The organism is Pseudoalteromonas aquimarina, from assembly GCF_049257255.1.
Taxonomy (GTDB): domain Bacteria; phylum Pseudomonadota; class Gammaproteobacteria; order Enterobacterales; family Alteromonadaceae; genus Pseudoalteromonas.
In genome coordinates, this window is record NZ_JBMMUG010000006.1 from 230,687 (window position 1) to 288,357 (window position 57,671).

Genomic DNA, 57,671 nt, shown 5'->3' on the forward strand with positions numbered 1-57,671 from the left:
AAAGTGCTTTTTGAATTTCTTTGTAAGAGCGCGACTCAGAGCCACCGCGTGCAATCATATTAGCAGTGATTGCTGCAAGGCCTTTTTTACCTTCAGGATCAGCTGCTGCACCAGTGTAGAATAATAGGTTTACGTCAACTAACGGTGAGCTGCTGCGCATATCAAGTACAGAAAATTTTGCATCGCCTTGCGGTTTGCTCATTTCGGCAACAACACCGTTTAAGTCAACTTCTTGCTCAAAACCTTTAACCGATTTAAGTGCCGACATAGTCACAGTTGTACGGCCCGAGTCAATAAAGTACTTATTAGCAATTTCACGAATATCTTCTGCAGAAATGCTATCTGCAGTCGCGTAAAGCTGATTAATAACTTCTGGGTCACGCTCAAAATGCATGTAGCTCGCAAGAGTTGACGCAATTGCTTGCGATGAATCAAGACCATTAACAAAGCTGTACTTTAAGTTAGACTTTAAGTTAGCGAGCTTATCTGCATCAACTAACTCAGTACGCGCTTTTGCGTAGGTACGATTAATCGCATCACGTGCTTTTGCTAAATCTTCTTCTTTTTCAACTTTTACAAATACGTGTAATAAACCCGGATCTTTGGTTTCTGGGTTGTAAGTAAACATTTGGCTAGCAAGCTGTTTCTCAACAACTAACTCTTGGTAAAGCGCTGAGTTATTTGAGAAATATAGTTGCGAGATTAAATCTACCGCAGCACGGTCTTTTTCCGTTGGCTGCCACGCAGGGCCTTTGTAAGAAACAAGTAACCAGTGGCCTGGTAAACCTTCGCTTTCTTTATGGAGGTATTTTGCCGCTGTTTGCTTTGGCTCAACTGGAATATCGGCAACATAATCGCCACGCTGCCAATTACCCCAATGCTTTTTAACCAGTTCAATGGTATCGTTCGGGTCTACATCACCAGTAATAATGAGCGATACATATTCTGGCTTATAAAACTTTTTAAAGAACTCTTCACCATAGGCCATTTGATCTGGCATTTTTTCGATGTCTTCAAAAAAGCCCATTGTCGTGTGCTTGTAGGTATGCTTTTCAAACGCTTCATTTCGCACTGCACTTAAAAGCTGACGAATTGGGTTGGCATTGTTTTTAAGATATTCACCTTTAACCGTCAGCGCTTCAGTTCTAAATTGCGACTCAGAATATTTAAGGTTTTGGAAGATATCGCCTTTAATTTCAAGTACTGTTTCTAAATGCTGCTTTGAAAAATTAAGGTGGTAGTTGGTGTAATCGTTTGTGGTGTAAGCGCGGTTATCTACCCCTGAATTTTTAAGAATATCTGAGTAAACATCTTGCGGGAATTTCTCAGAGCCTTTAAACATCATATGCTCAAAGAAGTGCGCAAAACCTGTTTTACCAGCTTCAACTTCGTTACGTGAACCTACTGATACTGGAATTTGCAGTGAGACTACATCTGGGTAATCTGTTTTAACCACCAAAACTCGAAGACCGTTATCAAGCTCTTCTAACACGTAATCTTGTGCAAATACTTTGTTTTCAGCTTTTACTGACGTCTCTGCTTGTGCATTGTTTGATGATGTTGTGCTATTACAACCAGCAAGTGATAGTGCAATTGCTACACTTGCCGCAACCAATTTAAGTTTCATACTGTTTCCCTTGGTTTGGATTATTTTTCTATAGAATTTTTCTAAACTGGGTAATTATGGCGATGTTAGCGATGTTAAGCGAGCAATTGCGGTGAAATTCCTTCAAATTGTTTGCTGTTTCCTAGTCAATAAGTAATCTATAATCCACTAAAAACAAAAAGAAGCGCTTATGTTCAAAGAAGTTTTGACCTCTATCAAACCTACAAAATTATTTTTTGTACTTATTATCTTCGAAGTTGCACTAGCAATCAGTTACCTTTATTCCAGTCAGATTCTACCCACATCATCTATAACTCATTGGGTAAACTTAGATGAAGAAAAAAATATTCCAGCTATTTTCTCATCACTTCAATTAATATTTGTTGGTGTTGTATTAATAAAAATCCGTGCCATATCACCAAAAGTCACAGCTATTGGTTTTTTATATGTTATTGGTTGGCTTTTTATTTTCTTAGGAATTGACGAGGGACTGCAAATACACGAGCGCATTACGCGGTATTTTAAACACATTGACTGGTTACCTCGTTTTGAAGGTGATCACGGAGCCTGGGTCCTGCCTTATGTACTATTAGCGTTTGTCATTTTTTTATTATCCATTGGTTCAATAATAAACCTCTTAAAGAATGAAACAAAGCACAGTTTAATGATGGGATCTGGAGTACTAATTTTACTAGTTTCAGCTTTAGGGTTAGAGGTTGCTAGCTATTTATATATACGGGGGCAAGATCTACCCGATATCTATTACATATTACAAGTAGCAACAGAAGAACTTGGAGAAATGGTTGGAGTAAGTATTGTTCTCTGTAGCGCTTTAGATTTACTTCAAAAACGGAGACTGTAAAAAACCTTCACAACATGAATTTATCTCAACTTGAATTACAAAAATTTTCAGTCGCAATTTCAAATTTCAGCTATTTAGACGTCTAAAAGGCTGCTATAGTTACTGTATCGAAATTATTTATGGTACGGAACAATGGCTTTATCTTTACAACAGAAAATTCAAGACCCAACGCAAGGCGTTTATTTAATTGGTACTACGCCACCAAAAATGGGTACTGAAAAAGATAAAGTAACAGAAATTGCCAATAAGTTATTAGGTCGTTTACATGAAATTGAATATGACGGACTAGTAATTTATGACATTCAAGATGAAAGTAGCCGTACCAGCGTACCACGCCCTTTTCCGTTTAAGCACACTGTAGACCCTCGTGAATACAGTTTGCTGTTAAGTGACTTATCAGAGTTAGATGTAATCACCTACAAAAGTGTAGCGCAGCGTGGTGTAGAAGAATTTAACGCATGGCTAACAGAAACCAAAGAAAAATACTCTTTGAACAATTTAGTTTTAGTAGGTAGCCCATCATCGGAAGGTGAAATTAAATTAAGCTTACCTAACGCGTATAACGCATTAAGTGAGCATCAAAATAAGTTTTTCTTAGGTGGTGTTACTATTGCAGAACGTCATGCATCAAAACGTAATGAACATGAACGTTTATTAGAAAAAACAGCACAAGGCTGTGAGTATTTTATTTCTCAAGCGGTATATGATGCGCAGGCAACAATCGACTTAATCACAAGCTATGCCCGCAGTTGCAAGCAACAAGGCCTAACGCCAAACCGTATCATATTAACCTTTACACCGTGCGGTAGTGAGAAAACTTTAGAATTTATGCAGTGGCTTGGTATTTCTGTGCCAGAAGCAACTAAATGGCGTATTTTAGATTCTGAGCAATCACTTAATGAATCAGTGCGTATTTGCCGTGAAAATCTAAACCTTATTTTACAAAGCTGTGCTCATTTAAATGTGCCACTAGGTTTAAATATTGAGAGCTTAACCAACCGTAAAGAAGAAATTGATGCATCAATTAATCTTTACCGCTTATTAAAAGCAACGATGGAATTGAACTTAGCTGAAAAACAACTTGCGAGTTAATTGAGCTCGTTAGGGTTTAACGGGCTTAGCCCAGCGATAGAGTGGCGTATAGCCACTTTTTCTTTAAGCCCTTTAAAATCATATTTAGCCCAATTTATTTTCGCTTTTTGTTTTTGAAAATGCGCAACATTATTTTTTGTAACCACGTCTAAATTAAAGGTCAGTTTTTTATTACTTTGTTTTGCAAAAATATCCTGGCCATTGTCATAAAGTAAAAGGCTTATAACCGCCCACGCCCCCATAATCTTATGACCACCAATTGATGCACTGATGGATTGCTTTTCAACTGCTTTTAAAGCACGCGGTATCCAATCAAACCCACCAATAAAAATGTCTCTATTAGGAGTTCTACCCGACTCTACCGCTGCTTCGCTGGCACCTAGCGCCATTAGATCAGATGCCGCCCAAATAATATTTATCTCAGGAAAGCGTGCTAAGAGCGCTTTGGTTTGCTTAAAAGCAACTTCTTCAGACCAACCGGCGTGTACAGCCTGATAAACAATACCTTGATTACTTTCATAGTATTCACGCATGCCATTAAATCTTGCCTCTGACTCACTGCCATAATGGCCATTAATAGCAACTACTTGGGTTTCTTTATTTGGTAGTAAGTCTTGCTTTAATAACGCAAGTGATTGGGCTAATTGCTTTCCCGCATCGTGATTATCAAAATAGATTTCACCTAACCAATATTTATACTTATCACCTGCTAAACCAATTTTATCGCGCTCTTCACCAAAAATTGTTTGCTCTAAAGTGACAAACTTAATTTGCTCTTCTTCTAAAAGAGACATTAATGCATGGGAGCCGCCAGGATAGTTAAGCACAATGGCATAGTTTGGCTTTTTATTTTTTGCCAAATAACTCTTAAGTGCAGCCAACTGCACAATGCGGTTGCCTCCGCCATAAATCACATCTAATTTGGTGCCAAGTTGTAATGCGGCTGATTGGGTAATCTCTTCAACACTTTGCCAAAAAGGTTCGTTAGGTATGGACGGGTTTACAAATAAAATATCGAGCTCAGCGCGCACTGAACTTGAGAAAAAAATTACCAATAATACAAGGTAGTTAAGCGCTTTTATCATTTGCCCGAAAACTCACATAATCATTAATAAAGTATTATCAAAGATAACCGCAAAAGCGAATTAAAAGATTAAAAAACCAATAAAAGAAAGGGTTTACATTATGATTTTGCTAAAACCATGTTTTTATAAGCTAAACAGCTAGCTAAAAATGTGATTGTAAATAGAAAAGGGAGAAGGTATCTCCCTTTTTTTGAGATTAAAGATTTGGCCCAAGCCAACGCTCTGCTTCTTCAAGGCTCATGCCTTGACGTTTAGCATAATCTTCAAGCTGATCTTGCTGTATTTGAGCAACGGCGAAATATTTCGAATCTGGGTGAGAAAAATACCAACCAGAAACTGCAGCACCTGGCCACATAGCATAAGAGCTTGTCAGCTTCATACCGATGCGATTTTCAACATCGAGTAACTGCCATATTTTTTGCTTTTCAGTATGCTCTGGGCACGCAGGGTAACCAGGAGCAGGACGTATACCTTGGTAGTTTTCGCGAATAAGCTCATCGTTCGATAAGTTTTCATCCACAGCAAAACCCCAAATTTCTTTACGCACGCGTTCATGCAGGTATTCAGCGAACGCTTCAGCTAAGCGGTCGGCAACAGCTTTTACCATTATCTTGTTATAGTCATCTTGCTGCTGCTCGAATATATCCGCTAAATCGTCTTCTTCTAACCCGCCAGTTACCGCAAATGCACCAAAGTAATCTGGTGTACCTTTTGGCGCGATATAATCAGCTAAACAGTAATTCGGGAAGTCCTTTTTCTCGGTTTGCTGACGTAACTGACAACTTGTCACAAACACGTCGCTACGCGACTCATCGGTGTAGATTTCAATATCATCTTCAACACGGTTTGCTGGGAAGATACCCATTACGCCTAATGGTTGTAGCTTGTTTGATGACGCTAAATCATCGAGCATCTCGTTAGCATCTTTGAACAGTTGCTTTGCCTCTTCGCCAACAATTTCATCTTCTAAAATGCGCGGGTATTTACCTGCGAGCGACCAGGTCATAAAGAAAGGTGTCCAGTCGATATACTCACGCAGTGTCTCAATCGAAACATCTTTAAACTCGGTTACACCCAGCTGTTTTGGCACCGGTGGTGTGTAATTTACAAAATCAATTGGTGCGCTATTAGCACGTGCAGCTGCCAAGGTAACTGGTTTTGAGCGTGGGCGTTTACGCGCTTGCTGCTCACGCACTTTTTCATACTCTGCAGTCGTTTTTGCTAAAAACTCCGGCTTTTGCGTTTTGCTTAACAAGCTTGACGCCACACCAACCGCGCGCGATGCGTTATTTACATACACCACGCCTTTGTCATATTCCGGTTCAATTTTAACCGCTGTATGCGCTTTTGATGTTGTTGCACCGCCGATTAATAACGGAATATCAAACCCTTGGCGCGTCATTTCTTTTGCCACATGGACCATTTCATCAAGCGATGGCGTAATCAGGCCAGAAAGACCAATAATATCGACTTTTTCTTCAATCGCGGTACGTAAAATAGTTTCTGCAGGTACCATTACCCCAAGGTCAATCACTTCGTAGTTATTACATTGCAGTACTACACCCACAATGTTTTTACCAATGTCGTGTACATCACCTTTAACGGTAGCCATTAGGATTTTACCGTTGGTTGCGCCCTCTTCTTTTTCGGCTTCAATAAACGGATCAAGATAGGCAACCGCACGCTTCATTACACGCGCCGATTTAACTACCTGAGGTAAGAACATTTTACCTTCACCAAACAGGTCACCTACTACGTTCATACCGTCCATTAATGGACCTTCAATTACTTGAATTGGTTTGTCTGCTTGTTGGCGAGCTTCTTCGGTATCTTCATCAATAAACTCGGTAATCCCTTTAACAAGAGCATGCTCTAAACGTTTTGCAACAGGCCAACTGCGCCATTCTAAATCTTCTTTTTTCGCTTCAACACCCTTGCCTGAGTATTTAGGCGCAAGTTCTACTAAACGCTCACCAGCTTCTGAATCACGGTTAAGTACTACATCCTCAACAGCATCACGTAGCTCTTTGGGAATATCATCATAAACCGCGAGCTGACCCGCATTTACGATACCCATGTCCATACCCGCTTTTATGGCGTGATATAAAAATACCGAGTGAATGGCTTCGCGTACAGGGTCATTACCACGGAACGAGAAAGACACGTTAGAAACACCGCCCGACACTTTACAGTGCGGTAAGTTTTGCTTGATGCGGCGCGTACCTTCAATAAATTCAACCGCGTAGTTGTCGTGCTCTTCGATACCCGTAGCTACCGCAAAAATATTCGGGTCGAAAATAATGTCTTCCGGCGGAAAACCAAGCTGTTCTACTAAAATACGGTACGAACGCTGACAAATTTCAAATTTACGGTCGGCCGTTTCGGCTTGCCCTGTTTCATCAAACGCCATCACAACAGCAGCTGCACCAAAACGCTTAATGATTTTAGCTTGCCTGATAAACGGCTCTTCACCTTCTTTAAGTGAAATTGAGTTAACGATTGCCTTACCTTGAATACATTTTAAGCCTGCTTCAATTACATCCCACTTTGACGAGTCGACCATAATCGGCACACGTGAAATGTCTGGCTCTGACGCAATTAGGTTTAAAAAGCGTACCATTGCCGCTTTTGAGTCCAACATGGCTTCATCCATGTTGATATCGATAATTTGCGCGCCGTTCTCTACTTGCTCACGGGCAACTTCGAGTGCGGTTTCGTAATCTTCTTCTAGGATTAAACGCTTAAATCGGGCTGAGCCCGTAACATTGGTACGTTCACCAACATTGGTAAATACTGCTGTACTGCGTGTCATGTTTGCTCCTAGTTTAAATTACAGGCTTCAAGGCCAGCTAAGCGCATACGCACTTCAAGTTCTGGTAATTGGCGTGGCGCTACATTTTTGGTGCCTTGATACATAGCATTAATGTGCTCAGGCGTTGTGCCACAACAACCACCAACAATATTAATAAAGCCCGACTCTGCCCAATCGACGATTTCTTTTGCCATTTCGTCAGCTTCTAAATCGTATTCACCAAATTCGTTCGGTAAGCCTGCGTTAGGGTGAACTGATACAAAGGTTTCACACACACGCGATAACTCTTCTACATATTGGCGCAATAAATCTGGCCCAAGCGCACAATTAAGGCCAATTGAAATTGGCTTAATATGACGAATAGAATTGTAAAAAGCCTCGGTTGTTTGGCCTGATAAAGTTCGGCCCGATGCATCAGTAATGGTACCTGAAATCATTACAGGTAAAGTCACGCCTGCGCGCTCAAATGCTTCTTCTACCGCAAAGGCAGCTGCTTTTGAATTGAGCGTATCAAAAATAGTCTCAATCAAAATTAAATCTGCACCACCTTCAATCAGTGCCAGTGTTGATTCAATGTAGGCTTCTACAAGGGCATCAAACGTAATGTTTCTAAATCCAGGGTCGTTTACATCTGGCGAAATAGAACAGGTTTTTGACGTTGGACCAAGCACCCCCGCTACATAGCGCGGCTTAGTTGGGTCTTGTGCTTCAAATTCATCACACACTTTGCGCGCCAATTTTGCCGATTCAAGATTGATTTCACGGCTTAAGCTTGCCATTTCATAGTCTTCCATTGAAATGGTGGTCGCGTTGAAGGTGTTGGTTTCAATAATATCAGCGCCAGCGGCTAAGTATTCACGGTGAATTTGTTCAATGATCTGTGGCTGAGTTAAGCTTAGTAAGTCATTGTTGCCTTTGACCAACACATGCCAATTTGCAAAGCGTTCACCGCGATAATCTTCTTCTTCCAGCTTGTATTTCTGGATCATGGTTCCCATTGCACCATCAAGAATATGAATACGCGTTTTTAATGCAGCGCTTAGCTGCTGTGATTTATTCGGCATAGTTGTTAGTCCTTACGTCTTGACTGACTAAGTTAATATCATATGGCGTGGTTTGATAAACGTAGTAGTTTAACCAATTTGAAAATAATAAAAAGGCGTGGCTCTGCCAAGTTTTACTTGGTTTTGCACTGGCATCATCGTTGGGAAAATAATTTTCCGGCTTAGGTGCATTTTCATCACCTTCTAAATCACGCAAATATTCTTTTTGCAGAGTGTCAGCATCATATTCAGGGTGCCCTGTTAAAAATACCTGAGAGCCCGATTTATTCTTAATTAAAAATGCGCCAACTTCAGGCGAACCTGCAATAACCTCTAATTGGCTATGGTTTGCAATATCGGCCTCATTAATATGGCCATAGCGCGAATGCGGCACTAAAAATTCATCATCAAAACCACGCGTTAGCGCTGCGTGTTCAAAATAACGCAAATGTTTAAATACACCACACAGCTTTTTCGCTTTTAAAGTGCGCTTTAAACCATAATGGTGATACAAACTAGCGTGTGCTGCCCAACAAGAAAATAAGGTAGAAGTAACATGATGTTCCGCCCAATCGAAGATTTCTTGTAATTCTTGCCAGTAACCAACATCGCTATATTCAAGGTGAGCCAACGGTGCGCCTGTCACAATCATGGCGTCGTAGTTTTCGTTTTTAACTTCTGAAAAATACTTATAGAACATATCTAAGTGTTGCTCAGAGGTATTTTTACTGCGATGGGTATCTAAGCGCAATAACTCAACATTTACCTGCAACGGAGAGTTAGCCAGTAAACGGATGAACTGCACCTCAGTTTCAACCTTATTAGGCATTAAGTTTAAAATAGCTAATCGCATTGGACGGATCTCTTGTGTTTTAGCTCGGCTTTCGGGCATTACAAACACATTTTCTTGCCTTAAAGTGTTAATGGCGGGCAACTGATCGCGCACTGTGATTGGCATCATTTTATCCTTATTACTGTGGTAGATTGGCTAATTATGAACGGATAGCCAGAAATATCAAGCTCTAGATGTTTAGATGTCCAAATGATTTTTGTATTTTGCCAGATAACTTCTATAGTTTAGGTAATGCTGACTTTTTGAAGTGGGTTATGTAACCCGTGTTAACACCGACAGATATTGACCAAAAACATGTTATTGAACGCATGACAGACATCGTTGCCTGCCTAAACAGTTGTGCTTCAATTGAAAATTTTTTGCTGGATATTCACTGCATTTTACAAAAAGTCACTTATGCAGATAATTTTTATGTTGTATTACAAGACGAAAACGAGCGTCTTACCTTCCCTTACTTTCACGATGTAAAAGACAATATAAATGTAGACTCTTTACAAGGAATCGATAAAGAGGCTTTAAGCCATACCCTTACCGCCTATGCCTTATCAGGGCATAAAGTATGTAACTATCAAGAAAGTGATATTCAAAACCTTATCGACTCAGGCACAGTGAATATGCTTGGCAGTTTGCCAAAGCAGTGGTTGTGCTTTCCGCTAACCCATCATGATGTGTTTTTAGGTGCATTTATCATTCAGTCTTATCGCAATGAAAATGAGTATGACAGCACTATCGTTGATGTGCTTTTTACTATTAGCCATGTTATTTCCTCAGCGCTGGATGCATTTCGAATGCAGCAAGCTTTGATGAAAGCAAACAACAAACTACAAAGTTACCAGCTCGAATTAGAAGCAAAAGTAAAAAAGCGCACAGAGCAACTTGAACAAAGTGTAAACGAGCTCAAAAAGGAAGTGGCATATCGTAAAGAGTTGCAAAGTGAACTCGAACACGAATCTTTACACGATAGTTTAACTAAGCTCGCTAATCGCAAATACCTTTTCAAAAAAATTGATGAATTATCTGCAAAGCACCTACGAAATCCGCAAAACATTTTTTTAATGTACCTAGATTTAGACGGGTTTAAGCAAGTGAACGATAACCTTGGTCATCCTGCTGGCGATGCCGTATTAGTTGAAGTTTCAGAGCGATTACAAAAAATGATTCGCCCTTATGATTTTGCCGCCCGCGTTGGTGGTGATGAATTTATTATTATTTTCGACGAAAATATGACATACGACGAGGTTTGTACTATTTCACAACGTATTATTGATGCTGTTTGCGATAGAATTTCTTCTGAAAATCAAACAGTCACAGTGGGTGTAAGTATAGGAATTTCATCTACTGTGCTAAATAGCCTCGCTCCTACCGATCTAATTCATTATGCCGATATCGCCCTCTACCAATCTAAAGCCAATGGAAAACGGCAATTTACATTTCATCAAAATAGCTAAGATTGCTACAAAGCCTATTTTTAATAAATTACATCAAGTGCTTTACTAACAGCGGTTTACCACGACTAATTTGATTGGCTTGTGCTAAAAACAACTCTGCCGTTGCCATTGCGTCAGTTAACGCGTTGTGACAGCTGTATTCAGGCAAACGATAACGTTCACGGCAATTTGCTAAGGTTAGGCTATCTTGTGCAATCACTTGGCCTTGTCTTGCTAAGCGTTTATGTTCAATTTGCATGGTATCGAGTATGGCAAGCGGCTTATGTAAAAAGCCCGCTTTGTTAAATGCCAAGCGCAAAAATGACCAATCCAATTCTTGGTTATGAAAAATTAATATTTTGTCATCAAGTAGTTCATTTAACGCTTTAAGTGCCTCATTTAATGGCACTCCCTGCGCTAAACTATCGCTATCAATACCATGAAAAACAGGGCTTTGATTGAGATTACTTACCTGATTATTTATAAAGTGCTGGCAATTTCCAATTTGAATTCGCTGATGACTGATTGGCACCCAAGCGATAGAAACGATTTCATCTTGTTTTGCATTTAGGCCAGTTAGCTCTAAATCAATCACCAAATAATCGGTTTTAAAGCAATTGGCTTTTAACACATCTGCGTCTTTATCTGGTAACACAAAAAAACGCTTTAATGATTCAAATAACCCCATCATAAACTTCCTCTTGCAAACTTAAAGGCAGCCGCTTGTTGCGCCTGTTTAATTAAGTAAAAAGCTTCCTTAAGTTGGTGTCTTTCAAGCGAAGTTAAATCTTCTGGGTCAATACAGTTGGCTGGTAAGCCTTTTTGTTGCAACTGTACGTTTAAACGCAGCTGAGTAAGGTAGCGCCAACAGTCTTTCAAATCATAAATATCTGATTTATTTACATCCGGCTTTTTAGAAAGTGCACCTAGGCGCTCTAGGGTATTAGCAGCAGTAATATTGTGATGTAAGGCATATAAGCGAACAATGTCATTAATAATCGCAACACCACGTTTTTTTAAATCAAGATAGCTGTGCTTTTGCTGATTTTTCTCAAGCTTAAACTGGTTAAATAAGCCGATAGGAACAGAGTTGGCGTTGATATCCGTCGCCATCGATGCAAAAAATATTTGATTTTTAGTGGTTGTTAAAATGCCTTTACTAAAAGAATCGAAAAGGCCTTCTGAACCTTCAACAAAGCGAATATCAAAAAAGATTTTACAATTTAAAATGGCCTGAGGTGATGGGCTTTTAATCCATGAACTAAACTGATTTAGCCAACCCGACAGTCCCATTCGGCAATTATCGCGGCTTGCCATAATGCCACCGGGGCATTCTTTAATACCGCAGGCAATTAGGTTGTCACAAACAAATTCCCCCATTGCTTTAAAGTAATCCAATTGCGGCTGTGTAAGGTTATCTGGCAGTAGTAAACCATTGTCTTGATCTGAGTGTAGAGTTTGCTCTTCTCGCGCTTGTGAGCCAAAACAAATCCAACTAAATGGTGTGGGTGCTTTACCATTTTGCACTTGAAATAATTGAATAAGCCTTGTGGTCATCGCATCGGTTATACCACTGAGTAATTTACCAATTAAGCTGGTATCTTCTACTCTGTCTGAAAAGCCACGTAATAACTCAGGAACTTCTAGTGCGTAGCGTTTAATATCAGCAACACTTTCAGCTTTATAAATACGGCCAATTAACTGCACTGGGTCGGATTTTTGTTGGCGTAATAAATCGGTTGCGGTGATCATCCCTATTGGCTGATATTGCTCATCAAGCACAGGTAAGTGGTGAATATTTTGCTTTAACATTAAGTGAAACGCAGAAAACACTCGGTTATGCTCAAATACATGCTTAGGGCTTGTTGTCATAATCGTTGCGACAATATCATTTGGGCTTCGCCCTTCAGCAAGTACTCGATTGCGAAGATCACGGTCAGTAATAACTCCCACCAGCTTGCTATTTTCGGTGATCATCAATGACGACACACCAAACTGGCTCATGGTTTTAGCGGCATCACAAATTTTAGTGTCTGGATCGGCGGTTACCGCACCTTGCTTCATAATTTCACAAATGCGTTTGCTCGACCAATCGTCACTGCGTTTTTTATAATTTACACTGAGTAATCGGTTGGCATGGGCTCGTACAAAGTATTGCGCAAATGCTTTATAGTGTTCGCGCAAGTAATCCCAGTGCATTTGGCTAAGCAAATAAACAATACCTTCGTTTTGCACTTCTAGACGATTGCTGATTGGCTCACCGGTAAGTAACGAAGGGTAGCCAAAGTAATCACCTTCACTTAAGCGCGCTACAACTTCGCCGCTACTGTCTAAAATATCATACAGTCCTGAACGAATTAGAAATAAACATGGTGCACTCGAATTTAACCACTGGTTTTGGTTTTCTGGCGTTAAATAAACCGCCTCTAGACTTTTTATAAAGTACTCTGTTGCACTGCTATCTAGATCATTAAACGGTGCTTGAGCTTTAATAAAACGTCCCACTTCATTGAGCTCTAATGCCATGATCACTCTCCTTAACTGTATCCAACCTATCACTGTGAAAAAGGTTAAAAGAACCTAGGCTGTTTTCTGACTCTAGCAGAGCATTAAGCAAAAAAAAGCCCGACTATAGTCGGGCATTGAGCGTTATATTTGATTTAACTCAAATAGCTGGTTGATTAGTGAGCATGTGCTGCACTTGAACCTTTCGGATTACGAATATCTTCAACCATTTGCTGAATTTCTTCAGGCGCTTCAGAAGTTACTTTACATACTAAGAAAGCAACACCAAAGTTTACTAGCATACCGATTGTACCAATACCTTCTGGCGAGATACCAAATAACCAGTTAGCAGGAACGTTCGCACCTGGGTTTACAAACTTGAAGTAAATGATGTAACCAGCGGTGAACACAATACCTGAAATCATACCTGCAATCGCACCTTCTTTATTCATACGCTTAGAGAAAATACCCATTAGCAGCGTAGGGAAGAAGCTCGATGCAGCTAGACCAAAGGCAAATGCCACAATCGCTGCTACATACCCCGGCGGATTTATACCGAAGTAAGCAGAGATGGTAATCGCTATCATTGCTGCAAGACGCGCTGCAATCAGTTCTTGCTTATCACTGATATTTGGTTTCAAGGTACGCTTCAGTAAGTCGTGCGATACCGAGGTTGAAATAACCAGTAGTAAACCAGCTGTTGTAGATAATGCCGCTGCAATACCACCAGCAGCAACTAATGCGATAACCCATGCTGGTAAGTCAGCAATCTCAGGGTTTGCAAGTACCATGATGTCACGGTCAATCTTAACTTCGTTTGCACTGTTAGGATCTTCCATTTTGCCTGCCGCATAGTACATCTTGCCATCTTCATTCTTATCGTTGAATGTGATTAGACCTGTACGCTCCCAGTTTTTAACCCAAGCTGGAGCTTCTGCGTATTCTGTACCGCTACCGTCTTTACCGTTAATGGTATCAATTAGGTTTACACGAGCGAACGATGCAACAGCAGGTGCTGTAGTGTAAACAATTGCGATAAACACTAATGTCCAAGCCGCTGAAATACGCGTGTCTTTTACTTTAGGCACAGTGAAGAAGCGAACGATTACGTGAGGAAGACCCGCAGTACCTACCATTAGGGCAGCAGTAATTGCGAATACATCGATCATCGATTTAGACCCTTCGGTGTATTGGGCAAACCCGAGTTCGGCACTGAGTCCATCAAGCTTATCAAGTACATACATTCCTGAACCATCAGTTAATGTTGCACCAAAACCTGTTTGTGGTAGTACGTGACCTGTCATCATCAATGAGATAAAAATTGCAGGCACTAGGTATGCAAAAACTAGTACACAGTACTGAGCAACTTGCGTATAAGTGATACCTTTCATACCACCTAATACTGCATAGAAGAATACGATTACCATACCAATGTAAACACCAGTTTCGATATCAACTTCTAAGAAGCGAGAGAATACAACACCTACACCACGCATTTGGCCAGCAATGTAAGTAAAGCAGATAAAGATTGCACAGATAACCGCTACCGTACGCGCTGTTTGCGAGTAATAACGGTCACCAATGAAATCTGGCACAGTAAATTTACCAAACTTACGAAGGTAAGGTGCTAAACAAAGGGCAAGTAGTACATAACCACCGGTCCAACCCATAAGATATACACCACCGTCGTAACCTACGAACGAGATAATACCCGCCATAGAAATAAACGATGCAGCACTCATCCAGTCAGCCGCAGTTGCCATACCATTTGCTACAGGTGGTACACCACCGCCAGCAACATAGAATTCTTTAGTTGATCCCGCACGTGCCCAAATTGCAATGGCAATGTACATTGCAAAGCTTGCACCTACGATGATAAAAGTTAGCGTTTGAACGTCCATTATTATTCTCCTTACTCGTCAACGCCGTACTTTTTGTCTAACGCAGTCATCTTACGTACGTAAACAAAAATCAGGGCAACAAAGGTATAAATGGCGCCCTGCTGAGAGAACCAGAAACCTAATTTAAAACCAAAGAAACGGATTTCGTTAAGCGCATCGACAAATAAAATGCCGCAACCATACGCAACGACAAACCATACAGCTAAAAGCTTAAGCACCAGCGAAAGATTTTCCGCCCAATATGCTTTGGCTTGGTCATTATCTTTAAAAGCCATTTTTATATCCCCTAGTCATGCAAAATTGCACGTTAATTAATCGTCATCATTGACTCTAGCAACGCAAACGCAAGATTAAAGTGCGACCTTAGTCGTAACATTTTATTAACTTAACTGGGTAAGCAAAAACATTTATGAACATAAAATAAGCTAAAGCGAGTAAAATTAAGGCTTTCAAGGGCACAAACATTACGTTTACGTAAACGTAACGGGTGACTTTTACCAGCACGTACGACATTAGTCGAATATGTTTGGTAAGTTTTGCATTGATTGAGCAAATTCAAGCGTTTGCAGTTAATTTGAATGGTGTGCACAGTTTCATCAAAAAATGATAAATTAGCTTAACTTCAGATAAGAATAATAAGAGTTACTATGACAATCGCGCTGATTTTTGTTGCCTTAGCCTATATTGGTGTGCTTTTTTGGCTCGCCAACTGGGGGGATAAAACCACTCCTTTGGCAAAAAAGATTAGTCACCACCCGTTTGTATACTCATTTGCGCTAGGTATTTATTGTACTTCATGGACATTTTACGGTGCGGTAGGAACCGCAGCTAACTCAGGGTGGAGCTATCTGCCCATTTTACTTGGCCCATCACTGCTATTTCTATTTGGCCACAGCTTTTTACGTAAAATGATTTTGGTAAGTAAAAAGCAAAATATCACAACCATTGCCGATTTTATTTCAGCACGTTATGGCAAAAGGCAACTTACTGCCATCTTAGTTACTTTTATCGCGTTACTTGCCACTATTCCTTATATTGCATTACAACTTAAAGCGCTCAGTACCAGCTTTGTGCTCTTACAAAGCAATAGCGAAATATCAGGCAGCATGATGGCCTTAATGGGCACCCTGATTATGGCAATTTTTGCCATTTACTTTGGTACGCGCAAAGTGGATGTTACCGAATACCGCTCAGGTTTAATGTTAGCTGTGGCCTTTGAATCAATTGTTAAATTGATTGCACTTGCAGCAGTTGCAGGGCTTTCATACTATGTTTTCACTAACTACCAAGATGGTATGTGGGATTACTTTGTAACGCAAATGGCTTTTGGTCAGTGGCAAAAAGAAGACTTTTTCAGTTTCAATTTTGTCGCACAATCATTAATGGCTGCTGCAGCTGTGATCTGTTTACCGCGCCAGTTTCATGTAACCGTTGTTGATAACCAAGATATTAATCATTTAAAAACCGCGCGCTGGGCGTTTCCATTATATTTATTACTCACCGCTGGCATTATTATTCCCATAGCAACAGCAGCGATGCACCCACAAATTGGTGGTAACGCAGCCGCCGACAGCTTTGTATTAGCATTGCCACTTGCGCAGCAAAGTAACTTTTTATCTACTTTTGTATTTATTGGCGGGTTGTCTGCTGCCACCGCAATGATTGTAGTGGCAACTCTTACCCTTAGCACCATGATCTCAAATGACGTGGTGCTGCCACTGATGCTACGTCGTAAATTTAAGCGCAATTTAATAACCACCAGCTACAAGCGCCGTATTTTATTAACCCGCCGCTTTACCATTGCAGTCATTTTAGGGCTCTCTTATCTCTACCAGCAATTGTTTGGTAACCAAGCAGCCCTTGCCAGTATGGGGCTTGTGGCATTTTCACTAGTGACTCAACTAATACCGGCCGTGGTTGGCGGGCTTTATTGGCGCAAGGGCCATGCAAATGGTGTTTATGCTGGTTTATTAGCAGGCTTTGCCTGTTGGATACTCTTTTTAATGCTACCGCTTTTTGAAGGGGGTGTTATTTCGAAAACGGCAATGCAACAAAGTGTAATTACCCAAGGTACTTTTGTTGCACTGATAGCTAATATCATTTGCTATATTGTTTTTTCACTAGGTGCTGACGAGCGTTTAGTAGACCGCATTCAAGCTGCTGCATTTGTAAACCCTAAAGAGCAGTTAAAGCTCGACAAGCATCACAGCAAACAAATTAATGCCACGGTGTACGACTTAAAAGTGCTACTGCAAACGTTTTTAGGTATTCAGCGTTCCAAGCAACTAATTGTGCGCTATACCATGAAACATGACTTTGCCGATGACAACGATACACCTACCAGTGATTTTGTCGATTTTTGTGAGCGGGCGCTAACAGGTGTACTTGGTGCATCGTCTGCTAGGGTTTTAATTGGTGCCGTTATTTCAGGCAAACAAATGGCTTTTGAAGAAGTTGTAAACTTCTTTGATGAAACCACGCAAGCTATTCAGTTTAATCAAAACCTATTATTTACCTCGCTCGAAAACCTCAGCCATGGCATTTCCGTTGTTGATAGAAACTTAAAACTAGTTGCCTGGAATAGACGCTACACCGAGCTATTTGAATACCCCGAAGGCTTTTTAGAAGTAGGCCAGCCGATTGAAGAAGTGATCCGCCATAATGTTAGTAAAGGCGAATGTGGCCCTGGTGAAATAGCAGCGCAAGTAGATAAACGCGTGCAGCATTTACGCAACGGCACGTCGCATCACTTTATTCGCCGCAGACGCAACGGCCAAGTAATCGAGATGATTGGTAACCCACTGCCCGATGGCGGCTTTGTAACTTGCTTTTCCGATATTACTACGCACATCGAAACGCAAAATGCCCTAGAAGAAGTTAACATTGACCTTGAAAATCGCATTGAAGCGCGCACATTAGAGATTCGCTCGATCAATGAAGATTTAGAAGCTCAGATTGAAAAGCGAATTGAAACCGAAGCGCAGCTTAATCAAGCAAAGCTTGAAGCAGAAAAAGCGAATGACAGTAAAACACGCTTTTTAGCGCTTGCTTCGCACGACATTTTGCAACCTCTTAATGCGGCTAGATTATATTTAGCGGCGGTTGACCAAACCGAACTTTCAGATACCAACCTCAGCACCATGGAAAAACTGGGTGACAGTTTAGATTCAACCGTGCACTTAATGTCTGGTTTATTAGAAATTGCCAAATTAGAACAAGGCGCAATGACCCCTACCCCGCGCCACTTTCCAATTAACGATATTTTAGGCCCTCTAAGTAACGAGTACATTATTTTAAGCAAGGAAAAAGGCCTTAACTTTAAAGTGCGCAGCAATGACGCAATCGTGCATGCAGATACCACCTATTTACGCCGTATTATTCAGAACTTGGTATCAAATGCAGTGAAATACACCGAAACAGGTAAAGTGTTGGTTGCCTGTCGCAAACGTAAACATGAGTTACGAATTGAAGTATGGGATACCGGCCCTGGCATCAGTGAAGTTGAACAAGCCAAAGTATTTAATGATTTCTACCGCATTCAAAGCAACGACAATAAAGGCCTTGGTCTTGGCCTAGGCGTAGTTAAACGTATGGCGGACATGATGTCATTAAAGCTTGAGCTAAAATCAACGCCCAATAAAGGTAGCTGTTTTGCCATTGAAGTGCCTTACGGTGATATTAAGTTAGTGCAAGAAAAAACTACCAATAAAGTTATTCTTGATAACAAACAAACCCTTAATGTATTAGTTGTTGATGACGAGCAAGAAAATCTAGACGCTATGGGAGCCTTAATGCGTAAATGGGGCTGTGAATACAGCGCCTTTAATGCTGTTGAAAATGTACTGGCGTTTGCTAATGAAAACGAGGCTCCTGACTTAATTTTGATGGATTACCAACTAAGTCATGATTTAGATGGCGTCTCGCTTATTGAACAGTTAAGAACGCACTGGCAAAGCAAAATTCCTGCGGTACTCATTACGGCAGTACGCGATGATGAGCTAAAACGCAGTACCAAAGAAAAAGACATTCACTATTTGAGTAAGCCGGTTAAACCCGCAAAGTTAAAAGCGCTAATAAAACACACCAGCCGGTAATTGAAGCATTTAGGTTTCAGACGGTTACTTCTGAAACCTAAATTCTAAGCATTAAAATTAAAACTGGTAGTTAACGCCAATAGCAAGTGATGTCGAGTCAAGATCACCCATATCAAAATACTGAACACCAACATCCATTCCTAAACCAAAATCCCAAACGTATTGCCAACCTGCCTCTAAATACACACCTGTGCCTGAGTCATCCAGCAATAGCCTGTCGTCGCGCGAAATTTCATAATCATAAAAATTAGCACCAACTTTCGCGTATAGACTGTTTCGCTTTGAAAGCGGCATAGCAGCTTTACCAGCAAGCACAAAATTTGTTACTTCTAGTTCATCTGCACCAATATTAAACATTGAGTCATTGCGGTCACGACAAGTAAAACCATCATCAAAATCTTCACATTCCCAATCACTTTCATCAATACCAAAATTAAATCCCACTTCAAATGATAGTGTTTGATTGAATTTATAGTTGTAGTAAGAGTAAAAGTTAGTGTAATCCTCATCTTTCGCGTTTTTCAGGTCAACATTACCTGATGCAATCTTGCCACCAAAAGTGTGCCTTTTTAGTTCTGTTTGTTCTGCGGTATTTGCAAATACCGCCGTTGATGAAATAAGAGATAAAGCGACTAACGTGCGCGCTATTTTAGAAACTGCCATTTTGTGCTTCCTTTGCAAAATTAAACTAAGGCTAGTGTAGTGTGCTTTGTACCGAAAATATGTAAGCAATTGTCAGAAATGGTTAGCTACTTTTAACGCAAAAAAACGAAAACTTATAAAACAAAATTTACTGAAAATACCCCCAAACCTTTTATTAGTATTTTTTATTGATTACATAATAAAAATATATAAATATACACCCATTACTTTTGCTGTCTGGAACGAGGAACCATGAAAAAAGTACTGCTGGCAGAATGCCCTGATGAACCAGGCCTTATCGCTAAAATAACTAATCTCTGTTTTGAACATAAGCTTAATATTATTCGCAACGACGAGTTTGTAGACCGTGAAAACCATCGATTTTTTATGCGCACCGCTCTGCAAGGGGATTTCGCAAATAGAAATTTGGTTGAGCAATTAGCCGCTATTTTACCTGATGGTTCAAACATCAGTTTAAAAGGCGAGGAAAAGGCCAAAGTGGTATTGCTCGCCACCAAAGAGGCACACTGTTTAGGTGGTGTATTACTTAAATGCTTTGAAAGCGCCATGAATGTAGAAATTCAAGCGGTAATTGCTAACTACCCAGACCTAGAGCCTCTTGTAAAAGGCTTTGATATACCTTTTTATTGCATTAGCCATGAAGGCCTTACACGCGAACAACACGATGCAAAGGTGGCTGAAAAAATTAATGAATTTAACCCTGACTTAATTGGCCTTGCCAAGTATATGCGTATTTTAAGCCCTGAGTTTGTGGCCGAGTTTAGCGGTAAAATCATCAATATTCACCACTCGTTTTTACCTGCGTTTATTGGCGCAAAACCCTATCACCAAGCATTCCAGCGCGGCGTAAAAATGATTGGCGCCACCGCCCATTTTGTGACAGATGAACTCGATGAAGGCCCGATCATCGAACAAGATATTTGCCATGTAAACCACGCACAAAATGCCGAAAAGCTAGCCGCACTTGGCCGCGATGTAGAGAAAAACGTATTCTGCCGTGCTCTACAGTGGGCAGCTGAGCAACGGATATTTATTAATGGTAATAAAACAGTGGTGTTTAAGTAACTATTCCCCTCACCTCCATGTATTCCATAAAGCCCATCCATGGGCTCTATGTTACTTTTCTTTATTACAAGGTCCGTCTTTTCATCTAAAGACCGCCTACGGCGTTCTAATTTGTTCCTGACAAATTAGTGCTTCGCCAAAGAAAAAGTAACCACAAATTTATCGGGAATAAATTTGAACAGCGAAGCTGGCCCGAAGGGCGAAATACAAGGATGTATTTCGTAATAGAAAGGCGACCGCTCTATCAAACTTTATCCTCAAAGCAACTTTGAATTTTTAAATAAACGCCATGAAGCGGCATCCATGCCTAAGCATGGCTTACTCGACTAGCTAAGCTCCATGTCTCGCATTATCAATTCAAAGATGATTTTCGGGTTTGATAAAAGCGAAAATAATTTTTAGCAACAGTCTTCAAGGTCAGCAATGAGCGAAAGGTTCACATTTAATATGTTTTGCGAACTTCACTTTTTAGCCACTGAATTAAAAGTTTTCTCCATATTTAGGAAAATGAGGAAGTTGCACGTTTTACTCTTAGGTTACATGCAATAGCTTAATGATTTTAATAACTAGCAATCAAGTATCAAGTTTGGTACTTATATGAGAGTCATAACAGTGCGTGGCGTTTAGGTAAAAAGTATAATTTTTGCACTATTTAATTATTAAGTGTTTAGATAACAATGAAAGTGTATCGAATATTCGCTGATCATTACCAATTCTATATATATGATTCTGATTATGATCATTACTCTGATGAACGATTAAATTGGGTTAGTGCTATAGCAAAAGATTTTGGCTATATTTCGACAGAGAAAGCCATTTACGTGAAAACAGTATCAGATCTAAATGATCATAGAATTCGAGTATTTATAAACCAAGAGCCAAGCATAAGCTATGAACGAGTATTTTCGACTAACATAGAACTTGAATCAGGCAAGCTTATCGTATCAGCACCAGCAAATGATGAAGAAAATGATTTTGTTCTCCCCCTTGAGCCTGGGAGTTATAAGATATCTGTTTGCGGTAATTCTATCGGAAAGGATATGTTTTCATTTGATACTGAATACTACGAAGAAATGGAAGACTCTGAATATTTCAAACATGATGAATTTGAGAACTATGACATTTATCTGAATAAATGTAATTAACAATTAGCAATAGGCTGTTGAGTGTTGCAAACGGCTACGTTTGGTACTGAACAGCCTTTAGAAGCAGATATATAGATTCACTCCCTCACCCATTAATCAAACCTGAAAACATAATTAAAATGAATAATGCGAGACAGGAAGCGAAGCGGTCGAGCAAGCCATGTAGGCATGGGTGAATAGCGTCTTGAGACGAACGAAGTTCGGCTAGCTATGAACGCGAGAAAAGGACTTCGAGCTGGAAAGCGTACAAGGATGTTTAGCGCGTTGCTTCATGGCGTTTATGTTCACATTTAATTTTGTTTGAAGATTAGTTTGATTTTGGGACGTCGGGGGAATCCAAAGGGGGGCCGGCGTTAGCCCCCTTTTGGCTGCTGTCGCCAGCGCGACAAACATAATTTACCAATGCACAGTAGCTAGAATATAACCCCAAACTACCGTTTATGTTTTTGAGAACTTTCAAAAGCTAAAAAGTCATTAAACCGTTACAATTCCTAGCGGCTCAGCACTTTGCCATGCACCACGAGTAAAGTCAGGAATATCTACTGACTTCGCACGATTATTCAATGACTCAGCACTGAGTGGGCTAATTACCGACCATGCTGCGCCATCGTAAACATCTTGATCGAGTGGCTCGCCATTACGCAGGCAATAAATCATGCGCCAGAACATTAAGAAGTCCATGCCGCCATGACCGCCGTTGCGCTCGGCTTCTTTACCCATTTTAACCCACAATGGATGGTCGTATTTGTTATACCATGATTGCATATCGTAATCCCATTCGTGGAAATTACCACTGCCGCCCTCTTCTAACGCAATGCGATTTGGGAAGCCTGCAAAAACACCGTTAGTGCCTTGAATAAGATTATGGCGAGAATACGGGCGTGGCGTTGTAGTATCGTGCTGAACCATAATGGTGCGGCCTTTCACTGTTTTTATCAACGTGGTACTCATATCACCGTTGATATAATTGAGTTGGTTGCGTTGATGACCTGCAGGGAACTCTTTTTGCGCGTAAAGTGCACGCCCAAGTGCCGGTGAACTCATTGAGGTTAGATAATCAAAACGATCGCCACGGTTAATATTCATATATTGCGATACCGGGCCTAAACCGTGAGTTGGGTATAAATTACCATTACGTTTTGCATGCCAACCTGTGCGCCACGAACCCGTTTTAGTTTCAAGTTCTTTCATTTGCCAGCGCAGCTCATGAATATAAGCCGCTTCGCCGTGTAGTAACTCACCAAACAAACCTTGGCGCACCATGTTGAGTACCATTAACTCATCGCGGCCGTAGTTCACATTTTCCATCATCATACAGTTCTTTTGCGTACGCTCGGCTGTATTAACAATGTCCCACATTTCTTCTACTGTGGTGGCTAGCGGTACTTCAACAAATGCATGCTTACCACTTTCCATCGATTCAATTGCCATTGGCGCATGCCATTTCCATGGCGTAGAAATAATTACAATATCAATATCTTGACGGTTCAGCATTTCACGGTAGGCATATTCGCCTGTACCGTAAAGTGCCGGCTGTTTATGGCCATTATCAGTTAGAAATTTCGCTGAGCGCTCAAGCACTTCTTGGTGGTTATCACAAATTGCCACAATTTCAGCGCCTTCAATATGGCTCATGCGTTTAACATGGCCATAACCGCGTTGACCCACACCAATAAAACCAACACGTACCACATCCATTTTTGGTGCAATTAAGCCAATTACACTTTTGCCCTGCTGTTTTGCTGGTGTAAATTGATTATTTGACGTTGCGCAAGCAGCGGTAAAACCCGCAGCTGCGGTGACAGTTGCCGCTTTTAAAAAGCCGCGACGATCCATATTTTTCATGTGTATATCCTTTGAACGTACTTTCTTTTTGTTATTTACAATTAATACCCCATTGCTTATTTCAGGGCAAAGCAATGCGATTAATAAATCTATAATGTTGAAAAACAAAAACGCAGCCTAAAGCTGCGTTTTATTTATCTGAACAAAATTTCTTTTAAGGTGTGTTCTTTTTTAAGTAAATCTTTGTACAGCGCAAATTGGTTGCGTGCACGGTCAAGATTATGATTATCACGGTGAATCGTAAAATAGTTATCACCATCAAGATAATCAGTTAAAAAACGCACGCCAATCATAAATGTCATCACTTTGGCGCCTAACCAAAAGCTTTGCTTTTCTTTATCTGACAAGACATTTTTGAGCGGCTCGACATAGCCTTCAACAATTGAAGCAAAGATATTTTCGCGCACTTTTACTTTATCTAGGTTAGTTGAATCTTCCGCTTCTGGTGAGCAAAAAGTGCGTACCATATCACCAAAGTCAAACATCCAGTAACCCGGCATACAGGTATCTAAATCAATAACTGCTTTTGCTTGATCAGACTTTTTACAAAATAGCATGTTGTTGATTTTGGTGTCGTTATGACAAGCACGTACTGGTAAGTCAGGTACAATTTCACCAATTTCTTCAAGCAATTGGCTTTGTTGCTGACAAAATGTAATTTCAGCTTCGCACTCATCTACACGAGCAACTTTATCGGCCTCAACCGCTTTATTTAATGCGTTTACGCGCATTTCTAGATTATGGAAATCGGGAATAACGGTTTTTAAACTATCTGCTTCAAAATCATCAAGTGCTTTTGCAAATTGGCCAAATGCGCCAGCCGCAATTTTCGCTTTTTCGCTTGATTCAACCACATCTTCACTGTAGCTGCCGCCAATAAACTCAAGCGCACGCCAAGTTTCACCATTAAGGCGAATTAAATGACTATCATCTTGCGTTGCTACATGTTTTATAACATCAAGATCATAAGCATTTTTTGCTGCTTTCTTGGTCAGGTGTTTCTCAATTTTGCGCGCATTCGATACTAGCGCTTCAGAATCGGGAAATACCTGGGTATTTAGCTTTTGCACTACTAGATGCTTTTTCGGCGAACTTAGCAGTAATGTTGTATTGATATGGCCACTGCCAATCGGTTTTATTGAAATATCGTCCTGCCCAAGGCCAAATTGGTCTGACAGAACTAACGCTTGCTCTTGATACGTCATTGTAATCTCTTGCAACTGCTTTTACTTACTCACTTAATTGCGCAGCAACATGATGCAAATCATCGCTATAGGTTACACCCAGCCACAAATCCTTGGCAGGTAATAACTCAATAATTTGCCCATGCTCGGCAATTAAATACTGAATTTGGTCCGGTAAAAAAAACTCACCATTGATAGCGCTGTCATGCTCTTTCAAAAAGTCGATAAAGCCATCTTCTAACTGAGTGAATATTTTATAACTAAGCGCCCAAATGGTCATTGATGCATATACCTCTGGTGAGAGTGACACTTTATCACCAGAAGGTGTTTCACCGTTAAGATCTGCATCAATATTTAATACTTCGGTGATTTTATTTAGTAATGTGCCATTTAGCTCACAAATACCGCGATTAACCCCGCCTTGGCTGGTTAGCGTACTCACAAGTGGATAGCCTAACAAACGCCAACACCCGTTATTTTGCCAATCATTAAGCAAGGTTGAAAAAGCCGACTTGCCATAATAATCATCCGCAGTAATAACCACAAAGTGTGGTTTTACAAATGATTTAGCCGCCAATAGCGCATGTCCTGTGCCCCAAGGTTTTTCACGAACACTGCTTTTTTGTTGGTAATGAGGCGGTACATCTGAAATAGACTGAATAGCCAAATCTACACTTAAGTTTGGGTTCAATCGGGGTAAAATGTGTGCTTCAACTGTCTCTTTGATTGCTGCATTCACAACTAACACTAAATGACGAATGCCAGCATCAAATGCATCTTGAATGCTTAATTCAAGCAAGGTTTTGCCAATACCTGGCACTTCAGCAAGTTGTTTATTGCCGCCAAAACGTCGGCCTAAACCACCAGCTAAAATAACTAAACTAACATCGCTTGGATTAATTTTTGCGCTTGATGTGCTATTAACGCAACTTCCGTGCACCATAAACTTTGCAGAATTATTAAACTAAACAAACGATAAATTCTACAAGGCTTTCTGAGCAAATGCATTAACTAATTTTACGCAATAATTAGGTTGGTTACTGACTTTCAAGCCATACAAGTGCATCGTGATGATTATCAAATGACTTTATTTCTCCTGGCATAAACCAGTTAGAAACTTGCATTACCCCTTTTTGCCAACGTTGGGAGCAAATCACTGCTATTTTTTCAAATTCTCGGCGATGTTTCATACCAAACTTAAAATCATCCCATGCAGCATTCACTGTCCAGCCATCAAGCTCTGTGATATCTATCAGCACATTTAGGTGTGGTTCTTTTACTTCACTGAGCGCGGATTCAATGGTTGGTATCATATACTCATAATCATCGTGATGTAGCGTACCAAAAGCGCGAATATGGATAAAAATAGTAGAGTTAACTCGACTTAAGCCAATACTGATACCGTGTGGTTTCATATGCTTTCCTGCATTCAATTAAGTATTCAGATTTAAGATATTAGTCAACTTTCAGACAATAAAAAAGCGCTCTAGGAGCGCTTTTAAAAACATATTTGATTTGGATTAATGTTCTTCATTTACAATATTTAAATTGTACTTTGGAATTTCAACCACTAAATCTTCATCAGCAATAATAGCCTGACAGCCAAGGCGCGACTCAGGCTCTAAGCCCCACGCTTTATCAAGCATATCATCTTCAAGCTCATCACTTTCTTCTAGTGAGTCAAACCCTTCACGCACAATAATATGACATGTTGTACATGCACATGACTTTTCACATGCATGTGGAATTGAAATGCCATTTTTAAGTGCAACATCAAGCACCGTTTCACCGCTCGGCGCTTCAATTGCAGCACCTTCAGGACAAAGCTCTTCGTGTGGTAAGAAAATAATTTGTGGCATATTAAACCTCATCTACCGACTGGCCAGTTAAAGCCTGTTTAATTGAATCGTCCATACGGCGTGATGCAAACTCACTGCTTGCTTTATCAATTGCTTCGATGGCTGATTTTAATTGGTCTGGCGTTGTCGCCGTTTCGCGAAGAACAGTCAGTTTGCTGATTTCGCTTTCTAATTCACTTTTCTCGTCGCTTGACAGTAAATGGCCGCTTTGTGCGATCGATGCATTAAGTGCTTCAATAACACGCAGTGCTTCAACTTGCTGCTCTTTTAGCATGCGCGCTTGCATATCGTCTTTAGCATTGACCATAGACGATTTAATCATGTCTGCAACTTGGTCATCTGATAAACCAAACGATGGTTTAACCTGAATTTCTGATTGCACGCCTGTTGATTTTTCCATAGCGCTAACACTTAACAAGCCATCAGCATCCACTTTAAAGGTAACACGGATATGCGCTGCACCCGCAGCCATTGGCGGAATACCTTTTAGGCTAAATTTAGCAAGCGAACGACAATCATCTACCAGTTCACGCTCACCTTGTAACACGTGTAAAGACATTGCCGTTTGGCCATCTTTAAAGGTAGTAAATTCTTGTGCACGAGCCACAGGAATAGTGGTGTTACGCGGAATAATTTTCTCAACCAAACCACCCATGGTTTCTAAACCAAGTGACAGCGGTAATACATCTAGTAGTAACATATCTGAATCAGGTTTATTACCCACTAAGATATCCGCTTGAATTGCAGCACCAAGGGCAACAACTTGGTCAGGATCGATTGAGGTTAATGGCTCTTGACCAAAAAATTCACCCACTTGCTCACGCACGATTGGCATACGGGTAGAGCCGCCAACCATAACAACTTCAAGTACGTCTTCTTTTTCAACACCTGCATCTTTTAGTGCGCGACGTGAAGCACGTAGTGTTTTCTTAACTAAGCTTTCTGCTAATTGGTTGAAGAAATCTTTGGTTACTTCGATAGTAAACTGCTTATCACCCAAGTCTAAACCAACGTTTACAAGATTGTAACTAGTAAGCGCTTCTTTACATGCACGGGCTTTTTCCATAAATAAGCGAAGCGTGTCTGCATTAGGTGTATGAATGCCGGTTTGTTCTTTAAAGTAATTTACTAGCAGTGCGTCAAAGTCATCGCCGCCAAGGGCTGAGTCACCGCCTGTTGCCAGTACTTCAAAAACGCCTTTATTTAAGCGAAGAATTGACACATCAAAGGTACCACCACCTAAGTCATAAACTGCAATAACACCTTCTTTGCCTGAGTCTAAACCATATGCAACTGCGGCTGCGGTTGGTTCGTTAAGTAAACGTAATACTTTTAAGCCTGCTAGCTCTGCCGCATCTTTGGTGCCTTGGCGCTGTGCATCATCAAAATACGCAGGTACAGTAATTACCGCACCGGTAATTTCTTCACCACCAAAACTATCCATTGCACGCGCTTTTAACGCTTTTAAGATTTCACTTGATGCTTGAATAGGATTGATATGACCTTGACGTGTTTGAATTGCTAAAACGTCGTTTTCATTGCTAAATTTATACGGTAGGTTATCAGCAATTTCGCTGATTTCTTGGAATGATTTACCAAGAAAACGCTTTACTGAAATTAATGTATTTGCAGCATCGAGTGGCGCATCTTTCTTGGCTTTTTCACCAACGGTAATGTCGTTTTCGCCGTAATGCACTGCTGAAGGTAAAATTGTTTTACCCATTAAATCTGGCAGCACTTTGCTCTGGCCACTTTGTACCGTTGCTACCAGCGAGTTCGTGGTTCCTAAGTCAATGCCAACTGCTAATTTGTGCTCATGGGGAGATGCACTTTGGCCTGGTTCTGCTATTTGGAGTAACATGTTTCTCGCGTCCTAATTAGTCATCGAAAAGCGAATCTTCGATGCGCTCTAATTCTTCTCGTAATTTATAAATAAACTTAAGTTTGCGTACAATATCTGCGGCGATTAAAAGCTCGCTCTGCTCGTTACTGTCGATGTACTTTTTGAGCTCTGCATAATAGTCTTGATGAAGTGCTTTTACATGGCCTTCAAATTGCTCAATTGCCGCTTCAGGATCTGCTGCGTCAGCTATTTCGCTAAGCTCTTCACGCAATTCCATTTGTTGCATTAAAAATTCAGGGTCTTGCAACGTTTGCTGCTCAGCACGAATATCAATGTGCTTTTCAGCAAGCATATATTCAGCGCGCTTAAGCGGTTGCTTTAGTACTTGCAACGCATCATTTAACTCAGCGGTTTTTTGCACAGCAAGTAATTGATGCTGTGAGCTTAAGCTGGCATGACGATCAGGGTGAAGAATTTTTTGCAGTTCGAGGTAGCGTGCATTAACGATATTGAGGTCAACATCAAATTGAACAGGGATTGCAAATAACTCAAAGTATTTCATAGTAACGAAAAAATCCTCGCTCTTAATTGCACACAAGCCCCGCAATTGCAGGGCTTAAAAAATGGTATTAAACAGGGTGTGTTATACGGTGAAGCTTTCGCCGCAACCACACTCACCATTTTGATTAGGGTTGTTGAACTTAAACCCTTCGTTTAGGCCTTCTTTAACAAAGTCCAGCTCAGTACCATCGATGTAGACTAGGCTTTTACCATCAACAATAATGGTTACACCATTGTACTCAAAAGTTTCATCGCCATCTGCTAGTTCATCAACAAATTCTAAAACATATGCAAGGCCTGAACAGCCTGTGGTTTTAACTCCAACACGTAGGCCAATGCCTTTACCACGGTTGGTTAAAAATGAACGTACGCGATCTGCTGCTGCATCTGTTAAAGTAATTGCCATAGATTATTCACCGTGCTTTTTTTTGTAATCAGCAATCGCTGCTTGGATTGCATCTTCCGCTAAAATTGAACAGTGAATTTTAACTGGTGGTAATTCTAATTCAGCAGTGATATCAGTATTTTTGATTTCAGCCGCTTCATCTAAGCTTTTACCTTTAACCCATTCAGTTACCAGTGAAGACGATGCAATTGCACTACCACACCCGTAAGTTTTGAACTTCGCATCTTCGATGATGCCATCGTCAGATACTTTAATTTGCAACTTCATTACGTCACCACACGCTGGTGCGCCAACCATGCCCGTTGCTACGCTTGGGTCGTTCTTATCGAAAGAACCTACGTTACGTGGATTCTCTACATGGTCAATTACTTTGTCACTATATGCCATTGCTTGTTACCTCAATACCCAATTCATTTAATTAGTGGTGTGTCCACTCAACTGACTCTAAATCAACACCGTCTTTAAACATTTCCCAAAGTGGAGACATTTCGCGTAAACGGCCAATTGAGTCTTTGATTAGCTGAACAGTGTAGTCAATCTCTTCTTCTGTCGTAAAACGACCAATACTAAAACGAATTGAGCTATGTGCTAATTCGTCGTTACGGCCAAGAGCACGTAACACATAAGATGGTTCTAAACTTGCCGATGTACATGCAGAACCCGAAGATACTGCGATATCTTTAAGCGCCATAAGCAGTGATTCACCTTCAACATAGTTGAAAGAGATATTTACAATGCCAGGCACTGATTGGTCAGGTGTACCATTGAAGTATACTTCTTCAATATCAGACATAATGCCGTCGATTAAACGCTTACGTAGTGCTGCAATGTGTGCGTGGTCTTTGTCAAAATCTTCTTTTGCAATTTTGAACGCCTGACCCATACCCACGATTTGGTGAGTAGCAAGTGTACCTGAACGCATACCACGCTCATGACCACCACCGTGCATTTGCGCTTCTAAACGCGCACGTGGCTTACGACGTACGTAAAGTGCACCAATACCTTTCGGGCCATACACTTTGTGACCAGAGAAAGACATAAAGTCTACTTTAAGTGCTTGCATGTCGATTTTTACTTTACCAGCGCTCTGTGCACCATCAACATGGAACATGATTTTACGTTCGCGACACATTTCGCCAATTGTTGCGATATCTTGTACTACACCTAATTCGTTGTTTACGTGCATTACACTTACTAATACGGTGTCATCACGCATTGCTGCTTCTAGCTTTTTAAGATCAAGTAAACCGTTTTCTTCAACATCCATATAGGTTACTTCAAAACCTTGACGCTCAAGTTCACGACACGTATCTAATACTGCTTTATGCTCAGTTTTAACTGTGATTACGTGCTTGCCTTTCTTTGAGTAGAAGTTTGCAGCACCTTTAATTGCCAAGTTATTTGATTCGGTTGCACCTGAAGTAAATACGATTTCACGTGGATCAGCGTTGATTAATTCAGCGATATCATGACGTGCTTGGTCAACCGCTTCTTCTGCTTGCCAACCAAAACGGTGTGAACGAGAAGCTGGGTTACCAAAATTGCCATCCATTGTTAGACACTGCATCATAGCCTCAGCTACACGCGGGTCGACAGGTGTTGTGGCGGCATAATCTAAATAAATTGGTAACTTCATATTTACTTGCTCCGAATTGCTACATTTGGCAACTAATGTTGATATTTTCGAGTTGGCTGAGTGACTTTTCGATGGCTTTTTCAACCGTTTGATCTTGACGATCAGCAACGCGTTGCACATCTTTTTTGGCAACGAGCTCAGCTAACGTAATACTGTTTAAAAACTCTTCGATGCGCTGACTTAGCTCACTCCATAACGAGTGCGTTAAACAGCGAACACCATTTTGGCAATCGCCTTCACCACCACAACGAGTGGCATCTACCGATTCATTGACTGCAGATATAATATCACCTACTGATATTTCAGATGCTTCTTTACCTAGTAAATAACCACCACCAGGACCACGAACAGAGCGTACTAAATCTTGCTTGCGCAAACGCGAAAATAACTGCTCAAGGTATGAAAGTGAGATGTCTTGTCTTTCTGAAATTTCAGCAAGGGGAACTGGGCCAATTTTAGTATGAAGCGCCACGTCTAATAATGCAGTAACTGCATATCGACCTTTCGACGTTAATTTCATGCTAAGCCCCCATAATCAATAAGAGTGCGAATTTTAATTACCTGACTAAGATAGTCAAGTATTTATTGTTCGCACTTAGGTTATTCTTTAGTCGCGTTGTTTCTCGTCTTCGCAACCAATAACCTAGTAATTTACTCAGGTATTATTTTAATTACCTGAGTAAATTAGTCAAGTATTCTCTTTATACTATTCGCACTCTTTTTTTACGACTGATTTATCAATAGAGGTTAAAATGCCGCGTAGAATGTTTAGCTCTTGTTCTTCTGGGCGAGCGCGATTAAATAAACGGCGTAACTTTGTCATTACCTGACCTGGGTGCTGCTTAATAATAAAGCCTGTGTCAGACAAGGTTTTTTCTAAATGTTGGTAGAAAAGTTCCATCTGTTCTGAGCTTGGGTATACCGTATCATCTTGCTCAACAGGCTGTTCACCTTTAGCTAAAAAGCGCATACGTGTTTCGTAACATAGCGTTTGCACTGCCATTGCTAAATTTAGCGATGAATATTCAGGATTAGCAGCAATACACACATGGTAATTACAAAGTTGTAATTCTTCATTGGTTAAACCGCTATTTTCACGACCAAATACTAATGCCACATCACCTTCTTGCTCTGTGCCTGCTAGTAGCTTTTCACCACACTCAACTGGGTCAACCATTGGCCAAGATAATGTTCGTGAACGTGCGCTAGTGCCAATAACCGTATTACAATCAGCAATTGCTTCTTGCAATGTATCTACCACAACAGCATTACCCAATACATCAGTTGCACCTGCAGCGAGAGCACTTGCATGACTGTCGACCGGGTTTACTGGATCTACTAAGTAAAGCTTGCTAAATCCCATTGTTTTCATTGCACGTGCAACAGAACCAATATTACCTGTATGTGAAGTATTAACGAGTACGATACGAATTTTATCTAGCGTCATTAGTTGGTCTTAAACTCTTAAATTTAATCTGGCGCGGATTTTAGCCTACTCATCTTTAAATTTCGACTATTACACCGCGAATAACGATTTTTTCGTTGGCAAGTTTGATTAATTGTTAACCAGAGATTAAATTTATTATTTTGGTTTACATCAGTAAAAAAGTCGCTAAAATAGCGCGGCTGAACTGAGGGGTGGTGCCAATTAATCAAATCTCAGTAGTTAATGAGTTCTTTTAAAACCTAAAGGTAAAGCTATGCATCCAATGTTAAACATTGCGGTTCGCGCTGCGCGAAATGCAGGTAAAGTTATTCTTCAGAAATATGAAGAGAGTGATAAAGTTGAAGTACTTCAAAAAGGTAGCAACGACTTTGTAACTAACGTAGACAAAGACGCGGAAGCAATGATTCGCGACACTATTTTAAAGTCTTACCCTAACCATAGCATTATAGGCGAAGAGCTAGGTCAACAACTTGGCAGCGACGCTGATTACCTTTGGGTTATCGATCCTCTTGATGGTACTACAAACTTCATCAAGGGCATTCCTCACTTCGCGGTTTCTATTGCATTAAAAGTTAAAGGCCGTACAGAACAAGCTGTTGTATACGATCCAATTCGTGGCGAATTATTTACTGCAACTCGCGGTCAAGGCGCACAGCTAAACAGCAAGCGTATTCGCGTTAACAAAGCAACTGACCTTTCGGGCACTGTATTAGCAACTGGCTTCCCATTTAAGCATAAGCATCATATGGAAGAATATATGAACGCATTCAGTGCGTTATTTATTCACACTGCAGATATGCGTCGTGCTGGTTCTGCAGCACTTGATTTAGCATATGTTGCTGCTGGTCGTGTTGACGGTTTCTTTGAAATTGGCTTAAAACCTTGGGATACAGCTGCAGGTCAACTACTTGTTAAAGAAGCAGGTGGTTTAGTAACTGACTTTGCTGGCGGTAACAACCAAGATAAGTCAGGTAATATTGTATGTGGCGCACCAAAACTTGCACAAGCAATTGTAAAAGAGCTTCGCCCACACTTAAGCGATGCATTACTTAAATAATTGCTAGCTTTTACTAGGTTTTATAAATAAGGAAGCAAATTGCTTCCTTATTTTTTATACCAAAGCGCTTTATTGTCTAATATTGCTGCATCCGGAAAATAATCATTCTCAAGTTGCTGCTCTACGCGCTCATCCAGTTTTAATTTTGCGAGCGTATCTGCAAAGTAGTCATCAAATAACTTATCAAATCGACCATCGTTCACCATTGCTAACAAACCACTTTCCAGTGCTGTAGCCAGTTCACTTTTGTTTTTATTTACAAAAAAGTAAAACGCTGCGGGATAACTGAGTAGATGCTGCTGCTCAATAGACAAACCAAGTTTATTAAACTCCGCCAATTCATCTTGAATTTCAATTACGGAACGGGGGAAGTAATCAACTTGCCCACGCGATACCATCGTGAACATAGCTGGGTAATGGGCAAATGGTTTCACACGGTAGCCATTTTGCGCCAAAATTTTTGTATCAGGCCAATCGTGCCCCTGCACTGCTGTTAACAATTTAAACTTATCGTCGGTGATGGCACTGAATTCGGGTTGCCTTTGCTGATTTATCAGTGCAATGCGTTTACCTATTAAGCCTTTGAAAATAGGAATGGGAATGGCTGTGGCTATGGTTTCACGATCAGGGCTTGTCATGCCCCAATGAATATCCACGTCACCTTTACTCAGTTTTAGCAAGGTACGTTGCTGATGAGGGTGCACAGGAACATGCTCAAATTGATAAGCGTGATTTGCCAGTGCCATCTCTAACAAGCTAACAATATAATGATCTCTGGGATATAGCTTGCGCTGCTCTTTAGCTACTTTAACAACTTCGGTTGCCGCTGCTGAGCATATAGATAATGAAATAAGTGCTATAAAACAATATGGTACATTTATTCTCATATTACTTGCCCCAAATATAGCTCGAGTAATCTTAAGTTAAAGCAAGTTATTGATGAGGTAAAGCGATTGTTTTTCAATCACCGCTAATTCACTATTTTGCGACAGGTAACCTGACTATCGCCATTGTCGGTCGTCGGCGTTTGCAAATAAACAAATGGCTAGCCACAAAACGCTTCGCTTCTTTTTTTGCATCGGTGGCAAGTGCTGCTACTTGATGGCTATTCTCACAATGTTCAATGTCTGGATTAACTAGGCCGATTGATAACGTAAGTAAAGGTACAAATTTTTTCTCACCTTCACGATTTGTCGCCCAGTAACCGCCTGCTGAGACATGCTCTGGGGTAAAATAGGCTTTTACCGCAGTTTCAAATTCAGTAATAATTTGCTGGCATAACGCCTCACCAATACCACTTGGGCATACCAGCATAAAATCATCACCGCCAATGTGCCCTATAAAGCAGTCTTTACGATTACATACCTGACGGCAAATATCTGCGAGTAACTTAATCACCATATCGCCACTGGCATAACCATAAAGGTCATTAAACTGTTTAAAGTGATTTAAATCGATATAGGCCAATTCAAAATCATGCTTTGCATTTAATCTGCGTTCGATATTTTCATTGATGGCCACATTACCCGGCAACATAGTTAACGGATTTGCATGTTGCGCATTTTTAATTTTTTCATCGGTGATGTGCTTTAAAATATCGCGAATGGGCACCACGCCTAAATACGCACCTTCTTGTGTAACAATAATATAGCGACGAATATCAAAGTCTGAGTCAGTAATTTTTTGACTTACAGAGTCCAGCGCTGTCAATCTATCAACAACCAGTGGCTGATTATCCATAATCTCAGTCACTGAGTGTTTTGCATGAAGTGCCGCACCATAGGTTGAGGAGAATAATTCCGACAGCTGATCTCGATGCAAAATACCAACAGGGCGACTCTCTTGATTTAATACCACTAAACTTTGCAGTGACTTATCTTGCTCAAAATACTTTTTCGCCATACCACAATTGGTTGTAGCCAAAATCGATTGCTGACTAAGCAGTAAATTACCAATAAAGCGTGAATAGTTTTGTGTGTTACGTGGCATATCAACGAGTTTTTGTGCAGCAATGCATTCAGCAAAGCTTTGACATGGTGATAATGCGGGGCGCTCCAGTAAAAAGCCCTGCGCTAATTCAACGCCTAAGCTTTTTAATAGTTCAAGTTCTTGCGTACGCTCGATACCTTCTGCGATAACTCGGGTGTTAGTGATTTTTGCAAGTTCCAATATCGAACGTAAAAACTCTTTTTTCACCACACTTTTATCGCAATGATCAATAAAGTAACGGTCAATCTTAACGATATCAGGTTTTAATTCAGACCACTGTTTTAAGCCACTGTAACCTGAGCCAAAGTCATCAATAGCAATATGCAATCCTAAATCGCGGTAATGCTTTATTGCTTCAAATAATAAATCACTTTCACAAAGTGGCTCTCGCTCGGTGATTTCGATAACGACACGAGAGGTTGGCAAACCGTATTTTGCTAATAAATGAAGCGTTTCACCCTTGGGGTGAGTCGCTTGCAATAAGGTCGTTGGGCTCACATTAATAAATAACTTGCCTGGTAGACCTTGTTTTACAAAGTTTTCTATCGCTTTTTCACGGCAAAGTAATTCTAATTCGGATAGGCAAGCATCTTTCTCTGCCTGCGCAAAGAGTTCTAATGGACTATACAAACTTGAATTTTCAGGTCCTCGTGATAAAGCTTCGTAGCCTAAAACCGTTTCTTGCTCAATATCAAGAATGGGTTGAAACAGCGTAGTAATCAAACGTTCTGACAAGATTGTTTTTAAGCTGTTCGATTGTTTCAAGTTTTGCATAATTCACCTCTTTACGGATGGCGAATATAGCAAGTGATAGTGACAAAAATATGTCAGTGATTAAGTATCAGAAAAGGTTGCAATTATTTCATTTTAAAATTACAACCTTTTGAAATTTAGGTTAGTTTAATGCTTTTTCTACTTGCGAGAAGTGTGCAATAACTTCAATAATTTCAAGCTCTGCACTTTCGCGCATTTCAGTGTTATTGATACCCATTGTTGCCATCGCTTGTACCGTTGCAGGGTGAACGAGTAAATCTTTAGCATGGTAGCAGTTAGGATCATCAAATTTTGGTAATTTGCCATCTTCGTGGTAGCCGGCTTCAATTTCTTCAAGCGGTAAGGTAGGAATAATATCCGCTGCATTATTAAGTGCAGTTAGGTACTCATTACACTTTGGATGCTTAACAATAAATTGTGAAATAATCTCTTTAGAACTCGCCACAAGCTCAGCTGATTTTTGCGCAATATCAGCATCTGGTTTTGCTGTTTTAATCATACTAACGAGCTCTTTTGCACCTGCTTTATATACGGCGAGCTCTTGATTAATAACAGGGGCTTCTGCCACTACTTCAGCGGTTGTTTGATTTTCACCACACGCTGATAAAAGAGATGCTGCCACTAAAGAAACCAAAACAGATAACTTTGTCATTTTAATGCCTTTGAGAATGTTTATCATTTTCATGTATCATACTAAAGACACAAAAAAAGGCCAGTACTAACACTGGCCTTTTGCAAAATTATTACAACACAGCCAAATTAAGGCATATTGTCAAATTCAGCACCTTCTTTCTCAACTTCTTCAGGGATCAGATCTTCTTTGCTGATACCCATCATTACCGCAACAGAACTTGCTACGTAAACAGAAGAGTAAGTACCGATAAATACACCAAACAATAGCGCTGTTGCAAAACCATGAATGGTTTCGCCGCCCCATACAAATAACGCAACAAGTACCAAAATCGTGGTAATTGATGTTACTAATGTACGGTTAAGTGTTTGTGTAAGTGAAATATCTACAATTTCAATGGTGTCATCGACACGGATTTTACGGAAGTTCTCACGAATACGGTCAGATACAACAATCGTATCGTTGAGTGAATAACCTATTACCGCAAGTACTGCCGCAAGTACGGTCAAGTCAAAAGGTAAACCTAATACAGAGAATAAGCCCACGGTTAAGATAACGTCATGAGCAAGCGCTGCTACCGCACCAACCGCAAAACGCCATTCAAAGCGCATCGCAACGTAAAGCAAAATACAGATTAGCGCTGTTAACATTGCTAAGCCGCCCTGCTCTTTTAAATCTTCACCAACACTTGGACCAACAAACTCAATTGAGCGGATCTCAACCTTTTGGCCCGCCTGAACAAGAATGTCGAGTACTTGGTTACTGATCATATCAGCCTTTTCACCTTCACGTGGTTCAAGACGAATTTTTACGTCCTTACTCGAACCAAACAGCTGCACCTGCGCATCAGGGAAGCCATTTTCATGAAGCGCTGAGCGCACAACTTTAAGGTCAGCTGCTTGCTCAAAACCAACTTCTACCGTAGTACCACCGGTGAAATCTAAACCAAAGTTCATACCTTTGGTAAAAAACGACACAAAAGAAGCAAGGATCAACAGTGTTGAAATTGTCATTGCGATTTTACGCAATGACATAAACTTAAGTGTTTCGTTTAACTTTAATAACTGCATCACACTCTCCTAGATAGATAACTTCTCAATGCGCTTACCACCAAGTAACGCGTTAACAATTGCACGCGTACCAACAATAGCGGTGAACATTGACGTTACAATACCGATAGCAAGAGTGATTGCGAATCCTTGAATAGGACCTGTACCAATCGCGTACAAAATCACAGCTGCGATTAAGGTTGTGATATTAGCATCGAAAATGGTGCTAAATGCACTGTCGTAACCGTGGTGAATTGCTTGCTGAGGACTGCGTCCGTCAGCCAATTCTTCACGAATACGTTCAAAAATAAGTACGTTAGCATCAACCGCCATACCAACGGTAAGTACGATACCGGCAATACCTGGTAAGGTGAGTGTTGCACCCGCAAGTACTGACATAGCACCAACAATTAACACTAGGTTTAATCCCAGTGCAATGTTTGCAATCAAGCCAAAACCTTTGTAGTAAAGCAGCATAAATACCAGTACGAAAACAAAACCGAGTACTACTGCAGTAATACCTTTTTCAACGTTTTCAGCACCCATGCTTGGACCAATGGTACTTTCAGCAACAATCTGAATTGGTGCTACAAGCGCACCTGCACGTAACATTTCAGATAAATGCTGCGCTTTTGCTGGTGTATCAATACCTGTGATTTGGAAACGACGACCTAAACGCTCGTTGATAGTCGCTTGGTTAATCACTTCTTCATGTTTGATTGGTGGTAATGCTTTACCATTTTCATCAACCTTGCCCGATGGACGGTACTCGATGAACACAATCGCCATTAAGTTACCAACTTCATCTTTAGTAAATGAAGCCATTTTTGAGCCACCTTTACTATCAAGTTGCAAACTAACTTGCGGACGTTGATATTGGTCATAACCCGCTTGTGCGCCGGTAATATGCGAACCTTCAAGCATTACGCGTTTTTTCAGTAATACTGGACGACCATATTGGTCATTGATTACTTCTGAACCCGGCGGCATACGACCCGCTAACGCATCGCGAACGTCGTTATCTTGGTCTACCATGCGTAGCTCAAGTGTTGCTGCTGAACCTAAGATTTCTTTCGCACGCGCAGGGTCTTGAATACCCGGTAATTGCACTAAGATACGCTCTTTACCTTGGCGCTGAACATTTGGCTCAGCTACACCAATTTGGTTAATACGCTTACGAATAATGATTAAGTTTTGTGAAATCGCATAATCGCGAATTTCTTTCAACTTAGCTTCTGTTAGTCTTACGTTGAATGCAAGGTCATTGCCGCGGTCATCGCGAAACTCAAGGCTAGGGTTATTCTTTTGTAGGAAGCTTTCAGCCGCATCTTTGTCTTCGTTATTACGGAAAACAAGTTGAACACGGTCAGAGTTTGCGACTTCGCGAATACTGCGGTAGCGGATTTTCTGCTCACGTAAATCAGAACGGAAATCTTGTTGCATTTGCTTAAGTTGGTTGTTGATTGCTGTTTGCATATCAACTTCCATCGTAAACTCAACACCACCACGTAAATCTAAGCCTAACTTCATCGGCGCACCGCCCAAGTTTTCAAGCCATGCCGGCGTTGAAGGGGCAGAGTTTATAGCAGCGATATAGTTAGCGCCTAGGCTTTCGCTTAGTACGTCTTTCGCTTTTAACTGAGTTTCTACATCATTAAAACGAATTAGAATTTGCTCATTTTCTAGTTTGATTGATTTAGCATCAAATTCATCTTTCGTTAAAACGTCTTTTACTTTGTCGAGATCAGCTGTTTCAATTACAGCGCCTCGCGCACCTGAAATCTGTACGGCAGGATCACTACCGTACATATTTGGTGCAGCGTAAAGCATACCGAGCAATACCACTGCAACCACCATCAAGTACTTCCATAATGGGTACTTATTAATCACAACTTGTTCCTTTGATTAAAGTGCTTTCATTGTGCCTTTAGGCAGCACAGCTGAAATTGAACCTTTTTGCACAGTTACGTTAGCTTGGTCATTAAGTGCAACTACAACAAAATCTTTGTCGTCAGATACTTTCACGATTTTACCCACTAAACCACCCGCAGTAAGTACTTCATCACCTTTCGCCAATGCTGACATTAGGTTCTTGTGCTCTTTAACACGCTTTGCTTGTGGACGGTAAATTAGGAAGTAAAATACTAAACCGAAAATACCTAGCATAATTAGCATTTCCATGCCGCCACCAGCAGGTGGAGCACCCGCACTTGCATGCGCACTTGAGATAAATAAACTCATGGTTGATTCCTCTTAAATTTTATTAGTCTTCAATTTGTTTTAATTCTGGTACTGGTAAGCCACGTCGTGCATAAAAATCAGCAACAAACTCATCCAGCTTGTTTTCTGCAATCGCATTACGCAGGCCTTCCATTACGCGTTGGTAATAACGTAAGTTATGAATGGTGTTTAAACGTGCACCTAAAATTTCATTACACTTATCAAGGTGATGTAAATAAGCACGAGAGAAGTTTTGACAGGTATGGCAATCACACTCAGGATCAAGTGGGCCGGTATCTGTTTTGTGAACCGCATTACGGATTTTAATTACGCCACCGGTAATAAATAAGTGACCGTTACGTGCGTTACGCGTTGGCATAACACAGTCAAACATATCAATACCGCGACGCACAGCTTCAACTAAGTCTTCAGGTTTACCAACACCCATTAGGTAACGCGGTTTGTCTTCAGGCATTTTGTAAGCGCAATGATCAAGAATCTTAATCATTTCTTCTTTTGGCTCACCAACCGATAGGCCGCCTAAGGCATAACCATCAAAACCGATTTCTTCTAAGCCTTTTTGTGAAATTTCACGCAGCTCTGGATACATACCACCTTGAATAATACCAAACAGCGCAGATGGGTTATCACCGTGACCTTCTTTTGAACGCTTTGCCCAGCGCAACGATAATTCCATTGAATCACGCGCTTCTTTTTCAGTTGCTGGGTACGGCGTACATTCGTCAAAAATCATCACGATATCTGAACCTAAATCACGCTGTACTTGCATTGCTTTTTCAGGTGAAAGCATGATTTTTTCACCGTTTACTGGCGAACGGAACATTACGCCTTCTTCAGAAATTTTGCGCATTTCGCCTAAACTGAATACTTGGAAACCGCCTGAATCGGTAAGAATTGGTTTATCCCAGCCCATAAAATCATGTAAATCACCATGTTGTTTAATGATTTCAGTACCTGGACGAAGCATTAAGTGAAAGGTATTACCCAAGCAGATTTCAGCACCTGTGCCTTTTAGCTCTTCAGGTGTCATGCCTTTAACAGTACCGTAAGTACCCACAGGCATAAATGCAGGTGTTTCAACAACACCGCGTTCAAAAATCAAACGGCCGCGACGCGCCTTGCCATCTGTATTGTCTAATTCAAATTTCATAAAAACCTCAAATGCCGGAAAAACAGTCCAACTTTTACTCAACTTCATCAATTGAGCGTAAAATAATCGGTCGATTTTACCTGCTTTGACAGCACAATACTATGGATATAGGGATGAGATAACAGAAATAAAAGTGGAAAGTGAGATTTACGTGTAAAGCGATGTAACTGAGTTACATCGCCAGTATTTTTTGAACCAAGTGTTAAAGGTCTTTTTTGGTTAAGAACATCGCATCACCGTATGAGAAAAAGCGGTATTTTTCTGCAATTGCGGTGTTATAGGCGTTCATAATATTCTCTTGTCCTGCAAAGGCACTTACCAACATAATCAGCGTTGATTCTGGTAAGTGGAAGTTTGTGATCATTGCATCAACCACCTGAAACTCGTAACCCGGATAAATGAAGATATCGGTATCGCCGTAGAATGGTGCAAGTTCACCTTCTGATTTCATTGCTGCTGACTCAAGTGAGCGCATTGACGTTGTACCAACGGCAACAACGCGGCCGCCACGTTCACGACACGCTTTAATTTGCGCAACGACTTGCTCTGGCACTTCAATGTATTCTGAGTGCATATGGTGATCTTCTATTTTATCAACACGAACAGGCTGGAATGTACCAGCACCCACATGCAGCGTTACAAACCCTAAATCAACACCTTTGTCTTTTAACTTTGCTAATAACGCATCGTCAAAATGAAGGCCTGCTGTTGGTGCAGCAACTGCACCTGGTTTTTCACCATAAACAGTTTGATAGCGATTGCGGTCTTTATCATTATCAGGGCGGTCAATATAAGGCGGTAATGGCATATGACCGATGCGCTCTAAAATATCAAGAACGCCCTCTTCACCTTCAAACTTGAGCTCAAACAATTCACCCTGACGGCCTTGCATTACAGCAGTTGCGCTACCTTCTAAAATAAGTTCATTACCTACTTTAGGTGACTTATTTGCACGCACATGAGCAAGCACAGTGTGTTTGTCGACGACACGTTCAACGAGCACTTCAACCTTACCGCCTGAAGTTTTTTGACCAAACATACGCGCTGGAATAACCTTTGTATTATTAAAGATAATCAGATCATTAGGGTTCACAAATTCAAGCATATCAGCAAACGTATGATGCGTAATCTCACCGCTATTACCTTCGAGCTTTAACAAGCGACTCGCTGTACGCTCTTCCATTGGATAGCGGGCAATTAGTTCATCGGGTAATTCAAAGTTAAAATCAGCAACACGCATTTAGTATTCTCACTTGGTTGTCAGTACTCAGGGCATACTTGGTTAAAGTGGCGCCGATTCTAGTGTTAGTGATGATTTAAATCAAGGAAAACAGCCCGTGCAAAATATAACCTACTGTATTGAATAGAGATAGATTTTTGACCATGCTGAAAATGCCAATTTTACTTGAGTTAACTACCTAAAATAGGTATCTTTTGGCATTTGAAAATCTAAGTTACCAAGGAGTGGTTGGCTGATTTAGAGGTACAGTTTCAATGTCGAATAAGCTTAAATTACTGGTAGTTACACCAGATATTAAGCTATCAACCCACCTTGTTGATGCGTTAAAAAATGTCGATGTATTTGATATTGAGCTTAAAAGCAATAGCTTAGAGGCCCTCGATTTATTAAAAAAGCAATCGGTAAACCTAATCATCACCGATTTGGCTATAGGCGAAATTGATGGATGGCGCTTTTCTCGCATGGTGCGCTCAGGCCTATTAGCGACTGCTAAAAACACCCCTATTGTATTAATTCCACCAACCTACTGTGAACGCATTGCCGAAACAACTGCACGCGCATACGGTATTGATGCCATTTTACAGCATGATAAATTAAAATCATTGCCGCATTTACTTGCCAATATCTTATCAGAGCACATGGATAAGAGCAGTCGCTTACCACTGTTACTGGTTGAGTCAAATGAAGAGCGCGCTGCACAAATTAAGCACGATTTAGAATTAGGCTTTGCCATTACCAACGTAGATAACTGCGCCACTGCACAAACTCTAATTCAGCAATATAAATATGCCATCGTTTTAATTGATGCGACTCATGGTAGTTTTGACCGCGTAAATAACTTTTTGCAACAACTTAGAATTCACCGCCCCAATCAAGCAGTAGTGACCATAATTGATAGCCAAGATGCTGATTTTGCTGAGCAACTACTACTATTAGGGGTGACGGACTTTATTCGATTACCATTCAATCACAACATCATTAACAAAGTTTGTGAACAAGCCGCACGACGCGAAGACTTTATGGTGAGCTATGATGAATTCGCAGACAAAGTAGAGCAACTGAGTAAAAGCCAGCAAGGTTACAAAGATTTATTCTCTGCCCACCAACGTATTTTAATGCACTTGAATACCGCGGTAATTGAAATCGATCAGGCTCAAAATATTTGCTTTTTAAACCCCGCTTGGGAAGCGTTAACGGGCAATGGCTTGCAATCGAGCTTAGGAATGCCGCTAACATGCTTTTTCCCGGCTAAAGATGCAGCAAAATTAAGCGAATTAATTTCATCGATAAAAATGACACCTGGCAGCAAAGATAAAGTTGAATTACAGATCAACCATAAACTTGGCCATCAAATTTGGATTGAATGTAAGCTTCAATCGATTAAAGAAGCGCATGTTAAAAGTAACATTACCTTAAGTATCGATAACATTGATGAGCGAAAACAAGCTGAATTTAGCTTACAGCACTTAGCGCATCACGATACGTTAACCAATTTACACAATCGCTACTTTTTTGATCAACAACTCAATTACTTTTGCAAAAAAATTGATGATAAACAAGAGCATGCTTTACTTTATATCGATTTAGATCACTTCAAAATCATTAATGATTCTCAAGGGCACCAACAAGGTGACAAAGTACTACAAAAAGTTGCTGAGCTGTTTGAGCAATGTGTGTCTGGTGATGCTTTAGTATGCCGCTTAGGTGGCGATGAGTTTGCCATTATTTTAGAAAACACCGACTTACTTGATGCCCATATGATTGGCGAGAGCTTATGCCAAACAATTGAGCATCAAAGTTTCCGTTTTGGTGAACAAAACTATTCAATTAGCTGCTCTATTGGCCTGACGCAAATTAATCAAAAAAACTGCGATGCCAGTGAATGCTTAAAACAAGCAGATATTGCTCTTTACGTAGCAAAGAGTCGCGGCCGAAATATTGTACATTGTTATTCAGAATCAGATGCCAATACCAAACAATTACTGTCAGGTATTACATGGGCACATAGCATTAAAGAAGCGTTAAAAGCCCAAAGCTTAACGATGCACTTTCAACCTATTTGGTGCTATAAAGAGCAAAAAGTCAGTTATTACGAAGCCCTTGTGCGTTTAATTGTAAATGATGAAATTATTTATCCAAATCAATTTATTCCATCTCTTGAACTGGTAACCGACATTGATTTACTTGACCAAAATGTCATTGAAAAAACAATTGCACTGCTGGGCGAATATCCTGAATTAAATAAAGTCGCAATCAACTTATCGGCACAGGCATTTAATAATGCCAACTTGTTAAATACCATTGCAGAAAGTATAAAACTACACAATGTCAGCCCAGACAGACTGACATTTGAAATTACCGAGTCGGCAAGTATTAGCAATCTTGTTGCAACTACAGCCATGATTACCCAATTACAAAAGATTGGCTGCCAATTTTCGATAGATGATTTTGGCACTGGTTTTAGTACCTTCAGTTACCTAAAGCAACTGCCTGCAAATCAAGTGAAAATAGATGGCTCATTTGTTAAAGATATGACCCAAGACAGCATTGATAAAGCTTTGGTAAATGCGATAAAAGACATCAGTCATTCACTTGGAAAAACTTGCGTTGCCGAGTATGTAGAAGACGAAGAAACCTTTGAATTACTTAGAGAAATTGGCGTAGATTACGCGCAAGGTTATTATATTGGCAAACCCGTTGCTGCAGCTGAAATCCGCAAACAAAAAAACATTTCAACGAACTCAATCGCTTAACAATTTTTACAAAGTATTTTAACAAAACCATAGGAAAGCGAACAAAGAATAGGCTAAACTGATCCCATACGGACATACAATAAACCATTCAAATGAGTGAATGGATTGAAGTTAAAAACGGGAGGGACTATGGCACTATTTATTTTTTTACTGCTTATAGCAAATGTCCTGATTTGCTACTTTTGTTACTTAAAGGCTTCAGAGAAAGGCTACCCAAAAGCAGTATTTGCTGGATTAGGGGCGATACCTTATTTCAATTTAGTTGTACTTGTTTATTTACTCTTTTTACCAAACGTTAAAACTGAAAGTTTATTAAATTCAAAAGCCGCTAGTTAAGCGGCTTTTTTGTTTTTTTAACGGTGAATTGATAGTTTAAATATCACTTTAAAATGTGTAGCTTTGGGCGCTAGCTAGTAACTTTTTCGCATCCATATCACCCACAACACACTTGTTTATTTGCGCTTTATTAAATACAAATACCAAGTCTTCTTTATTGCCTGTCGCATTATCAATAATAAAGTTTACATACTGGTTTTTGTTAAGTCCTTTTAGGCCAGCACCGTAATCACATAAGGTTTGTGCAAGCGTATTACTCACAACCCGAATATTCTGCTTACGTACTTCAGCTAATTTTTGCTGTTTTTCCTTAGTGGTTGATTTTATTTTGTCTTTTGCATCATCACGCTTATCACGCACTTGTGCTTTTTCTTTTTCAAGCTTAGCGATTTTAGCTTCTAGTTTAGCGATTTCTTTTTCTACCGACTTTTCATCTTTCTCTTTTTGCGCATGTCTGCGTTCAAGGTTTAAATCACGACGTTCACGCTCAACTTCTCGTATCTGAAATTCAATTTCGCGCTCTTGTTCTGCAAATTCTCGCATTTTATCTGATGACTCTCGCAATGTTTCCATGGCAACTTGATACGATTGGTTAGCGGCTTCGATGCGCATTTCTTCCGCTTTAATCATCATCTCCGCTTCATCAAATTCAACATCAAAATCAGGCTGTACAAAGAATTGTTTCCACCCACCAAAACTACCAGAGATACCTTTAGCACTGATGTTAAATACATAACCTTGCTCTGCTAAGTAAGCGCCTTTAATTTGTCTTACACGAATTCCCTGTTCAGCATCGAGCGATGCTTTGAGAATATTACTCATAATACTGATTTCTTTTTGGCTTTTACTTACAACATCACTTTCAGCTGCAGCCAAAACCGCTTGTGAAGTTAATAACGTTAATGGAATCAAAAAACGTGCATTCGTTTTCATGATTAGTTCTCCCATATTTGGTTTTTGGCAATTGATGACTGAGGCTGTTGTTCAACCTGTTGTGCCAGTTCATTAAGTTGCAGACGAATTAACGCCTGATCCTGTTTTCGTATTTGGTTTAAATCGGCAACCAACGCGCCAATATCTTCTTTTCGCTCTAATCGCCCTTGGTCAATCGCTTCTTTAACGAGTGCATAAGTCGCTTCTGCATTGTTTTTTTGTTGCTCAACAAGCAATGTTTGCAGCTGCTCAAAAGTCACTGCCGGTGCTTCTGCTGATTTATCAAAACTTATCGCAAAGCCAGAATCACTGTAATTAATTTCAGCGCGTAAAAAGACTAAAGAACACATAACCACTGAGCACGCCAGCGCTGCCGGTGCAAACCAAGCTGCAAGTCGGCTGCTGATAGGTGTAGGCTTTGGCTTTTCAAACCAAGTTGCTTCCCTTTGCCAATGTGGTACAGGTGTTTCTTGATATTCATTTGCTAGTGTTTGCCATTGCTGACTATTTGCGAGCAATTCAGCATAAACTGAATCTTGTTCTAACAAGCTTTTCTCTTCTGCTGAAAGCTCTCCACTTTCTAGCCATTTTTGGAAAATAATATCTAAATTAGCCATTTAGCACCTCCAAATCTTGACGCAGTTTCGACAATGCCGAATATAAACGGGATTTTACTGTATTGGTTGATACACCAAGCTGCTCTGCTATTTGATCAAATGTAAAATGTTGGAAAAACTTTAATTCAACCACTTCTTTTTGCACCCAAGGTAAGTCATTTAATAGCTTTAACACTTGTTTGTTTTGCTCTGCCATAAACACCATAAAGTCAGCTGGTTCAGGTGTTTTGCTCTCTGCAATCAGCATTTCTTGCTGTTCCTCATCAAGCACTTTTCGTGCGCGATAAAACTCAACACAGCGCCGATTTGTAATCGCAATTGCCCAGGTTTTAAAGCTCGACTCAAAACGATATTTATCCAACGAGCGATAAATGCTCATAAAGCTTTCTTGCATGATTTCGAGTGCATCATCTGGGTTACTCACCATGCGCAAACAGCTATGATAAATCGGCTTTTCATATTGCTTAACTAACGTAAGCCATGCCCGTTTATCACCTTGCTGCGCTTTTTTTATTAACCCTTTTTCGCTTTGAAAGAACACATATTCCCCAGCTAATTGTTTCTCTGTTTATGTAGTCGAGCATTGTTCAAAAAAAGTTTTAAATTTTTTAATTTTTTTTAGCGAGCGCATTTTTCAGCAAAGAAAGGCTTCAGTTTGTCGCATAACAAACGGAAATCGCGAATGCGGCCTGAGGTTTTACGCCACAGAATACCAATATCACGGTACGCTGTGTCTTGCGCGGCATTAAATACCATAGGTTTATGGGCAAGAATACCGGCGTTGATTGCCATTTGCGGTAAAAAGGTCACACCAAGTTGTTTTTCAACCATGCTAAGTAAAGTGTGCAAGCTTGCCGCTTCAAAAGGATTGATACACTCACTTTTACTTAAGTGACAGGCACTCAGTGCATGATCTGTAAGACAGTGTTCCCGCTCTAGCAAAAACACGGAAGAAGGAGGTAATAAATTAAAATCAGCAATACCTTTTGCCGCTTCATAGTCTTTGTGCATCACCATATTAAATGGGTCTTGTGCCAAAATATGCGTATGGAATTTTTTGGTGTTGTAAGGTAGCGCTAAGAGCGCAACATCAACTTGTCCTTTTTCCAATTTATCGAGTAAGTTATCACTGGTATCTTCAATTAAAACTAATTCAAGCTCAGGGAATTCTGTGGCACATAAATGATAAAGATCAGCGGCAATAAAACTTGCAACAGTAGGGATAATGCCAATTGTAAGCTGCCCTTGCAGCGGGTTTAAAAAGCTTTTAGTAAGCTCTTTTACACTGATTGTATCGTCGATAATCTTACGCGCACGCTCAACCACCTCTTCACCAATCGCGGTGAACATAATACTACGATTTTCACGCTCAATTAGCTGACAGCCTAGTGTTTCTTCGAGGTTTTGAATTGCACTGCTGAGAGTAGATTGACCGATAAAACACGCTTCAGCAGCACGGCCAAAATGTTGATGTTGGTGAACAGCGAGTAAGTACTGAAGTTGTTTAATACTTGGAAGGTTTTTCATCGTTATAACCGATTAAATTCTAATTAATAACGATAAAAACAAATTAACACATGAAAATCAAATATGTCTTTGTAATTTAATAAACTAATACCAATTCTGTTAAATATGTGATCAGGGATAGCGCTGGATAAATGAAATGATAACCAGGCGGAATTTTTCTTATGTAGTTATTCTACATTGATAAATTCTAACGCAGTTAGCATGATATTTAGTCCGCTAGGATGATCAGCTACTTAAGTGAATTGGTATAATTTAAATTGCATAAATTTAAGACAAAAAAAGACCCCATTGCGTGTTCGCATATGGGGTCTTTTCAAGCTAAAAGTCGTTACACTTGAAGGCCAAAAATAGCCGCCAATACATAGTAGATAACAATAGCTAATACTGCGCCTACTGGCAAGGTAATAACCCAAGAAACAACGATATTTCTTACAACACCTAAGTTAAGCGCCGCAATACCGCGCGCCATACCAACGCCCAGTACAGCACCTACTAACGTTTGTGTAGTTGAAATAGGTAAACCTGTACCCGATGCAATAACAACGGTTGATGCAGCAGCAAGTTCAGCAGCAAAACCACGGCTAGGTGTTAAGTGTGTAATACCTTCACCAATAGTTTTAATTACTTTCTTACCAAGGATTGCTAAACCAATAACAATACCTAAACCACCAAGTGGTAAAATCCACCACACTAGCTCTGATTTCTTAACAATTTCACCATCATGCTGAACAATACTTACTACCGCAGCTAGTGGACCAATCGCGTTAGCAACGTCATTTGAACCGTGCGCAAATGCCATACAACATGCAGTTACAATCATTAAGATTGCGAATACTTTTTCAACGTTGTTGAATTGCATTTCTTTGTCAGCAGCTGGGTCCATTTTAAGACGTGCAATAAGCACTTTACCTAAGATAGCAACTGCAACAGCAGCAGCAATAGCAATGCTGTAACCTTCAACAGCACCAAGTTCTAAACCAACGTGCTTTAAGCCCTTTTTGATAGTAACTAGCGCCATAACAAATGCTGCAAGACCCATGTACATAGGCACAAAGCGTTTTGCATTGTTAAGTGGTGAGTCAGTATCAAAAATCAGTTTTTGCGCACTCATGAAGATTAGATAAGCAATAAAGCCTGAAATCGCTGGGGTAATAATCCAACTACCTACGATACCAGCTACTTTGCCCCACTGAATCGCTTCAGTACCCACTGCAACTAGCGCAAAACCAACGATTGCACCAATAATTGAGTGTGTAGTAGATACCGGCCAACCAAGGTATGAAGCAACTAATAACCATACACCTGCAGCAAGTAGTGCTGAAATCATACCAATTACAAGTGATTCAGGAATAGCGACGAAGGCTGATGAGTCGATGATGCCTTTACGAATGGTTGATGTTACTTCACCACCTGCAAGATAAGCACCCGCAAACTCAAAAATCATAGCGATAATAATCGCTTGCTTAATAGTTAGCGCTTTAGAGCCAACCGATGTACCCATCGCATTGGCAACGTCGTTCGCACCAATACCATAAGCCATGATAAATCCCACTACGGCAGCAATAATCACCAAAGTGGAGCCGTAATTTGCAATAATATCCATCAAGTAACCTTTAACTTAACTTTTTTAAATTAGTTTAATTAACGTGCTAGCATCAGTTCTAAACGTGAACCAACACGCTCAGCGATATCTGCTAAATCACCCACCCACTCAAGGATCTTATATAAGAACATCACATCGATCGGGTTTAATTCATTTTCGATTTCACGCAACTGACGACGCAAAGTAATTTGCATTTCATCAGTGTCACGCTCAATTGCGTCGAGTTCTTCTAGCATATTTTCAACTAACGTTACTTCACGGCCACGGAAACCCGTTTCTAACAACTCATCAAGTTCATTGATTGCTTTAGAAGCTTGTTTTGTCGCGTCGATACAACGATTAAGGTAAGTAATAAAATCAGCTTGAATTTGCTCAGGGATTTCCATTTCACGACCGAGTACACGGCCTGCTATGTCCTTAGCTTTGTTAGCAATTTTATCTTGTTGAGTGATCAGTTCTAGAAGATCTGTACGCTCAACTGGCAGGAATAATCCACGAGGTAGTTGCAAACGAATATCACGTTTAAGCACATCCGCTTTGCGTTCTAAGTCGCGAATATTAATGCGGATCTCAGATGCTTGTTGCCACTCTTTATTAAACGCATGTTCAAAGAAAGACGTTAACAAAGCACTGGCTTGATGAACAATTTTTATATGCTCTTCAATTGGTTTGATAGGAGATTTCGCAAAAACCCCTAAAAATGCATTACTAGCCATAATTGACCCTTAAATTTTAAAAGCGCGCAAATTTTACCGTAATCAGTTACAGGTGGAAAGGCTTTACCACATAACTATTTCATTAAGATGATATTCCTTAACTTAGATTATCAAACAATTAAATTTACGCTAGTGAACAAACTAAAATTTTGCTGAATCTTGCAAAAACAAAAAGGGGTAAACGCATTTTAAGCATTTACCCCTTTATATAAATTTCTTTTAATTACTTGCCGATAATATCGCGCTCAATATCATCTTGTGCGATATGACGAATATCTTTACCTTTTACAAAGTAAATCACGTACTCAGCAATATTTTGGCAACGATCGCCAATGCGTTCAAGTGAACGAACTGACCACACTAAATCCATTACCTTTGGAATTGAGCGTGGGTCTTCCATCATGTAAGTCATAATCTGACGCGTTAACGCTTCATACTCGCGGTCAACTTTGGCATCTTCTTTATGTACACGAAATGCAGCTTCAGCATCCATACGTGCAAATGCATCAAGCACATCGTGTAACATTTGCGATACATGGCGACCCATGTTGTCGATATTACCCAGTAAACCCTGTTGATCTTTTGCTGTTGACTCAAGTGCTACTTTTGCGATGCGGCGAGCTTCATCACCAATGCGCTCTAAATCCGCAATGGTTTTAGCAATCGCAACAACTAAACGTAAATCGCTTGCTGCTGGTTGGCGTTTTGCAATAATACGTGTGCACTCTTCATCAATGCTCACTTCCATTGCATTTACTTTGTAATCGCCAATCTCTACTTTTTTTGCAAGTTCAGCATTGTTGTCGTTTACTGCATCTAGTGCTGAGTTAAGTTGTTGCTCAACTAAGCCACCCATTGCTAAAACATGATTGCGAACGTTTTCAAGCTCTTGGTTAAAGTTACCTGAAATATGCTTTGAAATATTATGATCCATAACTTTAATCCTTACCCGTAACGACCAGTAATGTAGTCTTCAGTTTTCTTTTTCTTCGGTGTGGTAAACAAAGTGTTTGTATCTGAGTATTCAATCAGTTCACCCATATACATAAACGCTGTTTGATCAGACACACGCGCCGCTTGTTGCATGTTGTGCGTTACAATTACAACCGTGTATTTATTTTTTAAGTCGTTGATTAACTCTTCAATAACCAAGGTCGAAATCGGGTCAAGTGCTGACGTTGGCTCATCGAGTAACAGTACTTCAGGCTCAATCGCGATTGCACGTGCAATAACTAGACGCTGCTGCTGACCACCCGACAAACCAAATGCGCTGTCGTGTAAACGGTCTTTTACTTCGTCCCAAAGTGCTGCGCCACGAAGTGAAGCTTCAACAACTTCATCTAATTTACGCTTATCTTTAATACCTTGCAGGCGCAAACCATAAACCACATTTTCATAAATTGATTTAGGAAATGGGTTTGGACGCTGGAATACCATACCAACGTTACGACGAAGCGCTGCAACATCAACGCTTTTGTCATAGATATTTTGGTTATGTAGCAAGATTTGACCATCAATACGACACGTATCGACTAAGTCATTCATGCGGTTAATACAACGTAATAAGGTTGATTTACCACAACCAGATGGACCGATAAACGCGGTTACCTGACCCTTTGGAATCTTCATGCTGATATTGCTCAGCGCTTGCTTATCACCGTAGTAAAGGTCCAAGTCTTTAATTTCAAGAGCAGTTTGTTCTGCCGATAAGTTTTCTAAATCAAGCTGTAAGCTAGTTGCAGATTGATTAATTTCTGGAGCAACAGTAATCATTTTTACTAAACCTATTAAACTTTTATCACCGCAGAACAATTAGTGTTCTAACGACCTGAATTTTTCACGTAAGTGGTTACGAATACCAATTGCTGTGATATTCAGTGCCACAATAACTGCCACAAGTAAGAATGCTGTGGCATATACTAGCGGACGCGCCGCTTCAACATTAGGGCTTTGGAAACCAACATCATAAATGTGGAAACCTAAGTGCATAAACTTTCTATCTAAGTGTACAAACGGGAAGTTCATATCAACTGGTAGCGTTGGCGCCATTTTAACTACACCCACTAACATTAGCGGTGCAACTTCACCCGCTGCTCGTGCAACCGCAAGAATTAAACCTGTCATAATCGCAGGGCTTGCCATTGGTACAATAATACGCCAAATAGTTTCCGCTTTAGTTGCACCGAGTGCCAGCGAGCCTTGACGCACTGAACTTGGAATACGCGATAAACCTTCTTCTGTTGATACAATAACGACCGGTAGAGTCAAAATCGCTAGTGTTAATGCTGACCAAATTACACCAGGCGTACCAAATGTTGGGCCTGGTAATGCTTCAGGGTAAAACAATTGGTCAATGCTGCCACCAAGCATATAAACAAAGAAACCTAAACCAAATACACCGTAAACAATCGATGGAACACCCGCAAGGTTAATTACCGCGATACGGATCATTTTAGTAATAGAGTTTTTCGCTGCATATTCGTGTAAGTAAATCGCGGCGATTACACCAAACGGCGTTACGATTACCGCCATTAACATAACCATAAATACGGTACCGAAAATCGCTGGGAATACACCACCTTCGGTGTTCGCTTCACGTGGATCATCACTTACAAACTTACCAATCTGTTTGAAGTAATGGCCCACTTTGGCAAGTAACCCCATATCGTTAGGTAACGTTACATCAAGTACTTGGTAAAGTGGGATAGTCACCAACTCACCACGCATATCTTTAACAATCACTTGGTCACGCTTTGCTGCATCACGGAACTTAAATAGCTCTTTTTCAAGCACTAAATATTGTTCGCGGTACGCTTTACGCTCGGCTTCAAATTCAGCTACTTTTTCGTGAGTTAGCTCACCTTTTAAATCAAGCGCTTTTTCTTTTAAACGTAAGCGTTCTAAGTCGTAGTTAATATGACCAATTGGCCCATTTTGTAAGTCTAGCGCTGATTCATTAAGTTCAACGGCACGCTCAACAAGCTCGTCTAGTACAGTTAACTTTTGTGATTCCTCAACTACTTTGCCGTCTTTGATTACGCTTTCAATGTAACCATAAAAGTTACCATTTTTGCTGCGCTCAAATACTGCTAATTGACTTGGTGTTGATTGCTCTACAATATCCGTTGCTAAAATCCAACGGAAATCTAAGTCTACATATTCACGGTTACCTGTTTTAATCAGTAAACGTTCAACTTCATCACCAGTAAAACCGTGCAAATCAACATTTGCCGCTTTTAAACGCTCAACAGGCACCATTTCACGGTCATAAATTTCACCGATAACGGTTTCTTTCACATCGCCACGGTGCATTTCAAACTGCGTTACTTCTGCAGGCCAAAAGAAACCTAAACCACGACCTGCAATCATTGCCAGCAAACCAATTACTGAAATCAAACTGATACTTACTGCACCACCTGTCATCCAAATCCAAGGTGAGCCAGATTTAAACCACTGCTTCATTTATTAAATCTCCTAACCTTACAGTGAACTATACTTTTCACGTAAACGCTGACGAACAAATTCAGCAATCGTGTTAAAGATAAAGGTGAAAATAAACAACACAAATGCCGCTAAGAACAGAATGCGATAGTGAGTACTTCCCACCTCTGACTCAGGCATTTCTACTGCAATGTTAGCTGCAAGGGTACGCATACCTTGGAAAATACTCCAATCCATAATTGGTGTATTACCCGTTGCCATAAGTACAATCATGGTCTCACCAACAGCACGACCTAAGCCCATCATTACCGCTGAGAAAATACCAGGGCTTGCTGTTAGTAATACTACGCGCACAAGCGTTTGCCACTGCGTTGCACCAAGTGCAAGTGAGCCATTAGATAAGTGCTTAGGTACACTAAATACCGCATCTTCAGCAATCGAGAAAATAGTTGGAATAACCGCAAAACCCATTGCAATACCCACAACTAGCGAGTTACGTTGGTCAAAATCGATACCTAACTCATTGGTAATATAACGACGCACATCACCATCAAATACCCATAATTCAACTGCCGGGCTAAGAGCAAATGCAATATAACCAGCCAGTAATACCACTGGAATAAGTAAAATTGCATGGCTGCCATCAGGAATTCTGTGACGAATTGATTCTGGTAAGTTCTGCCAGAAGAATGCTGTTAACAAGATGGCGACTGGCGTTAACAACAGGATCAGCATAATCGCAGGCAAATGAGATTCAATTAATGGCGCTAACCAAAGACCCGCTAAGAAACCTAGAATTACCGTTGGTAATGCTTCCATAATTTCAACGGTTGGCTTTACAAAGCGACGTAGCTCTGGCGACATAAAGTATGCCGTGTAAATTGCTGCAGAAAGTGCAATTGGTACTGCAAATAGCATTGCATAAAGGGCAGCTTTAATTGTACCGAATGAAATTGGCACCAGTGATAATTTCGACTCAAAGTCATCACTTGCCGAAGTTGATTGCCAAATATAAGCAGGTTCAGGATAACCTTCGTACCACACTTCTTGCCAAAGCGCTGACCACGATACCTCAGGGTGTTCGTTTTCAATATTAACTACAACAAGTTGATTACCTGCGAGCATTAAAGCAGCATTTGAACGTGGCGAGATTGAGAAGAAATCAATGCCCGCATCGCTTACTTTGCCTGACCATAACTTGCTTTCACTGGTTGTATAATAAAGTGATAGTTCGCCTTCACTATTGGTACTAAAGAAAGTACGACGGTAAAACTCACTATATAAGCCAGAGATATTACTATCATTGCTTGCAAATGAACGGATTTTGGCAAATTTACGGCCTTTCTCACCGTTAATTTCAAACCATTGTGAAATTTCACCGTTATCATTTACTAACATCAGAGAGTTAGCACCTGAAAGCAACTGCATTTTCACTAAATTAGCGTTTTCTTGATTAGCAGCAAGCACTTGAATTTGAGTAATATCTTCAATATCGCGTGTGTTATAAATGTAGATTTTATTGGCTACACGGACAAATGCACGGCTAAAATCAGGTGAAATAAGCAATTCATCAACTTTACCCTCAACAGGGATTTCAGTTACTTCACTTGACCATTCCATTTCGCCTGAGAACATATTCTCTTCAGCTGACAACATGCTCAATAAAAGACGCTTATCACCTGTAATAGCCAATACACCTAAGCGGTTATCGTCAGCCACATAGCTAAAAGCAAATTGACGAATAGATGCACCTTCGTCATCTATCATCACTTCATTTTCACCTAAAGGGTAAGCGATACTTGGTTTAATGGTGCGGCTATTATTGGCAAAACCAACTTCAAACTTTGGTTCAACAACTTTAATTGCACCGTTTTCTAAACCATACGCATACATACCTTGATGTGGAGCGGTACGTGCAAAACTAGTAACAGCTGCATCAAACTCAACATTAAAGCTGGTAAGCTTGTTGCCAAAGTTTTCACCTTTAATGGTGTAGTAGCTTAATTCACCTGAAGGTGTAAATAGATAAGCTATTTCACCTTGCTCTTCCATGCCACCTGCAATGTATTCTTGCGAAGCCGGAAGTGTAAATTGATTTCTCACTTCAACATGTGCTGAAGCAAAAATTGGCTGAACTACATACAAGAGATAAAAGAAGATCAACAGCAGAGCAACCAGAACTAACGTACCGCCTGCAGTAATGCTGTATTTAGCTAATTTATCTTTGATCAGTCTGTTTCTATTAGTATTGAAATCAACACTTGGCGGATTGGAACTCATCCACTTGCCCTTTAAAAATAGAATTAAGATTTAGTTGCCGTGCATTATATTTTGTCAAGATGACAGAAATGTTACAACCGCTGTAATATTTCGTTTTTATTACCGAAAAGTTACACTCAATACGTTAACAAATTTTGACAAAATAAGTTGGACAAAAGAGCGCCAATAAACAATACTTAATCGACGCCACATACCACTTTAATCCTTTGAATTAGCTAACAATTATTTCTTTATTTTGTGTGGCGTGGGTTGCGCTAATTAGATAACGAGACAAGTATATGAAGCAGTTAGTATTAACAATTATTGGTCCTGACCGCTCAGGTCTAGTAGATGAACTATCCTCAGCGGTTCTGGCAAACCATGGAAACTGGCTTGCCAGTAATTTAAGTCACTTATGTGG

General features: G+C 40.3%; 50 protein-coding genes (2 of these 50 running past the window's edge). 10 read left to right on the forward strand and 40 right to left on the reverse strand.

Annotated features, from left to right (window positions below; genetic code table 11):
- Nucleotides 1–1,627: the 5' portion of a M16 family metallopeptidase gene (locus tag AAEU29_RS16225; protein ID WP_421974282.1), read on the reverse strand. It extends 1,247 nt beyond the left edge of the window; 1,627 of the gene's 2,874 nt are visible here — the first part of the coding sequence; it begins with the start codon at nt 1,625–1,627; its stop codon lies beyond the left edge, outside the window.
- Between the two features lie 169 nt (nt 1,628–1,796).
- Here AAEU29_RS16225 and AAEU29_RS16230 point away from each other — a divergent pair, with 169 nt between their 5' ends.
- Nucleotides 1,797–2,468, forward strand: coding sequence for a DUF8692 domain-containing protein (locus AAEU29_RS16230; RefSeq protein ID WP_421974283.1), 672 nt, complete (start codon nt 1,797–1,799; stop codon nt 2,466–2,468).
- Nucleotides 2,469–2,600: 132 nt separating this feature from the next.
- Nucleotides 2,601–3,560, forward strand: coding sequence for a hypothetical protein (locus AAEU29_RS16235; protein WP_421974284.1), 960 nt, complete (start codon nt 2,601–2,603; stop codon nt 3,558–3,560).
- On the opposite strand, the gene AAEU29_RS16240 is transcribed toward AAEU29_RS16235, so the two are convergent.
- The 4 genes from AAEU29_RS16240 to AAEU29_RS16255 form a co-directional block, all read right to left on the reverse strand.
- Nucleotides 3,557–4,645: an ABC transporter substrate-binding protein gene (locus tag AAEU29_RS16240; RefSeq protein ID WP_421974285.1), complete on the reverse strand. Its 1,089-nt coding sequence runs from the start codon at nt 4,643–4,645 to the stop codon at nt 3,557–3,559. The genes AAEU29_RS16235 and AAEU29_RS16240 overlap by 4 nt on opposite strands.
- Nucleotides 4,646–4,841: 196 nt before the next feature.
- Nucleotides 4,842–7,457 carry a methionine synthase gene (gene metH / locus AAEU29_RS16245; protein WP_421974286.1) on the reverse strand — a complete coding sequence of 872 codons (2,616 nt, stop codon included), beginning with the start codon at nt 7,455–7,457 and terminating at the stop codon, nt 4,842–4,844.
- An 8-nt stretch (nt 7,458–7,465) separates the two neighbouring features.
- Complete coding sequence (locus AAEU29_RS16250; RefSeq protein WP_421974287.1) at nt 7,466–8,521, reverse strand: homocysteine S-methyltransferase family protein; 1,056 nt, start codon at nt 8,519–8,521, stop codon at nt 7,466–7,468.
- Entirely contained in the window at nt 8,511–9,458 is a 948-nt protein-coding gene (locus AAEU29_RS16255) for a homoserine O-succinyltransferase (RefSeq protein WP_421974288.1), read from the reverse strand. The genes AAEU29_RS16250 and AAEU29_RS16255 overlap by 11 nt, the downstream gene beginning before the upstream one ends.
- 158 nt (nt 9,459–9,616) lie before the next feature.
- Between AAEU29_RS16255 and AAEU29_RS16260 the strand changes: the two genes are divergently transcribed.
- Entirely contained in the window at nt 9,617–10,801 is a 1,185-nt protein-coding gene (locus AAEU29_RS16260) for a sensor domain-containing diguanylate cyclase (RefSeq protein WP_421974289.1), read from the forward strand.
- Between the two features lie 28 nt (nt 10,802–10,829).
- Here the strand turns inward: AAEU29_RS16260 and AAEU29_RS16265 are convergent, their stop codons facing one another.
- The 4 genes from AAEU29_RS16265 to AAEU29_RS16280 form a co-directional block, all read right to left on the reverse strand.
- On the reverse strand, nt 10,830–11,468 hold the full coding sequence (locus tag AAEU29_RS16265; RefSeq protein ID WP_421974377.1) for an exonuclease domain-containing protein: 639 nt from the start codon (nt 11,466–11,468) through the stop codon (nt 10,830–10,832).
- The gene (locus AAEU29_RS16270) at nt 11,468–13,306 is read right to left on the reverse strand and encodes a DUF294 nucleotidyltransferase-like domain-containing protein (protein WP_421974290.1); all 1,839 of its coding nucleotides are present in this window, start codon (nt 13,304–13,306) and stop codon (nt 11,468–11,470) included. The genes AAEU29_RS16265 and AAEU29_RS16270 overlap by 1 nt, the downstream gene beginning before the upstream one ends.
- Before the next feature lie 155 nt (nt 13,307–13,461).
- Nucleotides 13,462–15,186 carry a sodium:solute symporter family protein gene (locus tag AAEU29_RS16275; protein WP_421974291.1) on the reverse strand — a complete coding sequence of 575 codons (1,725 nt, stop codon included), beginning with the start codon at nt 15,184–15,186 and terminating at the stop codon, nt 13,462–13,464.
- Nucleotides 15,187–15,197: 11 nt separating this feature from the next.
- Nucleotides 15,198–15,461 carry a DUF4212 domain-containing protein gene (locus tag AAEU29_RS16280; RefSeq protein WP_372771263.1) on the reverse strand — a complete coding sequence of 88 codons (264 nt, stop codon included), beginning with the start codon at nt 15,459–15,461 and terminating at the stop codon, nt 15,198–15,200.
- Between the two features lie 372 nt (nt 15,462–15,833).
- On the opposite strand from AAEU29_RS16280, the gene AAEU29_RS16285 reads away from it, so the two are divergent.
- Nucleotides 15,834–19,280, forward strand: a complete 3,447-nt coding sequence (locus AAEU29_RS16285) for a PAS domain-containing hybrid sensor histidine kinase/response regulator (RefSeq protein WP_421974292.1) — start codon at nt 15,834–15,836, stop codon at nt 19,278–19,280.
- A gap of 57 nt (nt 19,281–19,337) precedes the next feature.
- On the opposite strand, the gene AAEU29_RS16290 is transcribed toward AAEU29_RS16285, so the two are convergent.
- Nucleotides 19,338–19,943 (reverse strand): outer membrane beta-barrel protein, encoded by a 606-nt coding sequence (locus AAEU29_RS16290; RefSeq protein WP_421974293.1) that lies wholly within the window; start codon nt 19,941–19,943, stop codon nt 19,338–19,340.
- A 231-nt stretch (nt 19,944–20,174) separates the two neighbouring features.
- On the opposite strand from AAEU29_RS16290, the gene purU reads away from it, so the two are divergent.
- Both purU and AAEU29_RS16300 read left to right on the forward strand, forming a co-directional pair.
- On the forward strand, nt 20,175–21,008 hold the full coding sequence (gene purU, locus AAEU29_RS16295; RefSeq protein ID WP_421974294.1) for a formyltetrahydrofolate deformylase: 834 nt from the start codon (nt 20,175–20,177) through the stop codon (nt 21,006–21,008).
- Between the two features lie 677 nt (nt 21,009–21,685).
- On the forward strand, nt 21,686–22,153 hold the full coding sequence (locus AAEU29_RS16300) for a hypothetical protein (protein WP_421974295.1): 468 nt from the start codon (nt 21,686–21,688) through the stop codon (nt 22,151–22,153).
- A gap of 474 nt (nt 22,154–22,627) precedes the next feature.
- Here the strand turns inward: AAEU29_RS16300 and AAEU29_RS16305 are convergent, their stop codons facing one another.
- The 12 genes from AAEU29_RS16305 to trmJ all read right to left on the reverse strand — a co-directional run bounded on the left by AAEU29_RS16305 (nt 22,628) and on the right by trmJ (nt 32,934).
- Nucleotides 22,628–23,998, reverse strand: a complete 1,371-nt coding sequence (locus tag AAEU29_RS16305) for a Gfo/Idh/MocA family protein (protein ID WP_421974296.1) — start codon at nt 23,996–23,998, stop codon at nt 22,628–22,630.
- A gap of 134 nt (nt 23,999–24,132) precedes the next feature.
- Nucleotides 24,133–25,203, reverse strand: a complete 1,071-nt coding sequence (locus AAEU29_RS16310) for a phosphotransferase enzyme family protein (protein ID WP_421974297.1) — start codon at nt 25,201–25,203, stop codon at nt 24,133–24,135.
- Between the two features lie 25 nt (nt 25,204–25,228).
- A complete protein-coding gene (locus AAEU29_RS16315; protein WP_421974298.1) occupies nt 25,229–26,125 on the reverse strand; it encodes an NTP transferase domain-containing protein in 897 nt (298 codons plus the stop codon).
- 94 nt (nt 26,126–26,219) lie between these two features.
- Nucleotides 26,220–26,597: a SpoIIAA family protein gene (locus tag AAEU29_RS16320; RefSeq protein WP_421974299.1), complete on the reverse strand. Its 378-nt coding sequence runs from the start codon at nt 26,595–26,597 to the stop codon at nt 26,220–26,222.
- A 105-nt stretch (nt 26,598–26,702) separates the two neighbouring features.
- Nucleotides 26,703–27,041: an ISC system 2Fe-2S type ferredoxin gene (fdx, locus tag AAEU29_RS16325; protein ID WP_421974300.1), complete on the reverse strand. Its 339-nt coding sequence runs from the start codon at nt 27,039–27,041 to the stop codon at nt 26,703–26,705.
- A 1-nt stretch (nt 27,042) separates the two neighbouring features.
- Nucleotides 27,043–28,902 carry a Fe-S protein assembly chaperone HscA gene (gene hscA / locus AAEU29_RS16330; protein WP_421974301.1) on the reverse strand — a complete coding sequence of 620 codons (1,860 nt, stop codon included), beginning with the start codon at nt 28,900–28,902 and terminating at the stop codon, nt 27,043–27,045.
- A 16-nt stretch (nt 28,903–28,918) separates the two neighbouring features.
- A complete protein-coding gene (gene hscB / locus AAEU29_RS16335) occupies nt 28,919–29,446 on the reverse strand; it encodes a co-chaperone HscB (protein WP_421974302.1) in 528 nt (175 codons plus the stop codon).
- Between the two features lie 81 nt (nt 29,447–29,527).
- Nucleotides 29,528–29,851: an iron-sulfur cluster assembly protein IscA gene (gene iscA, locus AAEU29_RS16340; RefSeq protein ID WP_421974303.1), complete on the reverse strand. Its 324-nt coding sequence runs from the start codon at nt 29,849–29,851 to the stop codon at nt 29,528–29,530.
- Nucleotides 29,852–29,854: 3 nt separating this feature from the next.
- Nucleotides 29,855–30,238, reverse strand: a complete 384-nt coding sequence (gene iscU / locus AAEU29_RS16345) for a Fe-S cluster assembly scaffold IscU (RefSeq protein WP_372770057.1) — start codon at nt 30,236–30,238, stop codon at nt 29,855–29,857.
- Nucleotides 30,239–30,269: 31 nt separating this feature from the next.
- Nucleotides 30,270–31,487 (reverse strand): IscS subfamily cysteine desulfurase, encoded by a 1,218-nt coding sequence (locus tag AAEU29_RS16350; RefSeq protein WP_421974304.1) that lies wholly within the window; start codon nt 31,485–31,487, stop codon nt 30,270–30,272.
- A 19-nt stretch (nt 31,488–31,506) separates the two neighbouring features.
- The gene (gene iscR, locus AAEU29_RS16355; protein ID WP_421974305.1) at nt 31,507–32,007 is read right to left on the reverse strand and encodes a Fe-S cluster assembly transcriptional regulator IscR; all 501 of its coding nucleotides are present in this window, start codon (nt 32,005–32,007) and stop codon (nt 31,507–31,509) included.
- A gap of 186 nt (nt 32,008–32,193) precedes the next feature.
- The gene (gene trmJ, locus AAEU29_RS16360) at nt 32,194–32,934 is read right to left on the reverse strand and encodes a tRNA (cytosine(32)/uridine(32)-2'-O)-methyltransferase TrmJ (RefSeq protein WP_421974306.1); all 741 of its coding nucleotides are present in this window, start codon (nt 32,932–32,934) and stop codon (nt 32,194–32,196) included.
- A gap of 253 nt (nt 32,935–33,187) precedes the next feature.
- Here trmJ and suhB point away from each other — a divergent pair, with 253 nt between their 5' ends.
- Nucleotides 33,188–33,991 carry an inositol-1-monophosphatase gene (gene suhB, locus AAEU29_RS16365; RefSeq protein WP_421974307.1) on the forward strand — a complete coding sequence of 268 codons (804 nt, stop codon included), beginning with the start codon at nt 33,188–33,190 and terminating at the stop codon, nt 33,989–33,991.
- A gap of 47 nt (nt 33,992–34,038) precedes the next feature.
- On the opposite strand, the gene AAEU29_RS16370 is transcribed toward suhB, so the two are convergent.
- The 8 genes from AAEU29_RS16370 to queA all read right to left on the reverse strand — a co-directional run bounded on the left by AAEU29_RS16370 (nt 34,039) and on the right by queA (nt 43,065).
- On the reverse strand, nt 34,039–34,878 hold the full coding sequence (locus AAEU29_RS16370) for a substrate-binding periplasmic protein (RefSeq protein WP_421974308.1): 840 nt from the start codon (nt 34,876–34,878) through the stop codon (nt 34,039–34,041).
- A gap of 91 nt (nt 34,879–34,969) precedes the next feature.
- On the reverse strand, nt 34,970–36,754 hold the full coding sequence (locus AAEU29_RS16375; RefSeq protein WP_421974309.1) for a GGDEF domain-containing protein: 1,785 nt from the start codon (nt 36,752–36,754) through the stop codon (nt 34,970–34,972).
- Nucleotides 36,755–36,875: 121 nt separating this feature from the next.
- Nucleotides 36,876–37,406 (reverse strand): hypothetical protein, encoded by a 531-nt coding sequence (locus tag AAEU29_RS16380; RefSeq protein WP_421974310.1) that lies wholly within the window; start codon nt 37,404–37,406, stop codon nt 36,876–36,878.
- A 107-nt stretch (nt 37,407–37,513) separates the two neighbouring features.
- Nucleotides 37,514–38,455, reverse strand: a complete 942-nt coding sequence (gene secF, locus AAEU29_RS16385) for a protein translocase subunit SecF (RefSeq protein WP_421974311.1) — start codon at nt 38,453–38,455, stop codon at nt 37,514–37,516.
- Nucleotides 38,456–38,464: 9 nt separating this feature from the next.
- Nucleotides 38,465–40,324, reverse strand: a complete 1,860-nt coding sequence (secD, locus tag AAEU29_RS16390) for a protein translocase subunit SecD (protein ID WP_421974312.1) — start codon at nt 40,322–40,324, stop codon at nt 38,465–38,467.
- Nucleotides 40,325–40,339: 15 nt separating this feature from the next.
- Nucleotides 40,340–40,675, reverse strand: coding sequence for a preprotein translocase subunit YajC (gene yajC / locus AAEU29_RS16395; RefSeq protein ID WP_038637224.1), 336 nt, complete (start codon nt 40,673–40,675; stop codon nt 40,340–40,342).
- 22 nt (nt 40,676–40,697) lie between these two features.
- Entirely contained in the window at nt 40,698–41,825 is a 1,128-nt protein-coding gene (gene tgt, locus AAEU29_RS16400) for a tRNA guanosine(34) transglycosylase Tgt (RefSeq protein WP_274762876.1), read from the reverse strand.
- Between the two features lie 202 nt (nt 41,826–42,027).
- Nucleotides 42,028–43,065 (reverse strand): tRNA preQ1(34) S-adenosylmethionine ribosyltransferase-isomerase QueA, encoded by a 1,038-nt coding sequence (gene queA, locus AAEU29_RS16405; protein ID WP_421974313.1) that lies wholly within the window; start codon nt 43,063–43,065, stop codon nt 42,028–42,030.
- 254 nt (nt 43,066–43,319) lie between these two features.
- On the opposite strand from queA, the gene AAEU29_RS16410 reads away from it, so the two are divergent.
- On the forward strand, nt 43,320–45,818 hold the full coding sequence (locus AAEU29_RS16410; RefSeq protein WP_421974314.1) for an EAL domain-containing protein: 2,499 nt from the start codon (nt 43,320–43,322) through the stop codon (nt 45,816–45,818).
- A 129-nt stretch (nt 45,819–45,947) separates the two neighbouring features.
- Entirely contained in the window at nt 45,948–46,154 is a 207-nt protein-coding gene (locus AAEU29_RS16415; RefSeq protein ID WP_421974315.1) for a hypothetical protein, read from the forward strand.
- Between the two features lie 48 nt (nt 46,155–46,202).
- Here the strand turns inward: AAEU29_RS16415 and AAEU29_RS16420 are convergent, their stop codons facing one another.
- The 10 genes from AAEU29_RS16420 to AAEU29_RS16465 form a co-directional block, all read right to left on the reverse strand.
- Nucleotides 46,203–47,087, reverse strand: a complete 885-nt coding sequence (locus tag AAEU29_RS16420) for a hypothetical protein (protein ID WP_421974316.1) — start codon at nt 47,085–47,087, stop codon at nt 46,203–46,205.
- Between the two features lie 2 nt (nt 47,088–47,089).
- Nucleotides 47,090–47,704, reverse strand: coding sequence for a hypothetical protein (locus AAEU29_RS16425; protein WP_421974317.1), 615 nt, complete (start codon nt 47,702–47,704; stop codon nt 47,090–47,092).
- Complete coding sequence (locus AAEU29_RS16430; RefSeq protein ID WP_421974318.1) at nt 47,697–48,245, reverse strand: RNA polymerase sigma factor; 549 nt, start codon at nt 48,243–48,245, stop codon at nt 47,697–47,699. Before AAEU29_RS16430 ends, AAEU29_RS16425 begins: the two co-directional genes overlap by 8 nt.
- 77 nt (nt 48,246–48,322) lie before the next feature.
- Nucleotides 48,323–49,231, reverse strand: a complete 909-nt coding sequence (locus AAEU29_RS16435; RefSeq protein ID WP_421974319.1) for a hydrogen peroxide-inducible genes activator — start codon at nt 49,229–49,231, stop codon at nt 48,323–48,325.
- A gap of 328 nt (nt 49,232–49,559) precedes the next feature.
- Nucleotides 49,560–50,834 carry an inorganic phosphate transporter gene (locus AAEU29_RS16440; RefSeq protein WP_421974320.1) on the reverse strand — a complete coding sequence of 425 codons (1,275 nt, stop codon included), beginning with the start codon at nt 50,832–50,834 and terminating at the stop codon, nt 49,560–49,562.
- A 38-nt stretch (nt 50,835–50,872) separates the two neighbouring features.
- Complete coding sequence (locus AAEU29_RS16445; RefSeq protein ID WP_274763557.1) at nt 50,873–51,550, reverse strand: TIGR00153 family protein; 678 nt, start codon at nt 51,548–51,550, stop codon at nt 50,873–50,875.
- A 223-nt stretch (nt 51,551–51,773) separates the two neighbouring features.
- Nucleotides 51,774–52,484, reverse strand: coding sequence for a phosphate signaling complex protein PhoU (gene phoU / locus AAEU29_RS16450; protein WP_274763558.1), 711 nt, complete (start codon nt 52,482–52,484; stop codon nt 51,774–51,776).
- 11 nt (nt 52,485–52,495) lie between these two features.
- On the reverse strand, nt 52,496–53,323 hold the full coding sequence (gene pstB / locus AAEU29_RS16455) for a phosphate ABC transporter ATP-binding protein PstB (protein ID WP_372767532.1): 828 nt from the start codon (nt 53,321–53,323) through the stop codon (nt 52,496–52,498).
- Between the two features lie 39 nt (nt 53,324–53,362).
- Nucleotides 53,363–55,012, reverse strand: coding sequence for a phosphate ABC transporter permease PstA (pstA, locus tag AAEU29_RS16460; RefSeq protein ID WP_421974321.1), 1,650 nt, complete (start codon nt 55,010–55,012; stop codon nt 53,363–53,365).
- Between the two features lie 18 nt (nt 55,013–55,030).
- Complete coding sequence (locus tag AAEU29_RS16465) at nt 55,031–57,271, reverse strand: ABC transporter permease subunit (protein WP_421974322.1); 2,241 nt, start codon at nt 57,269–57,271, stop codon at nt 55,031–55,033.
- A gap of 278 nt (nt 57,272–57,549) precedes the next feature.
- Here AAEU29_RS16465 and AAEU29_RS16470 point away from each other — a divergent pair, with 278 nt between their 5' ends.
- Nucleotides 57,550–57,671, forward strand: partial view of a glycine cleavage system transcriptional repressor gene (locus AAEU29_RS16470; protein WP_421974323.1) — the 5' portion only. Its footprint extends 385 nt past the window's final position; only the first 122 of its 507 coding nucleotides appear in the window; it begins with the start codon at nt 57,550–57,552; its stop codon lies beyond the right edge, outside the window.

What these genes read in the sequence shown, in the direction of transcription:
- AAEU29_RS16240 (WP_421974285.1), bottom strand. Translation starts at nt 4,645, where the DNA reads ATGATAAAAGCGCTTAACTACCTTGTATTATTGGTAATTTTTTTCTCA.
- trmJ (WP_421974306.1), bottom strand. Translation starts at nt 32,934, where the DNA reads ATGACGCTAGATAAAATTCGTATCGTACTCGTTAATACTTCACATACA.
- pstA (WP_421974321.1), bottom strand. Translation starts at nt 55,012, where the DNA reads ATGAAGCAGTGGTTTAAATCTGGCTCACCTTGGATTTGGATGACAGGT.
- iscU (WP_372770057.1), bottom strand. Translation starts at nt 30,238, where the DNA reads ATGGCATATAGTGACAAAGTAATTGACCATGTAGAGAATCCACGTAAC.
- AAEU29_RS16280 (WP_372771263.1), bottom strand. Translation starts at nt 15,461, where the DNA reads ATGGCTTTTAAAGATAATGACCAAGCCAAAGCATATTGGGCGGAAAAT.
- AAEU29_RS16310 (WP_421974297.1), bottom strand. Translation starts at nt 25,203, where the DNA reads ATGACGTATCAAGAGCAAGCGTTAGTTCTGTCAGACCAATTTGGCCTT.
- AAEU29_RS16255 (WP_421974288.1), bottom strand. Translation starts at nt 9,458, where the DNA reads ATGCCAATCACAGTGCGCGATCAGTTGCCCGCCATTAACACTTTAAGG.
- AAEU29_RS16415 (WP_421974315.1), top strand. Translation starts at nt 45,948, where the DNA reads ATGGCACTATTTATTTTTTTACTGCTTATAGCAAATGTCCTGATTTGC.
- AAEU29_RS16380 (WP_421974310.1), bottom strand. Translation starts at nt 37,406, where the DNA reads ATGACAAAGTTATCTGTTTTGGTTTCTTTAGTGGCAGCATCTCTTTTA.
- iscR (WP_421974305.1), bottom strand. Translation starts at nt 32,007, where the DNA reads ATGAAATTAACGTCGAAAGGTCGATATGCAGTTACTGCATTATTAGAC.
- AAEU29_RS16250 (WP_421974287.1), bottom strand. Translation starts at nt 8,521, where the DNA reads ATGCCGAATAAATCACAGCAGCTAAGCGCTGCATTAAAAACGCGTATT.
- AAEU29_RS16320 (WP_421974299.1), bottom strand. Translation starts at nt 26,597, where the DNA reads ATGAAACCACACGGTATCAGTATTGGCTTAAGTCGAGTTAACTCTACT.
- AAEU29_RS16300 (WP_421974295.1), top strand. Translation starts at nt 21,686, where the DNA reads ATGAAAGTGTATCGAATATTCGCTGATCATTACCAATTCTATATATAT.
- AAEU29_RS16420 (WP_421974316.1), bottom strand. Translation starts at nt 47,087, where the DNA reads ATGAAAACGAATGCACGTTTTTTGATTCCATTAACGTTATTAACTTCA.
- AAEU29_RS16465 (WP_421974322.1), bottom strand. Translation starts at nt 57,271, where the DNA reads ATGAGTTCCAATCCGCCAAGTGTTGATTTCAATACTAATAGAAACAGA.
- AAEU29_RS16285 (WP_421974292.1), top strand. Translation starts at nt 15,834, where the DNA reads ATGACAATCGCGCTGATTTTTGTTGCCTTAGCCTATATTGGTGTGCTT.
- AAEU29_RS16230 (WP_421974283.1), top strand. Translation starts at nt 1,797, where the DNA reads ATGTTCAAAGAAGTTTTGACCTCTATCAAACCTACAAAATTATTTTTT.
- AAEU29_RS16410 (WP_421974314.1), top strand. Translation starts at nt 43,320, where the DNA reads ATGTCGAATAAGCTTAAATTACTGGTAGTTACACCAGATATTAAGCTA.
- AAEU29_RS16435 (WP_421974319.1), bottom strand. Translation starts at nt 49,231, where the DNA reads ATGAAAAACCTTCCAAGTATTAAACAACTTCAGTACTTACTCGCTGTT.
- AAEU29_RS16315 (WP_421974298.1), bottom strand. Translation starts at nt 26,125, where the DNA reads ATGGTGCACGGAAGTTGCGTTAATAGCACATCAAGCGCAAAAATTAAT.
- hscA (WP_421974301.1), bottom strand. Translation starts at nt 28,902, where the DNA reads ATGTTACTCCAAATAGCAGAACCAGGCCAAAGTGCATCTCCCCATGAG.
- AAEU29_RS16290 (WP_421974293.1), bottom strand. Translation starts at nt 19,943, where the DNA reads ATGGCAGTTTCTAAAATAGCGCGCACGTTAGTCGCTTTATCTCTTATT.
- iscA (WP_421974303.1), bottom strand. Translation starts at nt 29,851, where the DNA reads ATGGCAATTACTTTAACAGATGCAGCAGCAGATCGCGTACGTTCATTT.
- secF (WP_421974311.1), bottom strand. Translation starts at nt 38,455, where the DNA reads ATGCAGTTATTAAAGTTAAACGAAACACTTAAGTTTATGTCATTGCGT.
- AAEU29_RS16275 (WP_421974291.1), bottom strand. Translation starts at nt 15,186, where the DNA reads ATGGACGTTCAAACGCTAACTTTTATCATCGTAGGTGCAAGCTTTGCA.
- AAEU29_RS16265 (WP_421974377.1), bottom strand. Translation starts at nt 11,468, where the DNA reads ATGGGGTTATTTGAATCATTAAAGCGTTTTTTTGTGTTACCAGATAAA.
- AAEU29_RS16235 (WP_421974284.1), top strand. Translation starts at nt 2,601, where the DNA reads ATGGCTTTATCTTTACAACAGAAAATTCAAGACCCAACGCAAGGCGTT.
- phoU (WP_274763558.1), bottom strand. Translation starts at nt 52,484, where the DNA reads ATGGATCATAATATTTCAAAGCATATTTCAGGTAACTTTAACCAAGAG.
- AAEU29_RS16350 (WP_421974304.1), bottom strand. Translation starts at nt 31,487, where the DNA reads ATGAAGTTACCAATTTATTTAGATTATGCCGCCACAACACCTGTCGAC.
- purU (WP_421974294.1), top strand. Translation starts at nt 20,175, where the DNA reads ATGAAAAAAGTACTGCTGGCAGAATGCCCTGATGAACCAGGCCTTATC.
- queA (WP_421974313.1), bottom strand. Translation starts at nt 43,065, where the DNA reads ATGCGTGTTGCTGATTTTAACTTTGAATTACCCGATGAACTAATTGCC.
- AAEU29_RS16440 (WP_421974320.1), bottom strand. Translation starts at nt 50,834, where the DNA reads ATGGATATTATTGCAAATTACGGCTCCACTTTGGTGATTATTGCTGCC.
- pstB (WP_372767532.1), bottom strand. Translation starts at nt 53,323, where the DNA reads ATGATTACTGTTGCTCCAGAAATTAATCAATCTGCAACTAGCTTACAG.
- AAEU29_RS16270 (WP_421974290.1), bottom strand. Translation starts at nt 13,306, where the DNA reads ATGGCATTAGAGCTCAATGAAGTGGGACGTTTTATTAAAGCTCAAGCA.
- tgt (WP_274762876.1), bottom strand. Translation starts at nt 41,825, where the DNA reads ATGAAATTTGAATTAGACAATACAGATGGCAAGGCGCGTCGCGGCCGT.
- metH (WP_421974286.1), bottom strand. Translation starts at nt 7,457, where the DNA reads ATGACACGCAGTACAGCAGTATTTACCAATGTTGGTGAACGTACCAAT.
- AAEU29_RS16370 (WP_421974308.1), bottom strand. Translation starts at nt 34,878, where the DNA reads ATGAGAATAAATGTACCATATTGTTTTATAGCACTTATTTCATTATCT.
- AAEU29_RS16375 (WP_421974309.1), bottom strand. Translation starts at nt 36,754, where the DNA reads ATGCAAAACTTGAAACAATCGAACAGCTTAAAAACAATCTTGTCAGAA.
- suhB (WP_421974307.1), top strand. Translation starts at nt 33,188, where the DNA reads ATGCATCCAATGTTAAACATTGCGGTTCGCGCTGCGCGAAATGCAGGT.
- AAEU29_RS16305 (WP_421974296.1), bottom strand. Translation starts at nt 23,998, where the DNA reads ATGAAAAATATGGATCGTCGCGGCTTTTTAAAAGCGGCAACTGTCACC.
- AAEU29_RS16445 (WP_274763557.1), bottom strand. Translation starts at nt 51,550, where the DNA reads ATGGCTAGTAATGCATTTTTAGGGGTTTTTGCGAAATCTCCTATCAAA.
- yajC (WP_038637224.1), bottom strand. Translation starts at nt 40,675, where the DNA reads ATGAGTTTATTTATCTCAAGTGCGCATGCAAGTGCGGGTGCTCCACCT.
- AAEU29_RS16425 (WP_421974317.1), bottom strand. Translation starts at nt 47,704, where the DNA reads ATGGCTAATTTAGATATTATTTTCCAAAAATGGCTAGAAAGTGGAGAG.
- fdx (WP_421974300.1), bottom strand. Translation starts at nt 27,041, where the DNA reads ATGCCACAAATTATTTTCTTACCACACGAAGAGCTTTGTCCTGAAGGT.
- hscB (WP_421974302.1), bottom strand. Translation starts at nt 29,446, where the DNA reads ATGAAATACTTTGAGTTATTTGCAATCCCTGTTCAATTTGATGTTGAC.